The organism is Rathayibacter sp. AY1H2 (assembly GCF_002931985.1).
In the GTDB taxonomy this organism is placed as follows: Bacteria; Actinomycetota; Actinomycetes; order Actinomycetales; family Microbacteriaceae; genus Rathayibacter.
Map to the genome: position 1 here is coordinate 1 of NZ_PSUV01000022.1, position 54,816 is coordinate 54,816.

Below are 54,816 nucleotides of genomic sequence, written 5' to 3' on the forward strand. Positions count from 1 at the left end.
GCCGGAGCCTCGGTGACGGCGGGGGAGGGCGCCGGTGCGGGGCTGCCGGTCACGACCGGGAGCTCCGCGCCGGGCCCGATCGGCAACGGCCCGGGCCTGCCCTCCGTTCCGGTCCCGACCCCCGCACCCAGCACTCCGGTCCCGGTTCCTGTTCCGATCGTGACTCCCCCACCGGACACTCCGGCTCCGGCAGCGACGCACGTACCGAGCACTCCGGCGTCGGTCCCCACAGAGGCGCCGAGCACCTCCGCTCCGGTCTCGACTCCCGCACCGGTCACGACCCCCACTCCGGCCGCACCTCCCGCTCCGGCCGCACCGGCCCTCGCGCTCGACACCGACGGCCGGCTGCTGCCCGATGCCCGGGGCACCGCCGCGCCCGGCGCCGAGGTGCTCCTCGAGGACGCCTCCGACGGACACCGCGTGGGCTCCGCCACCGCCGACGCCGACGGCTCCTGGACCGCGCCGGCGCTCCCCCTCCCCGCGGGCAGGACCACGGTGCTGGCGCGCACCGCCGCAGGAGTCAGCGCCCCCGAGACGGTCGACCTGCGCGCTCCGGTGCTCCTCGCCCGGGCCGCGTCGAGCGGGGGCGCGGTCGGCGTGCTCGTGCTCGCCGACCCCGACGCGGACGGCCTCGACCTCCTGGTCGACGGCGAGCAGGTGCGGTCCCTCGCTCCCGGAGCCCCCGTCCTCGCCGCGACCCTGGAGGTCGGTCCCGGGAGGCACACGATCGGCGTCCGCTACTCCTCCCCGGACGGGCGGACGGGACCCGTCGCCGCCGTGTCCGTCGATGCGGGCTGAGGCGCGCGGACCGCCCCGTGCCCCACCGTTATCCTGGGCGGATGCAGCCCGAACCCGCCGCGTCCGCGACTCCCCGGCCCGCCCCCGCGAGCACCCGTCCGACGGGCAGCGACGCCGCGTGGTCCGGCGCCCGGCCCGCGGGAAACCACTGGACCCTGACCTTCGCCTGCCCCGACCAGCCGGGCATCGTGCACGCCGTGTCCGGTGCCGTCGTCCAGGCCCGCGGCAACATCACCGAGAGCCAGCAGTTCTCGAGCGCCGACACCGGCCGCTTCTTCATGCGCCTGCAGGTGGAGTCGCCCATCAGCCGCGAGGAGTTCGCCGCCGCCCTGCTGCCCATCACGGAGCACTACGGGATGACCTGGCGCCTCGACGTCGTCGGCCGGCCGCTGCGCACCCTCGTCCTCGCCTCCACCGCCGCGCACTGCGTCAACGACCTGCTCTTCCGCCAGCGCGCCGGGCAGCTCGCGGTGGACATCCCGATGATCCTGTCCAACCACGGCAGCCTGCGCGACCTCGCCGAGTTCTACGGCGTGCCCTTCGAGTCTCGCCCCGTGGTCTCGCCGGAGTCGAAGCGCGGGTTCGAGGAGCGCGTGCTGGAGGTCGTCGAGGAGCACGACGTCGAGCTCGTGGTCCTCGCGCGCTACATGCAGATCCTCTCCCCCGAGCTCTGCGCGCGACTGGCCGGCCGCGCTATCAACATCCACCACTCGTTCCTGCCGGGCTTCAAGGGCGCGAACCCCTACAAGCAGGCGCACGCCCGCGGCGTCAAGCTGATCGGGGCGACCGCGCACTTCGTCACCAGCGACCTCGACGAGGGGCCGATCATCGAGCAGAACGTGGTGCGCGTGGACCACTCGCACTCGGTCGCCCAGCTCGTGGCGATCGGGCAGGACGAGGAGAGCCGCACGCTCACGCAGGCGGTCAAGTGGTTCGCGGAGGACCGGGTGCTCCTCGACGGGGCCCGCACCATCATCTTCCGCTGACCTCCGGCGGCTAGCATGGTCGGCGTGAATCGAGCAGGAGCGGACACCGCGGGCACCGACATCAGGATCGGCCCGAACGCGATCCTCCGGTTCCTCCTGGAGCTCGTCGCGCTGGCGACCTTCGCCCTCTGGGGCTTCGCGTCGTGGGACCTCCCGTGGAACATCGTCCTCGGCATCGGCGCTCCGGTGGTCGCCGCGCTGGTCTGGGCGCTCTTCCTCTCGCCGCGTGCGGTCCTCGCGATCGACGTCTACGGCCGCTCGCTGATCGAGCTGCTCGTGATGGGCGCCGCCGCGCTGGCGTGGCTGGACCTCGGCCAGCCGGTCGTCGCGATCGTCTTCGGCGTCCTCGCCGTCGTCTCCGGCGTCATCGCGGGACGCCGCTCCCTCTGATCCTGACGGCGGCCGCTCAGGCCGAGGGGGCGCTCGCTCGGAGCCGTCCACCGCTGTCCCCGAGGGTGTACCGCGGTCCCCGTGCGCTCGCCGCCGCTCGGAGCGGGACCGAACGCGTCGTCCCGGCTCGCAGCGGCAGGTCGCCACCGCGCTCTCCCGTCGATGCACCTCCGGGGATGCGCCACCGCAGCGGGATCCCGGGCCGATCGCACTGCCGGGGCCCCAGTCGGAGATGCTCCGCCCCGCCTGATCGTCGATCTCTCCCCGACCCGCTCCCGCCTCCCCTCTCGAGCCGTTCCCCCACGCAGCCCGGCCGGTCCTGCTCCCGGCACGCACCACGAGCCGCCCCGTCTCCGCCTCCCCGGCCCGGGAACGGCGAACGGCCGCCCCCGCCGCTCCTGGAGGAGCAGGGGGACGGCCGTTCGCGGCGGTCGCGGAGGACTACTCCGCGGCGCCCGCCTCACGCTGCGCCAGGGCGCGGCGTCGGAGGCCGGTGATCACAGCACCTGCACCGAGGAGGGCGAGGGCGGCGGCTCCGAGGAGACCGCCGTCGAAGCCCGTCGACGGGAGGCCGCCGGCGCCGTGGCCGGGCGCGCCCGGTCCGGCGGTCGGCGTGGAGGTGGGCTCCCCCGGTCCGGCGGTGGGACCGGCCGTCGGCGTCGCGGTCGGCTCCGGGGTGCCCGTGGGCTCCGGAGTCGCGGTCGGCGTCGGGGTGGGGGTGACCGCCTCGGTGACGTCGACGCTCACGAGCGTCGCGAGTCCCGAATCGGTGTAGGCGACACGGCCGAGGTAGCGGGCCGGGCCCGCCAGGTTCGACCAGGAGACCGCGTACGCGATCGGCTCGCCCTGCACGGCGTCGACCACGGCGGGGTCGGTGCTCAGCGAGCCGAGACCGTTCTCCGGAGTGATGACGAAGCTGCGGAAGTCGAACGTGACGGTCGAGGATCCCGGAGCGGTCGAGTAGACATCGGCCTGGACCGTGTACTCGCCCGGAGCGGGGTCGGCGATGTCGACGCGCTCGTCGGCCGAGCCGGTCGCCGAGGTGAAGACCTTGTCGGTGCTCTCGCTGGTGACGGTGAGGTCGAGGTCGGCCGCGTCGTCGAGCGAGTCGAGATCGAAGCGGGCGAACTCGGCGCCCTCCGGCACCACGACGGTGGTCGTCAGCGACTTCCCCGTGGGGAGCGTCGCCGAGTGGCCGTCGGCGGCGGTGGCGTCCTCGGCGAGGACACCCTCGGCGAGACCGCTCGCGGTGAGCGGCAGCGCGCCGGTGATGCCGGGCGTGACCGTCACCGTGCCGGTGCCGGTCGAGCCGGTGCCGGAGACCTCGTAGGGCGCGTCCAGCAGGACGGGGCGCACCGCGATCGGGCTGCGGACGTCGTGCTCCGCGCTCGCCCAGGTCAGGTAGCCGGTGGCGAACTGGTTGAGCGCCGCCGAGCCGGTGGTGAAGGAGACCGTGTACTCCGCCGTCTGGCCCGCACCCGTGAAGGAGAGGGTTGAGGGCGAGACGACGGTGTCGATCCCGGCGAGGCCGTCGACCGAGGCGGTGTAGGTGCCCGCGCCGGTCGAGGTGACCGTGCGGGTCACAGTCTGCGTGCCCGCGAGGGCGCCGATCGCGATCGAGGCCTGGTTGAGGTCGGACGGGTCGATCGCGGCGATCGGGTCGATCACCGGGTTCGAGGTGAAGACGTAGCCCGCACCCTTGAGGAACGCGATCCAGTCCTCCGTGCCGCTCTGGTAGAGCAGCCCGGGGTCGAGGAACGCGGCCGGGTCGACGTGTCCGGCGCCCTGGGCGAAGACGTCCTCGGACGCGGCGCCCGACTGGTCGACGCTGTCGTAGGCGGAGGTCATCATGGCCGACTTCACCGCGGACGGCGAGGCCTTCGGGGTCGCGCCGAGGATCAGCGCGCCGAGGCCCGCCACGTGCGGCGACGACATCGAGGTGCCGGACTCGAACGCGAAGGCGGGGTCGTCGCCCTCGGCGTTGAAGCTGTCGGCGAGGATCGCGACGCCGGGCGCCGTGAGGTCGGGCTTCAGCACGTCGGCGCCGTCCGCCTCAGCGGGTCCGCGCGACGAGAAGCCGGCGACCTGCGGGACGGGGATGGAGGCTCCGGACGAGTTGCCCTCGGAGAGGGTCACGGTCGCACCGGCGGTGCCGGCGTAGGTCGTGATCGCCTGGTAGGCCTGCGAGTCGATCTGGATGCTCGGGACCGAGTGGTCGTCGACGTGCAGGGCGTTCGGGGTCGGGTTGAGCAGCAGCATGCCGATGCCGCCGGCCCGCTCGACCTCGGCCGACTTGGAGACGCGCGCGGTGACGCCCGCGGTGCAGGCGACGATCGTGCCCTTCACCTTGTCGGGGTCGAGGGTGCCGGTCTCGCAGATGGCGGGGTTCTCGGCGCCCGAGCGGACGACGTCGGCGCTGTTCACCAGCGGTCCGGTGACGTCCTCGTGGACCGAGATGGATCCTCCGACGAACTTCTGGCCGTCGCCGAGAGCGGCGGTCGCGGTGTAGGTCGGGATGGAGGACGCGGCGACCGTGGTGTACCAGGGCGACGCGTGGTCGAGCGTGGAGGCGCCCGCACCCGAGTTGCCGGCCGAGGCCGCGACGAAGACGCCCGCGGCGGCGGCGTTGAGGAACGCCTCGTCGATCGCGGTCAGGGTCGAGGTGGCCGAGCCGCCGCCGATCGAGAAGTTGATGACGTCGACGCCGTCCTTGGTCGCGGCGTCGATGGCCGCGAGGATGCCCGCTCCGGAGCAGAAGTCGTCGTCGTCGGTGCCCTCGTCGGGTCCGTTCCAGCAGACCTTGTACGCGGCGACCTTGGCGGCCGGGGCGACTCCGGAGATCTTCCCGTAGTCGTAGCCGTCGACGCTCGCCTCGACGCCGTTGTTGCCGGCTGCCGTGCTCGCGGTGTGCGAGCCGTGTCCGTCGGCGTCGCGCGGGGAGCGGTACTCGGGGTTGTCCGTCGAGCCGACCTCCTCGTCCGCGAGGAACCACCGTGCGCCGATGAGCTTCTGGTTGCACTCGTCGCCGTCCCACTGCTCGGAGGCGGGGAGCCCCGGCGAGCAGGAGCCGACGAAGGTGCCGCCGTCCGACTTCACGAAGGAGGTGGTGGTGCCGTCCGTGTAGGGGGCCGCTCCGGGCGAGGTCGCCAGGGGCGCGCCTGCGAAGGAGGGGTTCTCGGGCGCGATGCCGGAGTCGATGACGCCGACGACGACGCCCTCGCCCGCCTTGTCGATGCCGCCCAGCTTCTGCCAGACGCCGTTCTCGCCCTCGAGGCCGAGGAAGTCGGTGGAGCGCTGCTGTCCGGTGTCGGGCACGGGGGTGCCGGCGGCGGCCGCGGCGAGCGGCGAGGCCTGCGCGGCGCGGTCGACCTTCAGGTTCTCGACCTTGCGGACCTGGGCGACGTCGCGGCGGCTCGCGAGCTCGCCCGCCTGCTCGCCCGAGAGGGTCGCGGAGAAGCCGTTGAGGGCGACGGTGTAGTGGTAGCCGATGGCGGCGTCGACCGCGGAGGCGACGTCCTCCTGGCGCTGCTCGAGGTGGGCGGAGTAGTCCTCCACCGGAGCCGAGGCGGCATGCAGCTGCGCACCGTCGACGGGCGCCGTGCGGGCGAAGCGGGCATCGCTGCCCTGGTAGGTGGCCGCGGAGGGCTCGACGAGGGTGACGACGTAGTCGCCGTCGTCGAAGCTCTGGCCGACGGAGAGGCCGCCGACGAGTGAGGCACTGCCGGCGAGAGGGGCGGCACTGGCGCCGGTGGTGGCGAAGGCCGCGGTCGCGGCGACCCCGAGGACGGCGAGGCCCGCGAGGATGCGCCTCTCAGCGCGGCGGACGGGTGGTCGGTGGGACAGGTGGATCGGCAATCGATGTCCTTACTCACATTCGCTGGGAACCGGATCGGTTTCCACACAGAAACGACCCTACGAACTCGATTGCTCAGCTTTGTTACGAACAGGTAACGAAGTTGACACCGAAAGGGGCCGATCCATTGGCACTCCCCCCTCCGCGAGTGCTAATTTATTCGCGTTGAGCCGGGTCGGCTCAACTCTTGGAACTCTTCGTTGCACGACTGAATGGAGTGATCTCATGGCTGTCACCTACGACCCCGTCCGCGAGCTGGACCGCCTCGCCACCGCCCTCCTCGGCTCCGGTCAGGGGCCCCGCCGGATGCCGATCGACCTGTACCGGGACGGCGACCACTACGTCCTCACCGCCGACCTCCCCGGCATCGACCCCGGGTCCGTCGACGTCGACGTGGACGGGCAACTCCTCACCATCCGCGCCCAGCGCACCGTCGCGGGCGGCGACGACGTCACCTGGATCACCCGGGAGAGCCAGTCGGCGACCTTCGTCCGCCAGCTGAGCCTCGGCCAGGGCGTCGACACCGAGCGCATCGCCGCGTCCTACGACAACGGCGTGCTCTCGGTGACCATCCCGGTCAGCGAGAAGGCGCGTCCCCGCCGCATCGAGGTCGTCTCGACCGCCCGCCCCGAGCAGGTGCGGATCGGCGAGGCGGCCGCCGAGTAGGACGACGAGCGAGGGCCCGTCCGCGATCGTGCGGGCGGGCCCTCCGCGTGTCCGCACGCCCTACGCTGGCCGGATGCGCGCCTCCTCCTCCGACACCGCTGTCGGCGTCCTGCTCCCCCGCGATCTCCCCGCCTCCGAGGTGCTCGTCTACGCCCGCCGCGCCGAGGAGCTCGGCTTCGACGAGCTCTGGGTGGTCGAGGACCTCGGCTTCCGCGGCGGCATCGCCCAGGCCGGCGCGGTACTCGCCGCCACCGAGCGGATCGTCGTCGGCATCGGCATCCTGCCCGCCGCCGTCCGCACGGCGGCCTTCACCGCGATGGAGCTCGGCACTCTCGCCGAACTGTTCCCCGGCCGCGTCCACGCCGGCATCGGGCACGGGATGCCGCACTGGATGCGCGGCCTCGGCGTCTGGCCGCGCAGCCCGCTCACCCTGCTCGAGGAGCAGTTCGACGCGATCCGCTCGCTGCTCTCCGGCGAGCGCACCGACCGCTCCGGCCGCTACGTGCACGTGGACGGCCTCGTCCTGGAGTCGCCGCCCGCCGTCGTGCCGCCGCTGCTGGCCGGCGTCCGTGGACCGAAGTCGCTGGCGCTCGCGGGCCGGATCGCCGACGGGGTCGTCCTGGCCGAGCCCGTCACTCCGGAGTACCTCGAGGCGGCCCGCGGCCACCTGGGCGGCACCGGACGGATCGTCGCCTACAACGTGGCCGCCGTGGACGACAACGCGGCCGCCGCGCGCGACGCGGTCCGGCCGGGACTCGAGTGGATCGGCGAGCCGGACTGGGCGCCGCACATCGAGCCGCTCCCCTTCGCCGAGGACTTCGCCCGCCTGCGGGCCGAGAGCGCCGACCGCGCCGCCTTCGTCCGCGACCTGCCCGACGCCTGGGTCGACCAGCTGGCCGTCGTGGGCACTCCCGAGGACGCTCGTCGCCGCATCGGCCTGCTGCACGAGGCCGGTGCGTCGAGCGTCGTGCTGATGCCGTCGGGGCCCGATCCGCTCCACGCGATGGAGGACCTCGCCCGGGCGCTCTGAGGCGCTCGGCCCGGGCGCGTCCCACCGTGCCCGGAGACGCGTCCGGCCCGCAGGATCCGAGGATCGTGCGGGCCGGACGCGTCTGCCGAAGCCGGAGATCAGGCCGACATGCGGGCCTTCAGGTTCTCGTCGAGGGTCGCGAGGAACTCCTCGGTCGTCTGCCAGCCCTGCTCGGGGCCGACGAGCAGGGCGAGGTCCTTCGTCATCTTCCCGGACTCGACCGTCTTGATGACCACGTCCTCCAGGGTGAGCGAGAAGTCGATGAGCTCCTGGTTGCCGTCGAGCTTGCCGCGGTGCGCGAGGCCGCGCGTCCAGGCGTAGATCGAGGCGATCGGGTTCGTCGAGGTGGGCTTGCCGGCCTGGTGCTGGCGGTAGTGGCGCGTGACGGTGCCGTGCGCCGCCTCCGCCTCGACGACGCTGCCGTCGGGCGTGGAGAGCACGGAGGTCATCAGGCCCAGCGAGCCGAAGCCCTGCGCGACGGTGTCGGACTGGACGTCGCCGTCGTAGTTCTTGCAGGCCCAGACGTAGCCGCCCTCCCACTTCATGGCCGAGGCGACCATGTCGTCGATGAGGCGGTGCTCGTAGGTGAGGCCCGCGGCGTCGAAGCGCTCCTTGAACTCGGTCTCGAAGATCTCCTCGAAGATGTCCTTGAAGCGGCCGTCGTAGGCCTTGAGGATCGTGTTCTTGGTGGAGAGGTAGACCGGGTAGTTGCGCGAGAGGCCGTAGTTCAGCGACGAGCGGGCGAAGTCGCGGATCGACGCGTCCTGGTTGTACTGGACCTGCGCGATGCCGTCGTCCGGGGCCTTGTAGACCTCGAACCTCATCGGCTCGGAGCCGTCCTCGGGCGTGAACTCGACGGTCAGCGTGCCCTTGCCCTTGAAGACGAAGTCGGTGGCGCGGTACTGGTCGCCGAACGCGTGGCGGCCGATGATGATCGGCTTGTTCCAGCCGGGGACCAGGCGCGGGATGTTCGAGATGATGATGGGCTCGCGGAAGATCACGCCGCCGAGGATGTTGCGGATCGTGCCGTTGGGCGACTTCCACATCTTCTTGAGGCCGAACTCCTCGACGCGGGCCTCGTCGGGGGTGATGGTCGCGCACTTCACGCCGACGCCGTGCTTCTGGATGGCGTGCGCCGCGTCGATCGTGACCTGGTCGTCCGTCTCGTCGCGGTACTCGATGCCGAGGTCGTAGTACTCGAGGTTCACGTCGAGGTACGGGTGGATGAGGGTGTCCTTGATCTTCTGCCAGATGATGCGCGTCATCTCGTCGCCGTCGAGCTCGACGACCGTTCCCTCAACCTTGATCTTGGACATTGCTCTCCCATGGTGTCGATGACCCCGCACCTGTGCGGGACGGGCGGCTCTGCACCGCTCCGGATGGCCTCCGCCAGCCTACCCGAGGCCCGAACTGTCTCGATGTCGAGACAGTTCTCGATCGTCCGCGCCGGGGCCGGCGCACGTCGCCCGACAGGAGGATGCCCGCCGTCCTGCGCCGCCGGTACAGTGACGGCATGAGTGACCTCCGCCTGGAAGAGCTGTCCGCCTCGAACATCTCCGCTGTGAACGGTCTGAGCCTCAAACCCGGCCAGGAGCAGTTCATCGCGCCGGTCTCCTACTCCGCCGCCGCCGCGGTGATCGACCCGGGCGCCTCCTGGCAGCGGGCCGTGATGGACGGCGACGAGCTGGTCGGCTTCATCCACGCGCACTTCGACCCGGAGGCGGCGGAGGAGTTCCGCAGCTGCATCTGGCGCATCAACATCGACGCGGCGAAGCAGGGCCGCGGCGTGGGCACCTTCGCCGTCCGCGCCACCGCCGACGAGGCCCGCGCCCGCGGCTTCGACACCCTCACGGTGATCTGGGAGTCCGGCGAGGACGGCCCGGAGCAGTTCTTCCGCTGGATCGGCTTCGAGGTCGTCGGCGAGACGCAGTACGGCGAGAACATCGGGGCGCTGACGCTCTGAGCGCGGCGCCGGAGGCAGCGGAGCCGGCCGACTTCGCCTCCGCCGTCCTCGAGGTGGTCGCCTCGATCCCGCCCGGCCGCGTGATGGCCTACGGCGAGATCGCCGCGGTCCTCGGCACTCGTGCGGCACGCGCGGTCGGCACGGTGATGGCCCGCTACGGCTCCGACACCGCCTGGTGGCGCGTCGTCCGCGCGGGAGGAGCGCCCCCGGTCGGCCACGAGGAGCGCGCCCGCCGGGAGTACGAGCGCGAGGGCACGCCCCTCGTCGTCACGCCGGGCGGCTGGCGCGTCGACGTGCGCAGCGCCCGCTGGCGCCCCTGAGCCGGGAGCGGCTCCGGGACGTGAGTCGCGAGCAGCAGCCGATCAGACGAGCGAGTCCCGCCAGGCCGCGTGCAGGGTGGCGAAGCGGCCCTCGCCGGCGATGAGCGCCTCCGGGGTGCCGTCCTCGACGATGCGGCCGTGCTCCATCACCAGCACCCGGTCGGCGATCGCGACCGTCGAGAGGCGGTGCGCGATGATGACCGCCGTGCGGTCCGCCAGGAGCGTCTGCAGGCCCTGCTGCACCAGGCGCTCGCTCGGGATGTCGAGGGAGGAGGTCGCCTCGTCCAGGATCAGCACCGCCGGGTCGGCCAGGAACGCGCGGGCGAACGAGATCAGCTGGCGCTGACCGGCCGAGACGCGGCCGCCGCGCTTGTTCACGTCGGTGTCGTAGCCGTCCGGCAGCACCTGGATGAACTCGTGCGCGCCGACCGCCTGCGCGGCCCGGACGATCTCGTCGTAGGACGCGGTCGGCCGCCCGATCGCGATGTTGTCGGCGACGGATCCGGAGAAGAGGTACGCCTCCTGGGTGACCATCACGATCGCGCGCCGCAGGTCCTTCGGGTGCAGCTGCCGCAGGTCCACGCCGTCGAGGGTCACCACGCCGTCGCTCGGGTCGTAGAAGCGCGAGATCAGCTTGGCGAGCGTCGTCTTGCCGGCGCCCGTGGACCCGACGAGGGCGATGGTCTGCCCTGCGGGGATGTCGAGGTCGAAGCGCGGCAGCACCTCGCGGTCGGCGGTGTAGGCGAAACGGACGCCCTCGAAGCCGAGGCGGCCCCGTGCCTGGCGCAGGTCGACCGGGCGGGCCGGATCCGGGACGCTCGGCTCCTCGGCCAGCACGCCCGAGATCTTCTCGAGCGCGGCGGCCGCCGACTGGTAGGAGTTGTAGAACATCGCCATCTCCTGCACCGGGTCGAAGAAGCGCCGGGTGTAGAGCAGGACCGCCAGCAGCGCGCCGATCTCGAGCCCGCCGTCGAGCACGCGGACGCCGCCGATGAACAGCACCACGGCGACGGTGACGTTGCCGATCAGCACGAGCCCGGGGTCGAAGGTGCCGAACACCCCGAAGACGCGCTTGTAAGCGAGCCGGTACTGCTCGACGACCCCGCCGAACACGGACTCGTTGCGCTTCTGCGTGCGGAAGGTCTGCACGGCGCGGATGCCGGTCATCGACTCCACGAACTGCACGATCAGCCGCGACGAGGCGACGCGGGTGCCGCGGAACAGCGCCTGCGACCGCTTCTGGAACCAGCGGGTGAGCAGCGCGAGCGGCACCAGGGCGCAGGCGAGCACGATGCCGCTCACGCCGTCCAGGGAGACGAGGGCGATCGCGACGAAGCCCATGTAGAGCGCACCCTGCACCAGCTGGTTGATGCCGGAGTCGAGCAGCTCGCGGATGGAGTCGAGGTCGCTGGTCTGGCGCGAGATGATCCGGCCGGAGGTGTAGTTCTCGTGGAACTCCAGGCTCAGCTTCTGGGTGTGCAGGAAGACCCGCTTGCGCAGGTCGATCAGGATCGCCTGGCTCACCCGCGCGGAGAGCACGGTGTACCAGGCGACCAGGAGCGCGCCGACGAGTCCGGTGAGGATGTAGGCGCCGACCGTGACCGCCAGCGGGACCGCGTTCCCCGCGAGGACCGCGGGCAGGCCGTTGTCGATGCCCGCCGCGATCAGCGCCGGTCCCGCGACCTGGGCAGCGGTCGCGACGACGACCACGACCGCGGTGAGCACCAGCCGCAGCCGGAGCGGCCGCAGCAGGGAGCCGAGCAGCCGCAGCGAGCGCCGGCGCAGAGCCGCCGACTCCGCTCTGCTGAGGTCGTCGCGCTCCTCGGAGGAACCGAGCGTGCTCATGATCGCGTCTCCTGGTGGGTCGTCGTGGGGCGGGAGCCGATGCGCTCGGTCCCGGCGGGCCGGGTCAGCTCGTCCTCCTCGAGGCTCGAGATGACGAAGCGGTAGTGCGGGCTGCTCGCGAGCAGCTCGCTGTGGGTGCCGACCGCGGTGATGCGGCCCTCCTCCATCAGTGCCACGCGATCGGCGAGCGCCACCGTCGAGGGGCGGTGGGCGACGATGATCGCCGTGGTGTCGCCGAGCACGCGGCGCAGCCCCGCCTCGACGCGCGCCTCCGTGTCGACGTCGAGCGCCGAGAGCGGGTCGTCGAGGACGAGCACCGCCGGACGCGCGGCCACCGCGCGGGCGAGGGCCAGGCGCTGGCGCTGGCCGCCGGAGAGGCTCATCCCCTCCTCGCCCACCTTCGTGTCCAGGCCCTCGGGGAGGCGGTGGACGAAGTCGGCCTGCGCGATCTCGAGGGCCTCGAGCAGCTCCTCCTCGGTCGCGTCGGGTCGGCCGAGGAGGACGTTCTCGCGCACGCTCGTGGAGAAGAGCGTCGCGTCCTCGAACGCCATGCCGATGTGCGTGCGCAGCTCGTCGCGGCGGAGCCGGCGGATGTCGACGCCGTCGAGCTCGATGGCTCCGCCGGTCACGTCGTAGAGGCGCGGGAGCAGCGCGGTGAGCGTCGTCTTCCCGGACCCGGTGATGCCGACCAGTGCCATCGTCTCGCCCGGCTCGACCTCGAGGTCGACGCCGTCGAGGAGGTCGCGGTAGCGCTCGGGGGCGTCCTGGTAGCGGAAGTGGACGTCGCGGAAGCGGACCCGACCGCGCGGCTCGAGGATCGTCTCGGGGTCCTCCGGGTCGGTGATGGTGTTCCGGCTGTCCATCACCTCGAAGTAGCGGTCGACCGCCGTGCGGGTGTCGAAGGTCATCGAGAGGAGGAAGCCGATCGACTCCACCGGCCAGCGCAGCACGGTCGCGGTGGCGAAGAAGGCGAACAGCTCGCCGACGCTCAGCTGGCCGGCCGCGGCGAGCCAGACCCCGCCGAGCAGGCAGAGCGCGAACGCGATGTCCGGCACCAGCAGCAGGACGAGCCAGATCCCGGCGATGGCGCGGGCCTTGTCGATCTCGGTGCCGCGGAGCTTCTCGGCCTGGCCGGCGAAGTTCTCCAGCGCGTGCTGGTGGCGGCCGAAGGCCTTCAGGACGCGGATGCCGTGCACCGACTGCTCGACGGTCGTGGCGAGGTCGCCCGCCTGGTCCTGGCTGCGGCGCGCGATGCTCGAGTAGCGCTTCTCGAACGCGAACCCGTAGATCCAGACCGGGATCGAGCACACGACGAAGAGCACGCCGAGGATCGGGTTCCAGTAGACGAGGACGCCGAAGCCGACGACGATCGTCAGCGCGTTGACCAAGAGCAGGACGAAGCCGAAGGCGATCCAGCGGCGGATGAGGCTGAGGTCGCTCATCGCCCGCGACAGGAGCTGCCCGCTCTGCCAGCGGTCGTGGAACGAGACGGGGAGGTCCTGCAGGCAGCTGTAGAGCGCCGAGCGCATGCGCGCCTCGATCCGCGTGCTGGGGGTGAGGACCATCCGGCGGCGCAGCGCGATGGCACCGGCCTCGACGACGCCGAGCACGAGGATGACGGCGACCGGGCCGATCAGCGGCCCGAGGTCGCCGGAGCCGGCGGAGGCCGCTCCGTCCCCCAGCGGCCCGTCGACGAGCTGCTGCAGGACGATCGGGATGACCAGCGACACCAGGCTCGCCACGAGTGCGACCGCGATGCCGCCGACCAGCCGGGGCAGGGAGTCGCCGACGAAGGGGACGAGGCGCAGCAGGGTCTGCAGCGTGCTCGGGCGCTTCTGCGCGGGGGCGCCGGGAGACGGGAGGGCGGGAGCGGACACGGCGGAGGGCTTTCGCGACGAGGGCGGGGCCTCCCCTGCCGCGTGGGCGGGGAGGCGGGAGGTGCCACCGGGCCGAAGAGCTCCGGGCAGCCTTGAAGGCTATACCCGGGCTATGTGCTCCGTCCAGCGGCCGCCGCGATCCGGCGGTTCCCCCCGCCTCCGCCGTCAGCGGACGCGGACCGAGAGGCAGGTGACGCAGCCCTCGAGCTTCTCGAACTCCGAGACATCCACGGTGAGGACGCGGTAGCCCAGGCTCCGCAGCAGCTCGGCGCTCCGGGGAGCGGAGGCGGCCATCAGGAGGGTGTCGTCGTCGAGGACGACCACGTGGGCGCCCGCCTCCTCGGGCATCGGCAGGAAGGAGGGGAACAGGCGCGGCTCGTCGACGACCGGCTCCCAGCCGATGACCGTGCCGTCGGGCAGCGCGGTCACGGCGCTCTTGAGGTGCAGCACCTTGGTCAGCGGGACCGCGACGACGTCGTACCCGCGGGGGCGGAGGATCGCGCGCAGCTGGGCTACCCCCGCCGCGTCGGTCCGGCCTCCGCGGCCGACGTAGACCGTCGATCCCACCTTGAGGACGTCGCCGCCGTCGAGCGTGCCCGGCTCCTCGATGCGGTCGACCGTCAGGCCGAGGGCGCGGACGGCCTCCTCGGCGCCCGCCGTCTCTCCGCGGCGGGACTCCGCTCCGGACCGGGCGATCACGGCGTGGTCGCCGAAGACGACGACCGCGTCCTCGAGGAAGACGGAGTCGGCGAGTCCGGGCGCCGGTGCGGCCTCGACCGTCTCCCAGCCGGCCCGCTCGAGCAGGTCGACGTACGCCTCCCACTGCTGCTGGGCGCGCTGCTGGTCGACGGGGACGCGCTCGAGGTGGGTGAGCTCGCCCGCCGAGAGGTCGGCGGCCGGGGCCCGGACGATCGCGATGCGGCGGTCGGTGACGACGGCGGCCGGAGCGCCCGTGGTGCGGAGGCGGTTCCAGAGCGTGTGGCCGACGCTCGCCGCCGAGACGGTGAACGCGAGCAGGAAGACGAGGTTGAGTCCGGCGAAGGTCTGGAAGATGGAGGCCCAGACGGCGCCCGTGACGGCCTCGCCGGTGGCGCTGGCTTGGACGAGCGTGCCGAACACGGCTCCGACCACGCCCGCGACGAGTCCCGCGAGGGCGGCGCTCCAGGTGCGTCCGAGCATCCCCGCGACGGCGAGGACGAGGACGACCACGAAGCCGAGCACGCTCGAGAGCAGGAAGTAGGCGTTGACCTGCGGGATGGAGCCGGGCTGCAGCTGGTTGCCGATGAAGAAGGCCAGCAGGTTGGCGAGGTGCGCCACGAGCGCGGTCGCCGCGGCGGCGAGCAGCGCGACGAGGATCCGGCGGCCCGTCCCGGGCGCGCGGTCCCGGTTCGAGGCGGTGGTGGTCGCTGCGGTCGGGGTGTCGGGAGTGGACGCGGGCGTCGAGTCGGAAGGCACCCGGCGACCCTACGCGCCCCCGCCCGCGCCTCGCCTGTCGATCCCCTAGCAGCCCCCTAAGAGCCGCCCACCGCAAAGCAGAGCACTTTCAGCGGGAATCGCGTGCCCAGCGATTCCCGTGACCGGCGACGCCCCCACTCCATGGAAAGCCTCACGTCGTGACGCCGACCACGCCCCGCCGCGCGAGGAGCGGCCGGGAAACCGCCCACCGCAAGGCAGAGCCGACTCAGCGGGAATCGCGTACCAAGCGATTCACGCGGTCGGCGACGCTACCCGCTCTACGGAACGCACCCCGTCGCCAAGCCGACCGCGCCCCGCCGCGCAGGGAGCGGCGGGGAAGACGAGCACCGCAAGGCAGAGCCGGTTCAGCGGGAATCGCGTGCCAAGCGATTCCCGCGACCGGCGACGCACCCCGCTCCACGGAACGCACACCGTCGCCGAGCCGACCGCGCCCCGCCGCGCAGGGAGCGGTGGGGAAGACGAGCACCGCAAGGCAGAGCCGGTTCAGCGGGAATCGCGTGCCAAGCGATTCCCGCGACCGGCGACGCGACCCGCTCTACGGAACGCACCCCGTCGCCAAGCCGACCGCGCCCCGCCGCGCAGGGAGCGGCGGGGAGATCGAACACCACTTCTTCCACCGAGTGGCGGGCGCTCCGCGCCCGTCACTCAGTGGAAGAAGTGCCGCTCCCCCGTCGTGTACATCGTGACGCCGGCGCGGGCGGCCGCGTCGATGACCTCGGCGTCGCGGACGGACCCGCCGGGCTGGACGACGGCCTTCACGCCGGCGGCGAGGAGCACCTCGAGGCCGTCAGCGAAGGGGAAGAACGCGTCGGAGGCGGCGACGGAGCCGGGGGCGCGGTCGCCGGCGCGGGTGACGGCGAGATGGCAGGAGTCGACGCGGTTGACCTGGCCCATGCCGACCCCGACGGAGGCGCCGCCCTTGGCGAGGAGGATCGCGTTCGACTTGACGGCGCGGCAGGCCTTCCACGCGAACTCGAGGTCGAGCATCGTGTCGGCGTCGGCGGGCTCGCCGGCGACGAGCTGCCAGCCGGAGCTGACCTCGCCGGGGCCGCCGATGAAGCGGTCCGGCTCCTGCAGCAGCAGGCCGCCGGAGATCTGCTTGAACTCGCGCTCGACGGGGGCGTAGAAGTCGGGGAGCTGCAGCAGGCGCAGGTTCTTCTTGGTCTTCAGCACCTCGAGCGCCTCGGGCTCGAAGCCGGGGGCGACGAGCACCTCGGTGAAGATCTCCTTCACCGTCTCGGCCATGGCGAGGGTGACGGGCCGGTTCGCGGCGATGACGCCGCCGAAGGCCGACACCGGGTCGCACTCGTGGGCGCGGCGGTGGGCGGAGGCGATGGGGTCGATCGCCTTCGAGCTCGCGATCGCGATGCCGCACGGGTTCGCGTGCTTGATGATCGCGACGGCGGGCAGTACGAAGTCGTACGCCGCGCGGACGGCCGCGTCGGCGTCGACGTAGTTGTTGTAGGACATCTCCTTGCCGTGCAGCTGTGTCGCCTGCGCGATGCCGGTGCCGTCGGGAGAGACGTAGAGGGCCGCCTTCTGGTGCGAGTTCTCGCCGTAGCGGAGGACCTGCTGCAGGGTCCCGCGGATCTCGACCGAGCCCTCGACGCCCCCGGCCGCCTCCTGCCCGGCGAACCAGGCGGCGACGGCGGAGTCGTAGGAGGCGGTGTGCGCGAAGGCGCGGGCCGCCAGGGTGCGGCGCGCGGCGAGCGTCGTGCCGCCGTCGGCGAGGGCGGTCGCGATCCCGGAGTAGTCGGCCGGGTCGACGACGATCGCGACGTTCGCGTGGTTCTTCGCGGAGGCGCGGACGAGGGCCGGGCCCCCGATGTCGATGTTCTCGACCACGGTCGCCGGGTCGGCGCCGCCGGCGACGGTCTCGCGGAACGGGTACAGGTTCACCACGACCAGCTCGAACGCGGCGATGTCGAGCTGCTCCAGCTGCTCGCGGTGCGAGGCGAGCCTCAGGTCGGCGAGGATGCCCGCGTGCACGGCCGGGTGCAGCGTCTTCACGCGGCCGTCGAGCGACTCCGGGAACCCGGTGACGGCCGAGACGTCGGTGACCTCGTGGCCGGCGCCGCGGAGGGTCGCTGCGGTCGAGCCGGTGGAGACGAGCTCGACGCCGGCCGCGGCGAGCGCCGCTCCGAGCTCGAGCAGGCCGGTCTTGTCGCTGACCGAGATCAGCGCCCGGCGGACGGGGACCCGGTCGCGGTCGTCGTAGCTGCTGGGGTCGTGGGCGGTGATGCTCATGCGCGGGCGAGCTCCTCGAGGTCGACGGTTCCGTGGGCGATGTCGAGCACCGTCTGCACCAGCAGGCGACGCTCGATGGTCTTGATGCGCTCGTGCAGCGCGTCCTCGCTCTCGCCGGGGAGCACGGCGAGGCTCTCCTGGGCGATGACGGGTCCCGTGTCGACGCCGGTGTCGATCACGTGCACGGTGACGCCGGTCTCGGTCGCGCCGGCGGCGAGGGCGTCGCGGACGGCGTGGGCGCCGGGGAAGAGGGGCAGCAGGGCGGGATGCGTGTTGATCATCCGCGGGCTGAGCGCGTCCACCACCACGGGCGGCAGGATGCGCATGAAGCCCGCGCAGACGACGAGGTCGGGCTCCCACTCCCGGATGCGCCCGAGCAGGGCGGCGCCCCACTCGTCGCGGGAGGAGAAGTCGCGCGGCGCGACCGTGAAGGCGGGGACTCCGCGCTCCTCGGCGTGGCGGAAGCCCTCGGCGTCGGTGTCGCTGCCGACCGCGACGATGCGGGCGGGGAAGCCCTCGTCGCCGGTGGCGTCCAGCAGGGCGCGGAGGTTCGATCCGCCGCCGGAGAGGAGCACGACCAACTTCAGCACTGCGCAAGTCTAGGGGGACGCCTCCGCCGGCGTCAGCCGCGTCGGCTGCGGCCCGCGGCGAGGCCCAGGCCCGCGGCCAGCGCGAGCTCCAGGGCGGCGACCGCCCCGACGACGAGCGGGTCCGGGCCCACCTGGGCGAGCCGCCCGGGCCCGGCGGCGCCCGCCGAGAACCAGGCGAGGAGCCCGAGCAGCAGGCCGCCGACCACGCCGATCCCGCCGGCCGCGGCCGCGCCCCAGCGCAGAAGCGAGCGTCCGTCGAGCGCCTCGATCACGCCGCGCCGTAGCCGCCATCCCGCGGCGAACCCGGCGAGCAGCGGCACGAGCAGCCCGAGGAATCCGAAGGCCGAGTCCCCTGCGGGCAGTGCGGCGAGGACCGGGATCGACGGGATCGGTCCGAGCAGCGTCCCGGCCGCGCTCACGGAGGAGCCGGTGCCGAGGGCGAAGCCCGGGCCGATCAGCCAGCTCGCCGCCCAGATCACCAGGTTCGGGAGGAACGCCAGCTGCCCGAGAGTGAGGGCCAGGCCGCCGAGCGCCTCGGCGCCCAGGCTCTCGTAGAGCGCGACGACCGAGGTGTAGTGCACGACCAGCAGCACGGCGACGAGCACCGCCGCGACGCCGACCACGCCCGCCGCGGCGAGCGCTCCCCCGCGCAGCGACGCGAGGACGAGCCCGGGCCCCGGCGCGGGGACGCGGTCGAGCGCGGAGGCGGCCAGCTCGCCGAGGGGGTCGGCCTCGTCGCTGCGGGCGGAGTGGAGCGCTGCTCCGACGAGCACCCCCAGCGCGAAGACGAGCGGCGGCAGCAGCGTCCCCTGCAGAGGATCGACGGTGGCGGCCGGGTCCGCGGATCCGAGCGAGACCAGGAGCGCGATCGCCAGATAGGTCGCGATCGCGACGAGGGCGCCGATGGCCCGGAACGGCGACTCCTGGGCGCGGCGGCCGGTGCGCGCGCCGAGCAGCACGGTGAGGAGTGCGAACGCCAGCGGAGCGATCGTCACCGGGAAGGCGTCCGCGCCTCCGGGCAGCGCCACGGCGAGGGCGGAGTCGGGGGCCAGCGCCGCCTGCAGGTCGGCCCCGTGGCCGAGCAGCCAGGCGTCGGCGGCGACCCGCCAGAACACGCCGAAGTCGACCGTCGTGTCGTACTGCACGGCCCAGAGGACGGTCAGCGGGACGAGCGGGATCGCGATCCCGATCAGCGCCGACAGCGCGGCGTCGAAGGCGGCGAGGAGGGCGACGGTGATCCGGTTCATGGGCCTGACGAGCCTAGCGGCGGCGCGCTCGGAGGCGGGTCAGGGGCGCGCCGCCCGGCCCTCTAGTGTCGGAGCCATGACGGGGACCTCGGACGCACGGACGGAGCGCGGCCTGGACCGCCTCGTGAACTTCTCCGACGCCGTCGTCGCCATCGCCATCACGTTCCTCGTCCTCCCCCTGGTCGACGTGGTCGAGGAGGGCCGCGCGGCCGATCTGGGGTCCCTCCTCACCGGGCACTACGGCACCCTCTCCGCCTTCTTCATCACGTTCGCCGTGATCGGGCGGCTCTGGGCGGTCCACCACTCCGTCTTCGAGGGCGTGGCCCGGTACTCGCCCGCGCTCGTCGTCGCGAACTTCGTCTGGCTGGCCGCGGTCGTCCTGCTCCCCTTCGCGGCGAACCTGATCTCGAACGTGCTCGACACCGACGGCAGCGTCATCGCGCTCTACATCGGCACGATGATCGCGGCGAGCGCGGCGACCCTCGCGATGCAGCTCATCGTGCGCCGCGATCCGGATCTCCTGGCCCCGGGGGCGGAACCGCGGCGCTCCCTCTCGAGGTCGCTGATCGTGATCAGCGTCCTCCTCGCGGCCCTCGTGCTCGCCGTCGCCGTGCCGGCCGTCAACATGTTCGCGCTCCTGCTGCTCCTGCTCTCGGGTCCGATCGAGCGCCTGGTGCACCGCGGTCGCCCCGGAGGACGAGCGGCCCACCGCCGGACGGAGCGCGGGCTCGACCGGCTCGTCAACTTCTCGGACGCGACCGCCGCCATCGCCATCACCGTCCTCGTCCTGCCGCTGGTGCAGCTGGCTCCCGAGGTCGCCCGGGAGGGCGGCGGAGTCCCGGCGCTGCTCGCGGAGCACCTGGACTCGGTCCTCGCCTTCGCGCTCTCCTTCGCGGTCATCGCCGTCTTCTGGATCCCCCACCACCGCGTCTTCGAGATCGCCGGGGACTACGACGGCGCCCTGGTGTGGCTGGACCTGCTCTGGCTGGCCGCGCTGGCGTTCTTCCCGTTCTCGACGAGCGCGCTGGCGCTGTTCCCGGACTCCCGGGCGACGATCGGGCTCTACATCGGCACGATGGCCGCGATGAGCGGGGCGCTGGTCCTGATCGAGCTGCGCCTCTCCCGGCACCCGGAGCTCAGGCGGCCCGGCGCAGGGCCCCTGCCGCTCGCGCCCGCCCTGCTGCCCTTCGCGCTGCTCCTCGTCGCACTGGCGCTGGCGCTGCTGATCCCGTCGGTCGGGCTCTGGTGGCTGCTCCTGCTCCTGCTGCAGCGGCCCGTCCGGGCACTGCTCGCGCGGCGCTGATCCTCAGGCGCCGGGCGTCCAGCCCAGCTGCGGGGCGATGCGCTCAGCGACGGCGCGCAGGATGCGCCGGTGCGACTCCACCCCGCCGACCGCCGGGAGCGTCACCGTGAGCGCGTCCGCCTCCGCGAGCGCCGGATCCGCGGCGAGCGACGCGACGATCCGCTCCGGGCTCCCTACGTGGAGGGGGCTGAAGCGCATCGGGGCGGCGATGATCGACCGGTCGGCCGTGCGGGGGCGGCCCTCGTCGTCCATCCGCGCGAGGTAGCCCTCGATGAAGGGGCGGTGCGCCTCCTCGTCGGCGGCGTCGAGCAGCGGCAGCACGATGCGGCCCGCCGTCACCCTCGACGTGCGCCCCGGGTGCGCGGCGGCGAAGGCCTCGCGGTAGGCGCGGATCTGCACCGCCTGCTGCTCGGCGAACGGCAGGCCCGTCTCCTCCGTGTTGAGCGTGGACACCTGCAGGTGCATGCCCTGCTCGCCCGCTCGGACCGCGGAGGACACCGTTCCCGCCCCGTACCAGAGCCGGTCGGCGAGGCCGGGCGCGTGCGGCTGCTGGACGAGCGGAGCGCCGACCGGGACCGACATCAGGGCCGATTCCGCGACGCCGAGCACGGCGCCCGAGAGCGCCTCGCGGAGTCGCGCGATGCGCTCCTGCGCCTCCTCGCGGAAGTCGCGCTCGGCCTGCCCGAACACCCCGTCGAAGACGGAGGCGAGATGCGCGAAGCCGCTGCTGACGCCGAGGTCGAGGCGTCCGCCCGAGAGCAGGTCCACGGTCGCGGCGTCCTCGGCGAGGCGCACGGGCGACTCGTAGCGGGCGCCGATGACCGCGGTCCCGAGGCGGAGGCGGCGGGTCCGCTGGGAGGCGGCCGCGAAGAAGGTCATCGGAGACGCGAGGTAGCGCTCGAAGTGCCGCACGCGGACCCAGCCGGTGCCGTAGCCGAGATCCTCGGCGAGCTCGAGCAGGGCCAGCCCGTCCTCGAGGCTCCGCGCGGCGTCGCCGGGCTGCTCGGGGCCCTCCGGGTACGGCACGAAGGTCAGCAGGTCGAGTCCGAGGCGGCGGGTCACGCTGCGACGCTACTCCGGCCGGACCCGCCCCGACGACGGAACGGACGGCGCCGCCCGCCGGAGCAGGGGCACCGTCCGTTCCGACGGTGGTGCGGGGAGGACGGGCGCTAGAGCGCCGCGTAGACCTCGCGGAGCAGGGCGGCCGTCTCGGAGGGCGTCTTGCCGACCTTCACGCCCGCAGCCTCGAGGGCCTCCTTCTTGGCCTGCGCGGTGCCGGCCGAGCCGGAGACGATGGCGCCGGCGTGGCCCATCGTCTTGCCCTCGGGGGCGGTGAAGCCCGCGACGTAGCCGACGACGGGCTTCGTGACGTTCGCCTTGATGAAGTCCGCGGCGCGCTCCTCGGCGTCGCCGCCGATCTCGCCGATCATCACGATCGCCTTCGTCTCGGGGTCGGCCTCGAACGCGGCGAGCGCGTCGATGTGCGTCGTGCCGATGATCGGGTCGCCGCCGATGCCGATCGCGGTCGAGAAGCCCAGGTCGCGCAGCTCGTACATCATCTGGTAGGTCAGGGTGCCCGACTTCGAGACGAGGCCGATCGGGCCCTTGCCGGTGATCGTCGCGGGGGTGATGCCCACGAGCGACTCGCCCGGCGTGATGATGCCGGGGCAGTTGGGGCCGATGATCCGCGTCTTGTTCCCCTTCTCCTGCGCGTACGCCCAGAACTCCGCGGAGTCCTGCACCGGGATGCCCTCGGTGATGACGACGAGGAGGCCGATCTCGGCGTCGATCGCCTCGATGACGGCGTCCTTCGAGAAGGCGGGCGGCACGAATGCGATGGAGACGTCGGCGCCGGTGGCCTCCATCGCCTCCTTCACGGTGCCGAAGACGGGGAGCTCGACGTCGCCGTGGGTGACGGTCGTGCCGGCCTTGCGGGCGTTGACGCCGCCGACCACGTTCGTGCCGGCCTTGAGCATCAGCGCGGTGTGCTTGGTGCCCTCGCCGCCGGTGATGCCCTGGACGATGACCTTGGAGTCCTTGGTGAGGAAGATCGACATGCTTGTTCTCTGATTCCTTGAGTCGTCGGGTCCGTTACGCGGCGGCGAGTTCGGCGGCCTTGTCGGCGCCCTCGTCCATGGTCGCGGCGAGCGTGATGAGCGGGTTGGCGGCGGCCTGGAGGATCGCGCGGCCCTCCTCGACCTTGTTGCCGTCGAGGCGGACGACGAGCGGCTTCGTGGCCGAGTCGCCGAGGATCTCGAGCGCCTGGAGGATGCCGTTGGCGACCGCGTCGCACGCGGTGATGCCGCCGAAGACGTTGACGAAGACGCTCTTGACCTGCTCGTCGCCGAGGATCACGTCGAGGCCGTTCGCCATCACCTGGGCGGAGGCTCCGCCGCCGATGTCGAGGAAGTTGGCCGGCTTCACGCCGTTGTGCCTCTCTCCGGCGTAGGCGACGACGTCGAGGGTCGACATGACCAGGCCCGCGCCGTTGCCGATGATGCCGACCTCGCCGTCGAGCTTCACGTAGTTGAGGTCGTTCTCCTTGGCCTTCGCCTCGAGCGGGTCGGCGGCGTCCTTGTCCTCGAGCGCGGCGTGGTCCGCGTGGCGGAAGCCGGCGTTCTCGTCGAGCGAGACCTTGCCGTCGAGCGCGACGATGTCGCCCTCCTCGGTGAGCACGAGCGGGTTCACCTCGACGAGCGTGGCGTCCTCGCCGGTGTAGACGTCGTAGAGCTTCACCAGGACGGGCGCGACCTTGGCGATCAGCTCCTCCGGGAACTTCGCCGCGCGGGCGATCTCCTCGGCCTTGGCCTGGTCGATGCCCTGGCCGGGGACGACCTCGACGCGCGCGAGGGCGTCGGGGCGCTCGACGGCGAGCTGCTCGATCTCCATGCCGCCCTCGTAGGAGGTGAGCGAGAGGTAGGAGCGGTTGGCCCGGTCCAGCAGCACCGAGAAGTAGAACTCGCGGTCGATGCGCGCACCGCCGGCGACCATGACGCGCTTGACGACGTGGCCCTTGATGTCGAGGCCGAGGATCGACTGCGCCGCGGCGAAAGCGTCCTCGGGGGTCTTCGCGACCTTCACGCCGCCCGCCTTGCCGCGGCCGCCGATCTTGACCTGCGCCTTGACGACGGTGACGCCGCCCAGCTTCTCCGCCGCGGCGCGCACCTCCTCCGGCGTGTCGGCGACGATGCCCGGGAGCACGGGGACGCCGTACTTCTCGAACAGATCACGGGCCTGGTATTCGAAGAGATCCACGCTGCATTCCCATTCCGCGCCGAGCGCGCTTGCGTTTCGAGTTCGAGGTGGCCCGGACGACGCCGGAGTCTCGGCACTGTCCCTGGGCCGCGCCGAGTCTACTCCGCACCCGCCGCGGGCTTCCCGTGCGGTCGCTCCGCGCCCGCCGGACGCCCGCCGGGGGTCACCGGCCCCTCCTCCGCCCGCCGCTCCCGCGTAGCGTGGAGCCATGTCGTCGGCCACCCGCACCCCGGACGTCTTCCGCGAGGGCGTGTTCCTGCTGGCGGGGGCGCGCGCGATCCTCCTCCAGATCGCGCACCCGGCGGTCGGGCAGGGCGTCGCCGACCACTCCGACTTCGTGCACCGGGCCGTGAACCGCCTGCACGGGACGCTCTCCTACCTCTATGTCCTGCACTACGGCACTCCCGAGGACGTCCGCGCCGTCCGCCGCCGCGTGAACAGGGCGCACGTGCCCGTGCGCGGCCCCGGCTACACGGCCTTCGACCCGGAGCTGCAGCGCTGGGTCGCGGCGACGCTCACCCAGTCGATGCTGCAGCTCTACGAGGGCGCCTTCGGCGCGCTGAGCGAGGAGGAGGCGGACGACATCGTGCGCCGCTCCGTCGTCGTCGGTGCGGCCCTGCAGATGCCCGCGGACCTCTGGCCCGACTCCCGCACCGCGTTCGACGCCTACTGGGAGCGGGAGCTGGAGCGCCTCGACGTCACGCCCGCGGCCCGCCGCGTCGCCCACGACCTGCTGGGCCCGAGCATCGCCGCCTGGTACCTGCGCCCGCTCGGCCCCTACCTCCGCCTGATCACCGCCGGCCTGCTCCCGGCGGCGCTCCGCGAGCCCTTCGGCTTCCACTGGACCGCACGGCAGGAGGCGCGGTTCGAGCAGGCGCTCTCGCGCACCTTCGCCGTCTACCGCCTGCTGCCCGCGATCGTGAGGACGGCGCCCAGCCGCTACTACCTCGCCCGGGTCCGACGCGACGCTCAGAAGCCGGCCACGACCTCCCAGCCCGCGTAGGCGGCGAGCTCCAGCCCGAGCGCCTGCGCGGCCGCGCGCGCCTCGTCGATCCCGCGCTCGTCGCGCACGTCGACGGTGACCGGCACGCTGTCGCCGAACCCCGCGATCTCGACCCGCGCGCTCGTCGGACCGCTGTAGAGCGGAACGTGCGCGTCCGCGGTCCGCGCGCCGACCACTCGCGAGCCGGTCGCCTCCGCGATCACCGCGAGGGCGAACGGAGCCGTCACCACCGCGTCCGTGTAGAGCGTCGCCTCGCCGCGCATCGCGCCTCCCGTCGTCCGACCCGCGGAACCGGGCCGCAGCAGTCCGACTGTAGGCAGCCGCCCGCGCCTCCCGCACCCCCTTCCGCTCGGCGCCGGGATGCGCACTCCCCGCCCGTCCGTGCTGAACATCCGGTGCGGATCGCTCGACGCGGCCGCCCGGCGGATCTACGGTGAAGCACCCGGCATCCGCCGCGGCGGTCAACGACGACTGGAGCCTTGATGAGCATCACCGAACCCCGCACGGCCGAGGCCCCCGCCGCTCCCCCGCCCGCCGCCGGCTTCGGCACCCTCTCCGTCGCGGCCATCCTGGCGGAGGCGGCGCGGCGCACCCCTGACACGATCGCCATCCGCGTCGGCGAGCAGGCCGTCGACTACGCGACCCTCTGGCGGCAGACCCGTGCCTACGCCGGAGCCCTGCGCGCCCAGGGGATCGGACCGGGCGACCGCGTGGCCCTGCTCGTCCCGAACGTCCCCGACTTCCCCCGCGGATACTTCGCCGTCCTCGCGCTCGGCGCCGTGGTGGTCCCCGTGCACGCCCTGCTCAAGCACGACGAGATCGCCTACGTCCTGCGCGACTCCGGAGCCGTCGCGCTCGTGTGCGCCGCTCCGCTGCTCGCCGAGGGGGCCGCCGGAGCGGACCTCGCCGACGTTCCCGTGCTGAGCGTGATGGTGCCCGACGGCACCGCCTCGCCCCTCCCGCGCCTGGAGGACCTCGCCGCGGAGGCGACCCCGATCGACGGCTACGTGCCCCGCTCCCCCTCCGACACGGCGACGATCCTCTACACCAGCGGCACCACCGGCCGCCCGAAGGGGGCGGAGGGGACGCACTTCGCGATCGTCTCGCAGTCGGACGTGCTGCTGATGAACACGTTCGACCTGCACCGCGGCGACGTGGTGCTCGGGGCGCTGCCGCTCTTCCACACCTTCGGGCAGGTCTGCGCGATGAACACGGCCTTCCGCACCGCCGCGACGGTCGTCCTGGTGCCGAAGTTCGACGGCGACGCCGCGCTCGAGGCGATGATCGCCCACGGCTGCACGGTCTTCGAGGGCGTGCCCACGATGTACGTCGCCCTGCTCGACGCCGCGACCCGGCGCGAGGACCGGCCGCCGCTGCGCTACGCGGTCTCGGGAGGCGCTGCCCTGCCCGTCGCCGTGATCGAGCGCTTCCGCGAGGTGTTCGGCGTCGAGATCTACGAGGGCTACGGGCTCACCGAGACCTCCCCGGTCGCCACCTTCAACCACGTCGGAGTCCCGCCGCGGCCGGGCACGGTCGGCACGCCGATCTGGGGCGTCGAGGTCGAGGTCGCCCGCCCCGACGTGACCGACCGCGTCGAGCTGGTCCCCCGGGGCGAGCTCGGCGAGATCGTGGTGCGCGGGCACAACCTGATGAAGGGGTACCTCGGCAACCCGGCGGCGACCGCGGAGGCGGTGATCGACGGCTGGTTCCGCACCGGCGACCTGGGCACGAAGGACGAGGAGGACTACGTCCGCATCCTCGACCGCACGAAGGACATGATCATCCGCAACGGCTACAACGTGTACCCGCGCGAGGTCGAGGAGGTGCTGATCGGGCACCCGGCCGTGCAGAACGCGGCGGTCTTCGGGATCCCGGACGAGCGCCACGGCCAGGAGGTGATGGCCGCGGTGATCCTCGCCCCGTCGGCGACCGCCACCGCGGAGGAGCTGATCGCCTACGCCAACGAGCACCTCGCCGCCTTCAAGTTCCCCCGCCGCGTCGAGTTCGTCGACGCCCTGCCGCTCGGGCCCAGCGGCAAGATCCTCAAGCGGGAGCTCGTCGCGCGCTACGCAGGCTGACCACTTCCGCGAGATGCCACTCGGGTGAGCCCGCCACGGCGTGCCGCGCACCGGAGCGGCATCTCGCGGACGGCGACCAGAGGGCACACGGGAAGGGACGGACGTCAGCCGAGCAGTGACCAGACGGTCCCGGCGAGGACGGTGCCGACGGCGGCGCCCGCGAGGACCTGGGCGGGGGTGTGCGCACCGAGGCGCACCCTCGACCAGAGCACCCAGAGGACGATGGGCACGCTGATCAGCAGGGAGAGCGGTCCGTAGGCGATCAGCACGACGACGGCGCAGGTGGCGACCACCGCCGCGTGCCCGGACAGCTTCCAGACCAGGTTGACCACGCCGACGGCGAGCACCACGGCCATCGTCACCACGCCGAACGTGGTCACCGCGACAGGAGCGCCGAGCACGGCGAGCAGTACCAGGCCGGCCGCGATCGACACCAGCGCCAGCGCGATCGGCAGCGCCCGCTCGCGCCGGTCGGGCACGTGATGGTCGCCGTGGATCCGGCCGGTGCGCATCAGCAGGCGGATGACGAGGTAGGGCACCACCCCGACGAAGAGAGCTGCGAGCGCTCCCCAGGCGACACCGAGCAGGGGCGGATCCGCGACGCGCGCGCCGACCACGACCGGCACGAGCACCGCGAGGACCGCCGGGGAGAACGCCTCCGTCGCGAGCCGCGCGGCCGCCGATCCGGCCGCCACCGGACTAGATCTTCTCGATCGGCGCGACCTTGATCAGCAGCTTCTTCGCGCCCACCTGGTCGAAGAGCACGTGCGCGACGCGCTTCGAGCCCTCGCCCGTCACCGCGTTCACGCGCCCCTCACCGAAGTCGGTGTGCCGGATGCGGTCGCCTGCGATCAGCTCGAGGTCGCCGTTGTCGCGCACCATGCCGGTGATCCGGTTCGGGAACTCGCCCTTGGCCTTCGGCGCCGCGGCGAGCGCCTCCCGGAACTCGGTGTTCGATCGCGACTTGCCGAAGCCGGGCCGCTGAGCGTTCAGGGCCCGGGGCTGCGTGCCGCCGCGCGAGGTCGCCGCGCCGGGCGACTGGCGCCACTGGATCAGCTCTCCCGGGATCTCCTGCAGGAACCGGCTCGGCATCGCGACCGACGTCTCGCCGTACTGCGCGCGGGTCATCGCGAGCGAGAGGTAGAGGCGCTTGCGGGCCCGGGTGATCCCCACGTAGAACAGCCGCCGCTCCTCGGCCGGGCCGCCGGGCTCGTTCGCCGAGATGCGGTGCGGGAGCAGGTCCTCCTCGATGCCGGTGAGGAACACGGCGTCGTACTCGAGGCCCTTCGCCGTGTGCAGCGTCATCAGCGAGACGGTGCCGGAGTCGTCGTCGAGGTCGTCGGCCGCGGCGACCAGCGAGACCTCGGTGAGGAAGTCCACGAGCCCGCCGTCCGGGTTGTTGCGCGCGAACTCCTTGGTGACGGCGACGAGCTCGTCGACGTTCTCGGCGCGGGCCTCGTCCTGCGGGTCGCGGCTGGCGCGGAGCATGTCGAGATAGCCGCTGCGGGTGAGCAGCGCCGTCAGCACCTCGTGCACCTTCGCCTCGCCGCCCTCCCGCGCGGGGTCGAGCATCAGCGCGCACTCGTCGAGGAGGGTCGCGAGGTCGACGATCGCCTTCGTCACCTTCGGGCCCATCCCGAGCGAGCCGGCGTTGCGCATCGCCTCGCGCAGGGTCACCGCGTTGGTGTCGGCGAACGACTGCAGCTGCGCCTCCGTCGCGGGGCCGATGCCCCGCTTCGGAGTGTTCATGATGCGCCGCAGCGCCAGCACGTCGGCCGGGTTCGCCACCGTGATCAGGTACGCCAGGGCGTCCTTGATCTCGGCGCGCTCGTAGAACTTCGTGCCGCCCAGGATCCGGTAGGGCAGCGCGGAGCGGATGAAGATCTCCTCCAGCGCGCGGGTCTGCGCGTTGGTGCGGTAGAAGACCGCGATCTCGTCGTAGCCGGTGCCCGCCGCGTGCAGGCGCGCGATCTCGTCGACCACGAACTGCGCCTCGTCGTGACCCGAGTACCCGGTGTAGCCGACGATCTTCTCCCCGTCGCCGCTGGAGGACCAGAGGTTCTTCGCGCGACGGTCGAAGTTGTTCGAGATGACGGCGTTGGCCGCCGAGAGGATGTTCTGCGTCGAGCGGTAGTTCTGCTCGAGCAGGATCACGCGGCAGCCCGGGAAGTCGCGCTCGAACTCGACGATGTTGCGGATGTCGGCGCCGCGGAACGCGTATATGGACTGGTCCGAATCGCCGACGACGGTGAGCGAGGCCCCCGGGATGGAGCCGTCGGCCGTGACCGGTCCGCGGTAGGGGCGGTCGAACTGCGCCGCGGCCATCGTCGCCGGCGGCACGGGCCGGGTCAGCTCGTGGATCAGCGAGTACTGGGCGTGGTTCGTGTCCTGGTACTCGTCGACCAGCACGTGGCGGAAGCGCCGCTGGTACTTCGCGGCGACGTGCGGGAAGGCGCGGAAGAGGTAGACGGTCTGCGCGATCAGGTCGTCGAAGTCGAACGCGTTCGCCCCCTCGAGCGCCCGCGAGTAGGCCCGGAAGACCTGGAGGAACATCTCCTCGTTCGGGTCGCTGAGGTTCGCGGTGCGGGCGTAGGAGTCGACGTCGGCGAGCTCGTTCTTGAGCTTGGAGATCTTCGCGGAGGCGCTCGCGACGGTGATCCCGAGCGAGTCGGCCTCGAGGTCCTTCACGATGCGCTTGAGCAGGGCGCGCTGATCGCCCGAGTCGTAGATCGTGAACGACTTGGTCATGCCGAAGTTCTCGGCCTCGCGGCGCAGGATCCGCACGCACGCGGAGTGGAACGTCGAGATCCACATCCCCTCGGCGCTCTGCCCCACCAGCTTCTCGACGCGCTCGCGCATCTCGGCCGCGGCCTTGTTGGTGAACGTGATCGCGAGGATCTGGCTCGGCCAGGCCTCGCCGTTGCCCAGGAGGCTCGCGATGCGCCGGGTGAGGACGCTGGTCTTGCCCGAGCCCGCACCCGCGACGATGAGCAGCGCGTCTCCGCGGTACTCGACCGCCTCGCGCTGCTGGGGGTTCAGCCCCGCGACGAGCTGCTCGTGCGCCGGGTCGGTGCGGGGCGCGTCCCCGGGGCCGCCGGGGGGACCGACGATGACCGGGGTGGCGCGGGAGTCGCTCGGATCGAAGAGGAAGCTCATGTCCCTCCGAGTGTAGATCGCCCCTCCGACACCGGGAGCGGTCAGGCGGTCCGCTGACGCGGCGCGGGCGAGGTGAGCGCCCCACCGACGTCCAGTCCGCGCCACGCGAGGGAGAAGCCGAGCACGGCGAGCGCCGACGTCGACACCGCCAGGAGCTGCAGGAGCGCGAAGGCGGTGAGGTCCTTCGTGTCGTCGGGGTAGTACTGGATGCCCTGGACGGCGAGAGCCGCGAGCAGCACCACCACGATCACCGAGCACACCAGGAGCAGACGGTTCACCCCGCGCCGCGCGGGCCTCTTCGGCGCTCGGCCCACCTGGGCCCTGGTGGTCAGCCACGCGCAGGCGGCGGAGGCGGAGGCGAGCGCGACGAGGTCGGCCCCGAGGACGTCGCTCGCCCGGTGCCAGGACGCGGCCATCGTCAGGTTGCCGACCAGCACCACGACCGCGCCGCCCAGCGCGAGCACGACGGTCCGCGCCCGCCCGGGCACGACCATCGCCAGGGCGAAGACCACCGAGACGGCCGCCGCGGTGTGCCCGCTCGGGAAGCTGCCGCCGGTGTACCAGGAGTCGGTGTCGACCAGCTCGGGCCGCTCGAGGACCACGTTCTTGAGCAGCTGGGTGAGCCCGGCCGTGACGACGATCGAGCCGACGGAGGCGACGGCCAGCGCCGGGCGCCTCCGGATCAGCGCGATCGCCGCGACGAGCAGGGCGCCGACGACCATGGAGAGCGGGGTGACGTCCGCGAGCGCCCCCGCGGCGGCGCCGGTGGCCCGGCCGAAGACGAGGTCGGCGCCCCGGAGCCCCGAGTTCTCGACGCCCTGGCCCTGAGGGGTGAGCACGGCGAGCCAGTAGACGACGGCGACGCCGATCACGGCGAGGACGGCGGTGGTGATCCAGCGGCGGGTGATGCGCTCTCGGGTGGACACGGGGCCTCCTCTCGAGGGTCGGGCGGGCGGTGGTGAGCCGATGATGCCAGCGCAGCCTCCGCGTCCGCTCGGCACGCGCCGGACGAGCACCCGATCGGCGGACCGGTCAGCCGCGAAGCAGGCGCTCCTGCTCGGCCGCCCGCGCCTCGATCGCCAGATCGGGCTGGTCGGCGAAGACGCCGTCCACTCCCGAGCGGAGGATCATCGCGAACTCCTCCTGCCAGCCGCCGTACTCCGCCGGGTCCTTCCCGCGGCGGTGCACCTTCTCGAGGAATCGGTTCTCGGCGCGCAGCGTCCAGCAGTAGACCTCGAGCCCGGCCGCGTGGGCGTCCTCGACGAGCGGACCGGTCCCCGTCGCCCGGCCGGCCGCGTCCCGCGAGAAGAGCATGCTCTTGTCGACGCTGATCCCGTCGACGGCTCCGGCGAGGTTCCGCAGTCCCGCCGGCGTGGTGAAGGCGGAGTAGGGGGCCGCGTCGGCGCCGTGGGCGGCCACGAGGTCGGGCGGGGCGCCGCGCGACTCGAGCAGGTAGATCCGGCGGGTGCCGACTCCGCTCACCGCGAGCCGCTCCAGCACGGTCTTCTCGAAGCTCTCGATCGTGAGCCGCGGGTCGCGCGGACCCCAGCCCGCGGCGGCGAGCTCCTCGCGCAGCAGCACGTCCAGCGGCAGCCCGATCCCGGCGAAGTACGTCGCGTGCTTGATCTCGGCGACGAGCCCCGGCGGAGCGAGCGGATCGTCCTCCGCCGCCCGGTCCAGCAGCGCCAGCAGCTCGCTGAAGCGCAGCAGCGGGAACTGGCCGTCGAACGTGGCGCTGGAGCTGCGCACCGCCGGCAGCCGCTCGCGGGCCCGCAGCTCCGACAGCTCGTCCCAGGTGAAGTCCTCGGTGAACCAGCCGGTGATCTCGCGGCCGTCGATCCGCTTGGTGGTGCGGCGCGCAGCGAACTCCGGGCGCTTCTCGACGTCCGTCGTGCCGGAGATCTCGTTCTCGTGGCGGAGGACGAGCACGCCGTCGCGGGTCGCCACCAGATCGGGCTCGAGCGCATCGGCGCCCAGCGCGATCGCCAGCTCGTAGGCGGAGCGGGTGTGCTCCGGTCGGTAGCCGCTCGCTCCGCGGTGGCCGATGACGAGCGGTGACTGACGCGCGGGCATGCCGCGATCCTACGGGCGGCACTGCGCGGCTCGCAGCGGAGTCGAGGTCCGCTCGAAGAGAACAGCCAGACTCTGAGAGGTGCTCTCAGATAAGGTGGTGTCCATCGTCGCAGTCCTCTCGGATCCGCGGCGCACCCCGCACCCACAGCGACTCAGATCCGCGAGTTCCCTCGGAGACCAGCGCACCTGAGAGAAGAGGAACCATGGCAAGCAACAATCCGGCCTTCGGACGCCCGGAGTTCAGCAACCGCGGCTACGCCGGCCGCGTGCAGGACCTCCCGGACGTCTCCCCCGGCACGCTCGACCAGATGTACTCCCGTCCGGCCGCCGGCTCCGTCGAGACCGACCGGATGACCGTCGAGGACACCCTCGCCAAGACCGCCCTCGCCTTCGTCGTGCTCCTCGCGGGTGCGGCCGTCGGCTGGTTCGTCCCGGGCCTGATGCTCCCCGCCGTGCTCGTCGCGCTGGTGCTGGGCATCGTCAACGCGTTCAAGAAGCAGCCGTCGCCCGCCCTGATCCTCGGCTACGCCGCGACCCAGGGCATCGCGGTCGGCGCGATCTCGAAGTTCTTCGAGAGCGCGTACGCCGGAGCGGTCGTCCAGGCCCTCATGGCGACCGTCATCGTGATCGGCGTCACCCTGGCGCTGTTCATGAACGGCAAGATCCGCACCTCGCCGAAGCTCAACAAGATCTTCTTCATCGGCATGATCAGCTACGCGGTGTTCTCGCTGGTGAACCTGGGCCTCGGCCTCTTCGGCGTCGGCGGCGGCTTCGGTCTCCGCACCGGCTTCATCGGCATCGTGATCGGCCTCATCGCCGTCGCGCTCGCCACGTACTCGCTCGTGATGGACTTCGAGTTCATCCAGCAGGGCGTGCGCAACCGCCTCCCCCGCATCTACGGCTGGACCGGCGCCTACGGCATCCTGGTCACCGTCGTCTGGATGTACCTGGAGATCCTGCGCCTCGTCGCGATCTTCCGCGAGTAGCACGGCGCACCACGTCCGACGGGCGCTCGACCTCCGGGTCGGGCGCCCGTCGTCGTTCCCGGCCCCACCGCCGTTCCCGGCGCACTGCCGGGAGCGCCTGGCACGATGGAGGGATGAGCGCCGCAGACTTCCGGATCGTCGGCCTCGACGTCGCACGCGGCCTGGCCGTCCTCGGCATGTTCGCCGCCCACCTCGCCCCCGTTGAGAGCGAGATGCTCTGGAACGGCCGCAGCTCCGTCCTCTTCGCCGTGCTGGCGGGAGTGTCGATCGGGCTGATGACGGGCGGCGCGCAGCGCTCCTCGCGGCCCTGGCACGACACGGGATCGATCCTGCTCCGCGGGCTGTACCTGCTCGTCATCGGCGTCGCCCTCACCCTGCTCGGGACGCCGATCGCGGTGATCCTGCCGCACTACGGGGTGATGTTCCTCGTCGCGGCGCTGCTGCTCTTCCTGCCGCGGGCGGTCCTCGCCGTGCTGGTCGCGGTCGCGGCGATCGCCGGGCCCCTCGCGGTCGACGCGCTGACGAGCGCCGGCGGCTCCTGGCTCTCGACCCTGTCGCCCGACGAGGCGCTCCTGGCCGCGCAGCCCCTCACCTGGCTCACCCAGTACTACCCGGTGCCGTCGTGGCTGGCTTACGTGGTGCTCGGCCTCCTGATCGCGCGCTGCGACGTCCGGTCCGCGACCACCCAGCGCTGGGTCGTCGTCGGCGGCGCCGTCTCGGCCGTGCTCGGCTACGGCGGCGGGCTGCTGCTCGGGGGTCCGGAGGCGGTGGAGGCGCACGCCAGCACCACCGCCGAGCTCCTCGGGGCGGGCGGGGTCGCCTGCGTGGTCCTCGGCGCGCTGACGGCTCTGCTGCAGCGGCTGCCGCTCCTGGCACGGGCGGCGACTCCGATCGCGGCCGTCGGTGCGATGCCGCTGACGATCTACTCGCTGCAGCTCGTGGCGCTGGCGGTGTACCTGGTCCCGTACGAGCCGTTCGACTTCGAGGCGTGGCGCAGCTGGACGCTGCTCGGCGTCTTCGTGGTCGGCTCGATCGTCGCCGCTCTCCTCTGGAGGCGGCTCGTGGGGCAGGGCCCGCTGGAGTGGCTGCTCGCGCGCGCGTCGCTGCGGCCTCGGGGTCCGCGCGCGGCGCTGGGTTAGGGTGGCCGGATGATCACGCGTCGCGAGGCCGCTCAGCGCCTCGACATCCCCCTCGAGATGGCGACGCGGCACGGCATCCCCACCCGTCTGTCGGAGGAGGAGCTCGCCGCCCTCGAGCAGGATCCGCCCGCCTGGCTCGTCCAGTCGCGCGCGAACCGCACCGGCAGGCGTCCCGTGTGGGTGACCCTCGACTGCGCCGTCTGCGGCCGCTCCGAGGCCGCCCGCCCGAAGAAGTGGTGGCCCGAGTTCACGTTCCTCGTCTGCGAGGACCACTCCCCCGCCTCCTGGCCGCACCACCCCGAGGGCCACCGCCGCGACGAGTACGACGGCATCGGCACCCGCTTCATCGGCGTGCTCGACACCCCCGCCTGACCCGCGCTCGCGCGCCTGCCGCCTCCGCCTGCACCACGGCCCCCGGACCAGCGCAGACCCGCGTTCCCCGACCACCCGGCAGAAGCCCGCCTCTCGATCGGCACCCCCGGAACGTCCCCGCAGGGCCTCGAACCCCTGACCGCCACTCGGTATGCCTCGCCAGGCACCGGTCACCCCTCACCGATCCCCCGGCCGCACCGCGGCCACCCGTTCCCTGAACAGCCACCCGAGCTCGTTCCCCGACCTGCACCCGGGAACGGCCCCGCAGGGGCTCGTTCCCCTCTACCTGCACCCAGGAACGGCCCCGCAGGGGCTCGTTCCGCACCCGCTCCCCTCAACAAGAAACGGCCCCCTTCGAAGGGAGCCGTTCCTGACGTTCCGCGGGTCTCCGCGCGGTCAGCTGCAAGGCGGAGAAGGGCGCGATACCGGAGGTATCGCAACCGCCGACAACGCCGCAGATGACCGTGCGGAGACCCGCGGAATCACTCCCACTCGATGGTGCCGGGGGGCTTGGACGTCACATCCAGCACCACCCGGTTCACGCCGCTCACCTCGTTGGTGATGCGGTTGGAGATTCTGGCGAGGAGGTCGTAGGGCAGGCGGGTCCAGTCGGCGGTCATCGCGTCTTCCGAGGAGACGGGGCGCAGGACGATGGGGTGGCCGTAGGTGCGGCCGTCGCCCTGGACTCCGACGGAGCGGACGTCGGCGAGGAGGACGACGGGGCACTGCCAGATCTCGGTGTCGAGGCCGGCGGCGGTGAGCTCGGCGCGGACGATGGCGTCGGCGTCCTGGAGGAGGTCGAGCCGCTCCTGGGTGACCTCGCCGACGATGCGGATGCCGAGGCCGGGTCCGGGGAAGGGCTGGCGGCCGACGATGACCTCGGGCAGGCCGAGCTCGCGGCCGATCGCGCGGACCTCGTCCTTGAAGAGGGTGCGGAGCGGCTCGACGAGCGCGAACTGCAGGTCCTCGGGGAGTCCGCCGACGTTGTGGTGGGACTTGATGTTGGCGGTGCCGGTGCCGCCGCCGGATTCGACGACATCGGGGTAGAGCGTGCCCTGGACGAGGAAGTCGATCGTCTCGCCCTCGCCCTGCGCTTCGAGCACGAGCGCTTCGGCGGCGGCCTCGAAGGTGCGGATGAACTCGCGGCCGATGATCTTGCGCTTCTGCTCCGGGTCGCTGACGCCGGCGAGCGCGTCGAGGAACTGCTCGCGCGCGTCGACGGTGACCAGGCGGACGCCGGTCGCGGCGACGTAGTCCTCCTCGACCTGGCGGCGCTCGTCCTTGCGGAGGAGTCCGTGGTCGACGAAGACGCAGGTGAGCTGGTCGCCGATGGCACGGTGCACGATCGCAGCGGCGACGGCGGAGTCGACTCCGCCGGACAGGCCGCAGATGACGCGTCCGGTGCCGACCTGCTCGCGGATCACGGCGACCTGGTCGTCGATCACGTTGGAGGAGTTCCAGTCGGCCGGGATGCCCGCGGCGCGGTGGAGGAAGTTCTCGATGACGGCCTGGCCGAAGGCGGAGTGCTTGACCTCCGGGTGCCACTGCACGCCGTAGAGGCGGCGCTCGTCGTTGCCGAAGGCGGCGACCGGTGTGGAGCTCGTGGAGGCGAGGACCTCGAAGCCCTCGGGCGCCTGTGCGACCGAGTCGCCGTGGCTCATCCACACCGTCTGGTCGGCGGGCTGCTCGCCGAGGAGCACGCCACCGTCGGTCGAGAGGGCGGCGTCCGTCGCTCCGTACTCGCGCAGCCCTGTGTTGGCGACCTCGCCGCCGAGCGTCTTCGCCATCACCTGGAAGCCGTAGCAGATGCCCAGGACCGGGATCCCGAGGTCGAAGATCGCGGGGTCGAGCTGCGGGGCGCCCTCCTCGTACACGCTGGAGGGGCCGCCCGAGAGGATGATGCCGACGGGCGACTTCGCGGCGATCTCGGCGGCCGTGGCGTTGGAGGGCACGATCTCGGAGTAGACGTTCGCCTCGCGGACCCGGCGGGCGATCAGCTGCGCGTACTGCGCGCCGAAGTCGACGACGAGGACGGGCTGCGCGGCCAGGTGCGGCTGGGGAGCGGTGGGCTGCTCGCTAATGGGGGGCCTCCACGGAGTCGGTCGGGGTCTTCGGGTCGGTGCCGGCGGTCCGGCGCTCGAGGTACTGCTCGACCTCGCGGGCGATGCGGGACTCGACGAAGAAGGAGAGGGTGGGCACCACGCCGCCGAGCGCGATGAGCACGAAGCGCGTGAACGGCCAGCGCATGAGGCTCCACAGGCGGAAGTCGGCGAAGAGGTAGACGACGTAGAACCAGCCGTGCGCGATCAGGATGCCGGTGGACAGGTTCGCGCCGGTGCCGCTCGACGTGAACTCGCCTCCGGGCACCTCGTACATCGGGGCGAAGTGCAGGACGCCCTGCTGGCCGAAGGCGAACAGCTCGAGGTGGAAGACGTACTTGAGGAGCATCTCCGCGCAGAGCAGGAGCAGCATCACGCCGGTGATGATCGAGGTCACCCGGTAGAAGCGCAGCGCGCTCCGGATCGCAGGGAACTGCGCGGGCTTGGGCTCGAGGGGCATGACGACCAGTTTACGGTGCGGGGGCGGGGGCCTCGGCCCGGTCGCTTAGGTCGGCGCGGGCGCGCTCCTCGGCGTCGAGCGCCTCCTCGGCCTCGCGCTCCCACGCGTCCTTGACGAGGCGGAACCAGAGGTAGAGGGCGAAGCCGGCGAAGACGACCCACTCGATCGCGTAGAAGACGTTGAGCCAGTTCAGCGAGACGTCGCTCACGCGCGCCGGGGAGTCGATGGCCCCGAGTCCGGCGACCGGCTCGTCGACGACGACGTAGCCCTGGTAGACGTCCTGCGGCGGGTCCGGCCAGCGGTTGATCAGCGCGGGGACGGAGAGCGCGGTGAGGGTGGCGGGGTCCAGGCCCTCCGCCGGCGCCTCCGCGGCCTCGTTGGCCACGAGGCGGCCGGTGAAGGAGGAGGGCGCCTGCTCGCTCCCGCTGTTGAGCGCGTCCGCGACGGACTGCGCCTGCGTTTCGTCCTGCGTCCAGCCGTAGGCGAGCACCAGGTCGGCGTCGGCGGTGCGGGTACGGGCGATGACCCACCAGCCCGGCTGCTCGCCGTTCAGGCGGCCGCCGAGGATCTCGGCACCGCCCGGCACGAAGACGGACGAGCCCTCCACGCGCTGTCCGTCGGCGGTCGCCGTGATCGAGCGGGAGGGGGTCGCGACCTCGGCGAGCGGGAGCGTCGTCTCCGACACTCCGGAGTCGGGCGCGGCGGCTTCGACCGCGCGGCCGACCTGCCACTGCCCGAGCGCGGCGAAGAGCCCGGCGATCAGGAGTGCGAGCGCCAGCGCGGCGATCCAGCGCGGGCGCCGGGCCACCTGCCCGACCGTGCTCTGCGTCATTCGTCCCTCGTCCGCCCTCGATCCGTGCGGTGTCCCGCGGGCCGGACTGAGCCTAACCCGTGAGTGTGGGAGCTCCGTGGGATCAGTAGTCGGGCTCCCTCGGGCGGCGGGGCCGGGCGTCGTCGGCGCCGTCGGACTGCTGCATCGCCTGGTCGATGAGCGCCTGGCGCATCGGATCGGGGAACTCGTCGTCGAGCTCGTCCGGCTCCGCGGGGCGCCTCGGAGGAGCGGGAACCTCCTCCGCGGAGACGGCGGGCGCGGCCATCGCCGCCTCCACGAGCGCGAAGTCCTCCTCGTCCATGGCCGTGGCCGCTGCGGGTGCCGGGCGGTGCCGCCGCCGCGAGAGGAACGCGCCGATGCTCTCGGAGCGCGAGGCGAGGATCGGCCCGACGATCGCCATGATCAGCACGTAGAGGCCGGCGAAGGGCTGGATCCGCTCGTCGAGCCCCGCCGAGAGCGAGAGCGTCGCCAGGATGAGCGCGAACTCGCCGCGGTTGTGCAGGATGAACGCCGCGTTCAGGCCCGCGCGCGGTCCGAGCTTGTTGAGCCACGCGACGAACTGCCCCGCGCCGAGGTTCAGGACGATGGTCATCACCGCGGCGATCAGCACCGGGACCACGACGCTCGGGAACGCGCCGGGATCCAGCCCGAGACCGAAGTTGACGAAGAAGAAGGCTCCGAACACGTCGCGCAGCGGGATCGCGATGTGCTCGACCCTCGACCGGAACCGCGTCGCTCCGATGACCAGTCCGATCAGGAACGCGCCGATCGCGTCCGTCACTCCGAGGACCTCGCCGATGCCGCCGAACAGGATGGCGAGACCGAAGAACAGGATCGTGAACAGCTCGTCGTCGCGGGTGCGGAAGAAGCGGGAGACGACCTTCCCGCCCCAGCGGGCGATCGCGAACATCACCACGAGGAACGCGAACGCGATGACGAGCTTGAGCACCACCGGCCACGGCTCCGTCTCGCCCGAGAGCACGACGGACACGATCGCCAGGTAGACCGCGATGAAGATGTCCTCGACGACCGTGACGCCCAGGATCATCGGCGTCTCGGGGTTCGCCAGGCGCTTGAGCTCGATCAGCAGCTTGGTGACGATCGCGCTCGAGCTCGTCGCCGTGATGCCGGCGATGATCAGCGCCTCGCGGCTCCCCCAGCCCAGCGCGAAGCCGAAGCCGAGGCCGACGGCCATGTTGACCGCGATGTAGGAGCCGCCGGAGAGGATCAGGCGGCCGGCGTTCCCGAAGAACTCGTCCTGGTCGAACTCCAGGCCGAGGTTGAACAGCAGGAGTATCAGCCCGAAGACCGCGGTCAGCTCGATGTAGCTCGACTCGAAGTCGAGCGGGAAGAGGTGGAAGTTCGGGCTCGCGAGGAGCCCGACGACCATGTAGATCGGGATGGCCGGGAGCCCGATCGTCCTCCCCAGCCGGCCGAGGACGTAGGCGACGACGAACAGGACGCCGAGGACGATGAGGTCTTCGCCGTGGTGCATCCTCAGGCTCCGGGCGGGGCGTCGACCGTCTTGGCGAAGCTGCCGGTGCGGAAGAACGCGAACGCCTTGGCGACCTTCTCGGGGCTGCCGGCGACCACGAGGGTGTCGCCGGGGAAGACGCGGAAGTCGGGGGCCGGCGCCGGGTTGGCGGCGTCACCCCGGACCACGGCGACGACGGTCAGCCCGACGATCCCTCGGTCGGCGGGCTTGCCGAGCTGCTGTCCGGCGATGTGGTCGTCGTAGTCGACGGTGAACCAGTCGATCGAGAGGCCCGGGATCTGGTCGAGCGCGGTCAGCGACTCCGTGATCTGCGTGCCGCCGAGCAGCTCGGCGAGGGTGTGCGCCTCGTCGTCGCTCAGGCGGAGGGACACCTTGGCGCCGTCCTGGTCGCCCTCGGCGAACGTGATCAGGTCGCTGTGGCCGGAGCGGTGGGCGATGACCCCGACCTTGCCGCCGTCGGCCGTCAGGAACGTGTGCAGAACGCCGACACCGGGCAGTTTGACCCTGCGGACCTCGACCATGCGTGCTCCCTCCGCGCCGTGCGGCGCTCCCACTCGGGACTTCCAGCTTAGGCGCGTGCGGAGCCCTCCTGCCGAGGGAACCCCGACCCGTCGAGGGATCCCGCAGTTCCCGGCGGGCTCGACGGTCCGGGCTCCACCGCTGTCCACAGGGAGTGGAGTGGAGTCTCTACAGAGGGAGCGGGCGGGAGGGAAAGGTGGGCGGAAGCGTGCAGTGGGGATCTATCGAGACGGGGCGTGAGGCCGGTCGGAAGAGCTCGTGCGGCTGCACCGCGGTACGCGCCGACCGGCGAGAGGGCGGGGGCCTCCGCGGACGAGCGGCAGCGGGCGCGGATCGACGCCGTGGCCGCTACCTGGAGCGCGCCCTTCGTCCTCCGCGAGGCGGCGGCGGCGGCGGTCCGGGACGCCCCTTGGTCGAGCCTCTTGCGGAGACCGTGCATGTCGAGGGGCGACGGACCCGGGCAGCCGGACGTGGAACGGCGTCGCGGAGCGCGCGTCCGCCCTCACCCGCACTGATCGACGGACTCGCCGTCTCGGATCTCGCGCAGACCGCCGTCGATCCGAACCGACCCGGCGTTCCTCGGGGGCCGCTCGCCCGAGCACGTGCTTCTCGCCCAGAAGCGCCGGGAGGACCGGATCCGCGCGTGGGTCCGCAGCGTCGTCCGCCGGGCTGGCGCGAGGCCTACGACGCCAGCCCGTCCGGCCGGCCCGCGCCGGCGTCCGCCGCGTCCAGGGACTCCCGGGCCGTCGAGGGAGCCCGCTGTTCGCGGTGGCCTCGACGGTCAGGATCGCCTCGGTCGGTGAGCGTCAGCTGGGCTGGTACGGCGCGACGACGACCTCGACCCGCTGGAACTCCTTGAGGTCGGAGTAGCCGGTCGTCGCCATCGAGCGGCGCAGGGCGCCGATGAGGTTCGCCGTGCCGTCGGCGCCGGTCGCCGGGCCGTAGAGGACCTGCTCGAGGGTGCCGACGGTGCCGACCTCGACGCGGCGGCCGCGCGGCAGCTGCGGGTGGTGCGCCTCCGCGCCCCAGTGCCAGCCGCCGCCCGGAGCGTCGGTCGCGCGCGCCAGCGCCGAGCCGAGCATCACGGCGTCCGCGCCCACCGCGACGGCCTTCACGATGTCGCCGGAGGTGCCGAGGCCGCCGTCCGCGATGACGTGCACGTAGCGTCCGCCCGACTCGTCGAGGTAGTCGCGGCGAGCGCCGGCGACATCGGCGACCGCGGTCGCCATCGGAGCCTGGATGCCGAGCGTCGTGCGGGTGGTGGAGGCGGCACCGCCGCCGAACCCGACGAGGACACCCGCGGCGCCCGTGCGCATGAGGTGCAGGGCCGCGGTGTAGGTGGAGGCGCCGCCGACGATGACGGGCACGTCGAGCTCGTAGATGAACTTCTTGAGGTTCAGCGGCTCGGTGTCGCGCGAGACGTGCTCGGCCGAGACGGTCGTGCCGCGGATGACGAACACGTCGACCCCGGCGTCGACGACGGTCTGGTACAGCTCCGCGGTCCGCTGGGGCGACAGGGCCCCGGCGACGGTCACGCCCGCGGCGCGGATCTCGGCCAGGCGCGCGGTCACCAGCTCGGGGCGGATCGGAGCGGAGTAGATCTCCTGCATCCGCTGCGTCGCGGTCTCGGCCGGAAGCCGGCGGATCTCCTCGAGCAGCGGCTCCGGGTCCTCGTACCGCGTCCACAGACCCTCGAGGTCGAGGACGCCCAGCGCCCCCAGATGCCCGAGCCGGATCGCCGTCGCCGGCGACACCACCGAGTCCATCGGCGCGGCGAGGATCGGCGTCGCGAACTGGTACGCGTCGATCGACCACTTCACCGACACGACCTCGGGGTCGCGCGTCCGGCGGCTCGGGACGACGGCGATGTCGTCGAAGGCGTACGCGCGGCGGGCGCGCTTGGCGCGCCCGATCTCGATCTCCATGACGCTGAGTTTACTGTGGCTCGCTCCTCGCTCCGCTCGTCGCTCGCCCGCCGTCGGCCCGAGCGGGCGGTCGCGTTCCGCAGAGCGTCCTGCGTCCGCGCTACGCCGATCCGCTGGAACGCGGATCGCCGGTTACCGCTGAGCGGTGTCAGCTGTGGCTCGCTCCTCGCTCCGCTTGCCGCTCGCCGCTCGCCCGCGGTCGGCCCGAGCGGATGGTCGCGGTCCGCGGAGCGTCCCGCGTCCGCGCTACGACGATCCGCTCGCACGCGGACCGCCGGCTACCGCTCAGCGGCGTCAGCCGCGGCTCGCTCCTCGCTCCGCTCGCCGCCCGCCCGCGGTCGGCCCGAGCTAACGGTCGCGTTCCACAGAGCGTCCTACGTCCGCGCTACGCCGATCCGCCGGAAAGCGGATAGCCGGTCATCTCTCCCACCTTGCACGGGACGCCCTGATCGCTTGCCCGCGATCGGCCCGGGCGAGTGGCCACTTTCCGCAGAGGCGTACGCCCGCGCGTCGACGATCCGGCGGAACGATCGCCGGTCACCGCTCCTACCGGGCTCCTCACCGGGCCGCGATCGACGCGAGCGGGCGCACTCCACCAACAGGTGAAGCCTGCGCGGCCGCCACCACCATTCGCTGCAAGGCGGGAAGCCCGTCCCCACTCCGTCGCGCTCGCGCGCGGCGCACGACCACTCCCCCGTCGGCACAGGCGGAAGCCTCCCCCCGCAGTCGCGGCGGCGCCTCGCGCCGCTCGCGCTGCGTACCCCGCCCCTCAGCCGAGGACCGGTGCTCGTCTCCCGGAGGGAGGCGGCGGATCGGGATCGCGGCCCCTCCGGCGTGGTGGGCGTATGGGCCGCAGGCCCATCGGGCAGAGGGGCCGCGATCCCGATCCGCCGCCGGCCCCACCAGACCTCTCAGCGCCGGTAGTTCGGCGCCTCCACCACCATCTGCACATCGTGCGGGTGCGACTCCTTCAGCCCGGCCGCCGTGATGCGCACGAACTTCCCGCGCTCCTTCAGCTCGGGGATGGTGCGCGCTCCGACGTAGAACATCGACTGACGGAGCCCGCCGGCGAGCTGGTACGCCACGTTCGCGAGCGGGCCGCGATAGGGCACCTGGCCCTCGATGCCCTCGGCGATCAGCTTGTCGTCGGTGGGCACGTCGGACTGGAAGTAGCGGTCCTTCGAGTAGGAGGTCCGCTCGCCGCGGGTCTGCAGGGCGCCGAGGGAGCCCATCCCGCGGTAGGTCTTGAACTGCTTGCCGTTCTGGAACACGAGGTCGCCGGGGCTCTCCTCGCAGCCCGCGAGGAGCGAGCCGAGCATCACGGTGTCGGCGCCGGCGACGAGCGCCTTGGCGATGTCGCCGGAGTACTGGAGGCCGCCGTCGGCGATCACCGGCACGCCGGACTCGCGCGCGGCGAGGGACGCCTCGTAGACCGCGGTGACCTGCGGGACTCCGACGCCGGCGACGACGCGGGTGGTGCAGATCGAGCCGGGGCCGACGCCGACCTTGATGGCGTCGGCGCCCGCGTCGACGAGGGCCTGCGCCCCGGAGCGGGTCGCGACGTTGCCGCCGATGACGTCGACGCCGGCGAACGCGGAGTCGGACTTCAGGCGGCGGATGATGTCGAGCACGCCGGCGGAGTCGCCGTTGGCGGTGTCGACGACGATCACGTCGACGCCCGCGTCGAGCAGGGCGGTGGCGCGCTGCCAGGCGTCGCCGAAGAAGCCGATCGCGGCGCCGACCCGGAGGCGGCCCTCGTCGTCCTTCGTGGCGTTGGGGTACTGCTCCGACTTGTCGAAGTCCTTGACCGTGATGAGGCCGGCGAGCTTGCCCTGCGCGTCGACGAGCGGCAGCTTCTCGATCTTGTGCTGCGCGAAGAGGGCGATGACCTCGCTGTCGGGGATGCCGACGCGGCCCGTGATCAGGCCGGTGCTGGTCATCACGTCGCGGACGAGCGTGGTCGCCTTCTCGAACGGCGAGACGAAGCGCATGTCGCGGTTGGTGATGATGCCCACGAGCACGCCGGTGGAGTCGACGACGGGGAGGCCGCTGATCCGGTACTGGCCGCAGAGGTCGTCGACCTGGGCGACGGTGGCGTCCGGGGTGGTGGTGACGGGGTTCGAGACCATGCCCGACTCGCTCCGCTTCACCCGGTCGACCTGGTCGGCCTGGTCGGCGATCGAGAGGTTGCGGTGCAGGACGCCGAGGCCGCCCTGGCGGGCCATCGCGATCGCCATGCGCGCCTCGGTGACGGTGTCCATCGCCGCGGAGAGCAACGGGGTCGCCACGCTGATGCGCTTGGTGAGACGGGAGGCCGTGTCGGCCTCGCTCGGGATGACGTCGGTGTGCCCCGGGAGGAGCATGACGTCGTCGTAGGTGAGTCCGAGGAATCCGAAGGGATCCGGCTGGTCCATCAATGCCCCTTAGCAGGTCGAGTGCGGGAGCCCGGAGAGGACGGGAGGAGTCCGCTCACGAGCGCCACGGTTGTTCGATCTTAAGCGCCGTGAGGCCCGCGGTATTCCTCGACGGCGCGGCCGCCGGGCCGCGGATGGGCGCTGGAGCGCTCTCCTCTCCCTCATAATGTCGTCACGCGTAAGTGCGGACGGTGAAACACCGCCGACACATGCGGAACGTATGGTCAACCAACGTTGTTTGACGACGGCGATTCGGGCGTGCCCGGAGACCCCATCCGTCTGTGCACCCTGACGAGAGGTAGACGTCTTGCTCACAGCCAGCCGTTCGATGCGCCGCCAGCGCTCGACGACCCTGCATCCGACGGACCGGGAGGCGCCCCGTGGATAGGAGACGCCCGAGGCTCCGAGACCGGCTCCTGGCCCTGGGTCTGCTCGCCGCGACCCTCACCGGGATCGCCGCGGCGGCCCCCGCCGCACTCGCCGCCACCACCGCCGACCAGTCGATCATCGCCTGGGTCCGCGTGCAGGGGACGAACGAGAACCTGACGGGGGTGACCGTCGAGATCGGCGGCGACGCCTCCGCGACCGTGACCACCGGCGAGGACGGCCGGGCCACGTTCCCCCTCGACGCCGCGGGCACCTACACGGTGACCGTCGACGAGGAGTCCCTGCCCGCCGACAAGGGCTACCCCGCCGCGGGTCAGAACCCGAAGCAGGTGAAGATCGTCGCCTCGCAGAACCAGATCGTCAACTTCATCGTCTCGACGGCCAACCCGAAGGGCTCCGGAGCGACCGTCCCGGTCCCGACGGACTCCGCGGCTCCGACGAGCCCCGCGACCGAGGGCACGACCGGCAACGACGCGACGAACCCCGACGGCACGTCCAATGCGGTGAACCAGCCGGTGTCGGCCGACACGTTCTGGATCATCTTCTGGCCGAAGGTCGTCACCGGCCTGATCTTCGGGCTCCTGATCGCCCTCGCGGCGATCGGCGCCTCGCTGATCTACGGCGTGACCGGCCTGAACAACTTCGCCCACGGCGAGCTGGTCACCTTCGGCGCGCTGATGGCATACCTCTTCTCCGGGGTCTTCGGACTCCCGGCGCTGCTGGCCATCCCGATCGCGGTGATCCTCGGCGGGGCCTTCGGCTTCGTCCAGGACGGACTGCTCTGGAAGCCGCTGCGGAAGAAGGGCATCCAGCTCATCCCGCTGATGATCGTGACGATCGGCCTCTCGCTGGCCCTGCGCTACGTGTTCGTCTTCTTCTTCGGAGCCGACCGCCTCTCGCTCCCCAACAGCACCGCTCCGTTCTTCACGGTGCCGGAGCTCGGGATCAGCCTGAAGTTCACCGACATCGTCGGCGCCGTCGTCGGCGTCGTCTGCATCGTCGCCGTGGCCTACGTCCTCACGAAGACGAAGATCGGCAAGGCGATGCGGGCGGTCTCGGACAACCGGGCCCTCGCCTCCGCCTCGGGCATCAACGTCGAGCGCGTCATCCGCGTCGTCTGGGTGATGTCGGGCGCTCTCGCCGCGCTGGCGGGCGTCTACATCGGCTACTACCAGTCGCTGCGCTGGGACACGGGAGCGTCGATCCTGCTGCTGATCTTCGCGGCGATCACGCTCGGCGGACTCGGCTCCGCCTACGGCGCGCTGGTCGGCTCGCTCATCATCGGACTGATGATGAACATCTCGACGATCTGGATCCCGGAGAACCTCAAGTACGTGGCTCCGCTCGTTCTCATGATCATCATCCTCCTGGTCAGGCCGCAGGGAATCCTGGGCCGCAAGGAACGGATCGGCTAGGACACCATGAACCTCAACTTCATCTGGCTGGCGATCGGGCAGATCGTCGATCCCACTGTCGCCGCGTACGCGCTGGCGACCATCGGCCTGGTCATCCACTTCGGATTCACGGGGCTGCTCAACTTCGGACAGGCCGGCTTCATGGCAGTGGGCGGCTACGCCTTCGCCATCACCTCGGTCAAGTTCGAATGGCCCGTCTGGGGCTCCTTCCTCGCGACGATCGTCGCGGCGACCGTCTTCGCGCTCATCCTGGGCATCCCGACGCTGCGGCTGCGGGCCGACTACCTCTCGATCGTCACGATCGCGGCGGCGGAGATCATCCGGCTCTCGGTCAAGACCCCCGAGTTCTCGGCGATCACCGGCGGCTCGGAGGGCATCAACGGCGCGGCGAAGGCGTTCAACGACCTCAACCCGCTCCCCGAGGGCCGCTGGGGCATCGGCGTCCTCACCTACAGCCAGGACCAGTGGTGGGTGCGGATCGTCGGCTGGGGCCTCGTGCTCCTGGCCTGCCTCCTGGTGTTCCTCCTGATGCGCAGCCCCTGGGGCCGCGTCATCAAGGGCATCCGCGAGGACGAGGACGCCGTGCGCTCGCTCGGCAAGAACGTCTTCTCGTACAAGATCCAGGCGCTCATCCTGGGCGGCGTGCTCGGAGGCCTCGCAGGAGCGCTGTTCATCCTCCCCCGCTCGCTCCAGCCCGACAACTACGGCACCCAGCTCACGTTCTTCCTCTACACGATCATGCTGCTGGGCGGCGCCGCGACGGTCTTCGGACCCGTCGTCGGCTCGATCATCTTCTGGGTCGTCCTCGGTCTGACCGACGGACTGCTCACGCTCGGGATCGACACCGGGGTCCTCAACAACGACCTCATCCGCCTCACCACCGTGCAGACCGGACCCATCCGGTTCATCGTGGTGGGGGTAGCCCTCATGCTCCTGGTGATCTTCAGACCCCAGGGGATCTTCGGCAAGAAGAAGGATCTGCACTTTGCCTAAGACGCCGGTCTCGGACATCACCGAGGAAGCAATCGTCCCCGGGGTCAGGAAGAAGGACCCCATCGTCGTCGCCGACAACGTCAGCCGCCGCTTCGGCGGCCTGACCGCGGTCGACGTCGAGCACCTCGAGATCCCCCGCGGATCCATCACCGCCCTGATCGGCCCGAACGGGGCCGGAAAGACCACGTTCTTCAACCTGCTGACGGGCTTCGACAAGCCCAACACCGGCAAGTGGAACTTCAAGGGCAAGAACCTCGCCAACGTCCCGGCCTACCGGGTGTCGCGGATGGGCATGGTGCGCACGTTCCAGCTCACCAAGGCGCTCGGCGGCATGACGGTGCTCGAGAACATGCTGCTCGGCGCGAAGGGGCAGAAGGGCGAGAACATCTTCACCTCGCTCATCCGCCCGCTGTGGTCGAAGGAGGAGGACTCGATCGAGCAGCGCGCGATCCGCCTGCTCGAGAAGTTCAAGCTGGACACCAAGCGGGACGACTACGCGTCGAGCCTGTCGGGCGGCCAGAAGAAGCTGCTCGAGATGGCGCGGGCGCTGATGTCGGAGCCCGAGCTCGTCATGCTCGACGAGCCGATGGCCGGGGTGAACCCGGCGCTGACGCAGTCGCTCCTGGGTCACATCGTGAACCTGAAGGACGAGGGCATGACCGTGCTCTTCGTCGAGCACGACATGCACATGGTCAACACGATCGCCGACTGGGTGATCGTGATGGCCGAGGGCAAGGTCGTCGCCGAGGGCCCGCCCTCGACCGTGATGAACGACCCGGCCGTCATCGACGCGTACCTGGGCGCGCACCACGACACCGACCTGGGCACGATCGAGGGCCAGCTCGAGATCGCCGAGGAGATGGACTCCGACCTCGTCCGCGAGGACGTGGAGCGGCAGGCGGAGCAGGCCGGCGTCCCGACGCCCGGCCACGACGCTCCGGCCGCCGGAACGGCGTCCCCGTCGGCCTCCGCGCCGACGAGCGTCGCCCCGACGACCGACGCCCCGGCCGTCGAATTCGAGAAGGACGAGAGATGACCGCCGACACGACGACTCCGAACACCCTCGAGACGCACGATCTGCACGCGGGCTACGTGCCGGGGGTCAACATCCTCAACGGCTCGAACGTCTACGTGAAGCGCGGCGAGCTCGTCGGGATCATCGGCCCGAACGGCGCCGGCAAGTCGACGCTGCTGAAGGCGATGTTCGGCCTGGTCAACATCCGCCAGGGCACCGTCCTGCTGAACGGCGAGGACATCACCGGCCTCAAGGCCGACAAGCTGGTGTCCAAGGGCGTGGGCTTCGTGCCGCAGAACAACAACGTCTTCCCGTCGCTCACCATCGAGGAGAACCTCGAGATGGGCATGTACCAGAAGCCGAAGCTGTACAAGGAGCGGCTCGAGTTCGTCACCGAGCTCTTCCCGGAGCTCAGCAAGCGGCTCAAGCAGCGCTCGGGGTCGCTCTCGGGCGGTGAGCGCCAGATGGTGGCGATGTCGCGGGCTCTGATGATGGACCCGTCGATGCTGCTGCTCGACGAGCCCAGCGCCGGCCTGTCCCCGATGCGGCAGGACGAGACCTTCGTCAACGTGCAGCGGATCAACCGCGCGGGCGTCTCGATCATGATCGTCGAGCAGAACGCGCGGCGGGCGCTGCAGATCTGCGACCGCGGCTACGTCCTCGACCAGGGCCGCGACGCCTACGAGGGCGCGGGCCGGGAGCTGATGAACGATCCGAAGGTCATCGAGCTCTACCTGGGCACGCTCGCGACGACCAACGAGGTCACCACGAGCACCCCGACCGTCGGCGGCTGACCCCCGCTGCGAAGGGCCCGTCGTCTCCGGACGGCGGGCCCTTCGTCGTTGCCGGGGCGCGGAGCGGGCGCGAGCGGGGCCGAGGGGCCGGTGCGGCTCCGGGGCGGAGGCGGGGCCGCTCGCCCAGGGCGCCGTGCCGCTCGGAGACCACTCGGAGCAGGGCGGGAAAGCTGTCGCAGTGCCCGTTCACGCGCCGGCAAGGGGTGCCGCAGAAGGGAGGCGGGGGGCCGCTCTCCCGGCGCGGACAGGCCTTCACCGGTCTCTCCGCGATGCCCGCCGAACCCCCGGGAAGTCGGCGGAACGGCGGGCCGGACCCTCGGTCTCCTGTCCGCGGGACGAGGGCAGGACAGCGAGAGTCTCTCCGCACCAGCGACACCCACGAGGGGGACAGGATATCGCCCTGCCTGCCGTAGTTTTGGGTACACGGGACAGCCCTGCAGGGGGACGTCCCGCTCCCCTCTCCCCCGGTAGGGACCGCGATCGGCCGCCGATCTCCTCCCCTCCCCGCAGCGCCTCGAGCGCCGCGTCGTCCGCCTCGAAGGAGCCGACCATGAAGAGATACACCCCCGCCCCTGTGGAACTCGGAGCCGGCTTCGGCACCGGTGCGATCGGCGACTACGAGCGCTGGCGCGTCGTCGGCGTCTACGCCCAGGTCGTCATCGCCGAGACCACCGGCGGCAAGCGCCGCAACTACAGCCGTTCCTTCGTCACGTACCGCCTGGCGCAGGAGGCGGAGCTGCTCCGCGCCTCCTAGGCCCTCCGCACTCCACGAGCGCGCGTCCTCCCACTGGAGGGCGCGCGCTTCTGCGTTCCCGTTCGACGTCGTCGCTCCCGCCCGCGGTTCGGCAGGGCGCCCCCTCGAGGCCGGGAGAGGCGCTCGGAGGCGCGTACAGGCCGTCAGAGCCGCTCCTCCTCCCGGGTGGCTCCTCGACGCCACGCCGGGCCCTGGACGCCGCGGAGCCGTCCGCCCGCACCCGACAGCGGCCACCCTCCCGGACGACCGCCGCGCCTCGCTGCGTCCGCACGACCGGCGCGTCTCCTGCTCTCCGCTCCGGGAACGGCGGAGGGGCCCGGTCCGAAGACCGAGCCCCTCAGGGATGCGGCAGGAGCCGCGTCACCGCGTCGTCAGTTCAGCGAACCCTCGACGGTCTCCTTGAAGGAGGTGGTGTTGCCCGTGCCGTACTTGTAGATCGAGACCGAGGCCTCGCTGGTGTCGCCGTTCTCGTCGAACGAGATCGGGCCGGAGAGGCCGTCGTAGTCGACGTCCTCGCCGTCGGCGATGAGCTTCGCGCAGTCGGCGAAGGTCGTGCACTTGGTGCCGCCCTCCGAGACCGACATGAGGTTGTCGCGGATGGTCGCACCGTCCGTCGCCTTGCCCTGGAGCGCGGCGAGAGCGGTCAGGACCGTGGCGTCGTACGACTCCGGCGCGTAGCTGAACACGGTCAGCGCGTCGTTGCCCTGCGACTCGACGAGCGACTGCAGCTTGCCCTGGAAGTCCTCGGACGCCTGGACGCCCGGGTTGGTGAACTGGGCGCCGGCGATGTCGACGTTGGTGTCGGACTCGCCGATGACGCCGTAGTTGCCGTCCGTGCCGTAGAGCTTCGAGAAGTCGAAGCCCTTGGCCGAGAGCTGCTCCGCGATGGTCTTGATCTCGTCGAACGAGATGACGACCAGCGCGTCGGGGTTCGGGGCGAGGACCGAGGTCAGCGCCGAGTTGAAGTCGGTCGAGGCCGGCTCGAAGATCTCCTCGGCCGCGACGGATGCTCCGCCCGCCTCGAGGGTCTCCTTGATGTTCTTCTCGAGGCCGGTGCCGTACGCGTCGTTCATGTACAGGATCGAGACGTTGGTCTTGCCGTCGCCGAGGATCTTGTTGCCGAGGATTCGGCCCTGGAGCACGTCCGAGGGAGCGGTGCGCCAGTAGTAGCCGTCGTCGTCGTAGGTCGTGAAGTCCGGCGAGGTGTTGGCCGGCGAGATCTGGACGACGCCCGCCTGGGTCACCTGGTCGATGAAGGTCTTCGAGACGCCCGAGGACGCCGCGCCGATGATGGCCGAGACGTTGTCGGCGATGAGGGACGTGGCCGACTGCGTCGCGATGTCGGTCGTGGTGTCGCCCGAGTCCTTCTGCTCCACGTCGATCGTGATGCCGGCCTTGGCGTCGTTGATGTCGACGACCGCCTGGTCGACGCCCGCGATCTCGGGCGGGCCGAGGACGGCGAGGGTGCCGGTCTGCGGGAGGATCGTGCCGATCTTGAGGGACAGGTCGCCCGAGCCGCTGTCGCCGCTCGATCCGCTGTCGCCGCCGCCGGCGCAGCCGGCGAGGACGAGAGCGCTGGCGCCCAGAATGGCGACGCCGCCGAGGGTTGCCCGGAGGGACCGCGCGCGGGCCGAGCCGGCCTTCGCGTAAACGCCCATGTTGCTCCTTGAGAGGTGTGTGTCAGTGGGAGCGGCGCCGGTGGCAACCGCTCGGCCAACCTAACCTTCGAAGCAGCCGTGAACAATACAGGGGTGTTACCAATACGTTTCGCGACCGGATCGTTACCATTCCGCTGTCGCGCCGCGCCAGGACGACGCGTTCCGCAGATCAGACGGAGGATCGGCGCCGTCTGCGCTCCGCGGCGACGAGGTCGCCTGAGAAGATCGCCAGGGCGGCCCACACCAGCGCGAAGCCGATCCAGCGCTCGAGCGGCATCTCCTCGTGCAGGACGAAGGCCCCGACGAGGAACTGCAGGAACGGCGTCAGGTACTGCACGAAGCCGACGATCGACAGCGGGAGGCGCCGGGCGGCGCCCGCGAACAGGAGCAGCGGGACGGCCGTGACGATCCCGGCCGAGGCGAGGATGAGGGCGTGCCCCGTCCCCTCCGTCGTCAGGGTCAGCCCCACCGTGGAGCCGACGACCGCCAGCTGCACCACGGCGAGCGGCGTCAGCCAGAGCGTCTCGAGCGTCAGCCCGCCGACCGCGTCCACCGTGCCGCCGACGCGGCTCTTCACCAGGCCGTAGAGGCCGAACGAGAAGGCGAGGGCGAGCGAGATCCACGGGAAGGATCCGTAGCCCACCGCGATGACCAGCACCGCGACCGCGCTGACGCCCATCGCGGCCCACTGCAGTGGCCGGAGGCGCTCGCGCAGCACCAGGACGCCCAGCAGCACCGTGACCAGCGGGTTCATGAAGTAGCCCAGGGCCGCCTCGATGACATGGCCCGTGGTCGTGGCGATCACGTAGACCTGCCAGTTGACGTAGATGAGCACGCCCGCGATCGCCATCACGCCGAGCAGGCGGGGGCGGCGCAGCAGCGCGCCGAAGGAGCGCCAGCCGCGGAGGACCGTGAGCAGGATCACGCAGAAGACGAGCGAGAAGAGCACCCGGAACGCGACGATCTCGAACGGCGAGGCCGGCGCCATCGCGATGAAGTAGAGGGGCATCGCACCCCAGAGCAGGTAGGCCGAGAACGCGAACAGCAGCCCCGTGCCGGACATCCCGCCCGGGCGTCCCGCCGCTCCGAGCGCCTCCACTCCTTCGCCGACGGGCACGTCCGAAGGGGACGGCGAGACGGCCTCGGCAGGGGTGCGGGAGCTGGTCACTCCCCCGATGCTACGCAGGCGCGGGGTGGGAGGACGGCCCCGCAGCGGGCGGATCAGGCCACTGGTCGCGAGGAGGACCGGGAACGACGGAAGGGCCCGCCGACCGAGGTCGACGGGCCCTTCCGAGGGATGCTGCCTAGCGGACGACGACCGCGAGGACGTCGCGAGCGGAGAGGACCAGCAGGTCCTCGCCACCGAACTTGACCTCGGTTCCGCCGTACTTGGAGTAGATCACCTTGTCGCCGACGGCGACGTCGAGCGGCACGCGGTTGCCGTTGTCGTCGATGCGACCGGGTCCGACGGCGACGACCTCGCCCTCCTGCGGCTTCTCCTTGGCGGTATCGGGGATGACGAGACCGGAAGCGGTCACCTGCTCCGCCTCGACCTGCTTGATGACGATGCGATCTTCGAGCGGCTTGATGGACACCGACACGGTTGACCTCTTTCTTGACGACGATGTGGGCGGAACGCGGTTCTGGCACACACGCTCCGAGAGTGCTAGATCCATCGTAGGGGCTCCGCTGGCACTCGTGCAATCAGAGTGCCAAGCGGAGCGGCGGACCCGCCGGGAGGCCGTGGCCTACCATGGCCGGATGCGACGCGACGAGCTGGTCGAGCTCCTCTCCCCCGAGGGCCTCCGGCTCCTCGACTCCCTCGACGGCTACCGGTCCGACGACCTGGTGCGGGCCGTGGCACGCCTCCGGGCCGCCGGCCACTCCCCCGTCCTCGTCGCCGCGGTGCTCACCCAAGCGAGGCTCCGGCAGAAGGCGGAGGCGAAGTTCGGAGAGTTCGCCCGCTCGATGCTCTTCACGGACGCGGGACTCGAGCAGGCGACGCGGCTGCGCGTCGCCGCCCTGCACGCCGGCCGGTTCGCCGCGGCGGGAGCGGCGCGCGTCGCCGACCTCGGCAGCGGGATCGGCGGCGACGCCCTCGCGATGGCCGCGATCGACCTGGCGGTCACCGCCGTCGAGGCCGACGAGGTCACCGCGACCCTGGCCAGCTTCAACCTCGCCCCGTTCCCCGCGGCGAGCGCCGTGCACTCGACGGCCGAGGCCTTCGACCTCGACGGCTTCGACGCCGTCTACCTGGACCCGGCACGCCGCACGGCCGGCCACCGCGAGACCCGCCGGCTCGACGATCCGGACGACTACTCCCCCTCCCTCGACTTCGCGTTCGGCCTGGCCGAGCACCGTCCCGTGGGCGTGAAGGTGGGTCCCGGCTTCGACCGCGAGCGCCTGCCGCGGGACGCCGAGGCGCAGTGGGTCTCGGTCGACGGGGAGCTGGTCGAGACCGGGATCTGGTTCGGTTCTCTGGCGCGCCCGGGCGTGCGCCGCTCCGCTCTGCTGCTCGGCGCGGCCGGCTCCTCCGAGCTCACCGCGGCGGGCGACAGCGAGGACGAGGAGGTCGGCCCCCTCGGCGCGTTCGTGCACGAGCCGGACGGTTCCGCGATCCGCGCGCGCCTCCTGGGCGAGCTCGCGCGCTCCAGCGGCTCGCGGATGCTCTCGCCCGGCATCGCCTATCTGACGGGCGACGATGCGGCCGCCTCGCCCTTCCTCCGCAGCTTCCGGGTCCTCGCCGAGCTGCCGCTGGACGAGCGCACGCTGGCGAAGGAGCTGCGCACCCGCGGCATCGGCGTGCTCGAGATTAAGAAGCGCGGGGTGGACGTCGACCCCGCCCGCTTCCGCAAGCGGCTGGGCCTCTCCGGCACCGGCAGCGCGGTGCTGATCCTGACGCGGATCGCCGGGCGCCACCGCGCGCTGCTCGCGGAGCGCGTCGAGCGGCCCGCGCCGGCTCAGTAGCCGGAGGTGCCGGCGGCGAGGGCGACCACGACGAAGACGAGGAAGACCGCCAGGTAGATCAGCGAGACGGCGATGCCGGCGAACCCGGTGATGATCGCGGTCAGCGCGAAGCCGCGCGCGGCCGGCTCGCGCCGGCGTCCGAGGAAGCCGAGCACGACGGCCGGAGCCGACAGCAGGAAGCCGAAACCGGCGGCGAAGAGCGTGATGACCAGGCCGACGATGCCGAGGATCATCCCGACGAGGCTCAGCGTGCGGGGGACGACGGGCGCCGGAGCGGCCGCGTAGGCGGCGGGGTGGCCGGGCGCGGAGGAGTAGGCGGGCGCCGAGGGGTACGCGGGCGGCGGCGGCGGCGACCCGTAGGCCGGCGGCGCGGAGTCGGCGAGCGGCACCGACGGCTGCGACGCGGCCGAGGGCGGAGCGGGCGGAGCCGGGGGGA

The 54,816-nt window shown here is 72.0% G+C and carries 45 protein-coding genes and 1 pseudogene; 19 read left to right on the top strand and 27 right to left on the bottom strand.

Translation table 11 applies throughout. From position 1 onward, the window contains the following. The 3 genes and pseudogenes from C5C29_RS14230 to C5C29_RS14240 form a co-directional block, all read left to right on the top strand. Positions 1-798 (top strand): annotated as a pseudogene (locus C5C29_RS14230) (hypothetical protein); the annotation flags it as partial. A gap of 41 nt (positions 799-839) precedes the next feature. Then, positions 840-1,784, top strand: coding sequence for a formyltetrahydrofolate deformylase (purU, locus tag C5C29_RS14235; protein WP_104224944.1), 945 nt, complete (start codon positions 840-842; stop codon positions 1,782-1,784). A gap of 24 nt (positions 1,785-1,808) precedes the next feature. Further along, positions 1,809-2,174 carry a YrdB family protein gene (locus C5C29_RS14240; protein WP_244230596.1) on the top strand — a complete coding sequence of 122 codons (366 nt, stop codon included), beginning with the start codon at positions 1,809-1,811 and terminating at the stop codon, positions 2,172-2,174. 441 nt (positions 2,175-2,615) lie between these two features. Here C5C29_RS14240 and C5C29_RS14245 read toward each other — a convergent pair whose 3' ends face one another. Then, positions 2,616-6,029, bottom strand: coding sequence for a S8 family serine peptidase (locus tag C5C29_RS14245; protein WP_104224942.1), 3,414 nt, complete (start codon positions 6,027-6,029; stop codon positions 2,616-2,618). Positions 6,030-6,252: 223 nt separating this feature from the next. Between C5C29_RS14245 and C5C29_RS14250 the strand changes: the two genes are divergently transcribed. Both C5C29_RS14250 and C5C29_RS14255 read left to right on the top strand, forming a co-directional pair. After that, positions 6,253-6,693, top strand: coding sequence for an Hsp20/alpha crystallin family protein (locus C5C29_RS14250; RefSeq protein ID WP_104224941.1), 441 nt, complete (start codon positions 6,253-6,255; stop codon positions 6,691-6,693). Positions 6,694-6,766: 73 nt separating this feature from the next. Beyond that, positions 6,767-7,723: an LLM class flavin-dependent oxidoreductase gene (locus C5C29_RS14255; RefSeq protein WP_104224940.1), complete on the top strand. Its 957-nt coding sequence runs from the start codon at positions 6,767-6,769 to the stop codon at positions 7,721-7,723. A 98-nt stretch (positions 7,724-7,821) separates the two neighbouring features. On the opposite strand, the gene C5C29_RS14260 is transcribed toward C5C29_RS14255, so the two are convergent. Then, positions 7,822-9,039 (bottom strand): NADP-dependent isocitrate dehydrogenase, encoded by a 1,218-nt coding sequence (locus C5C29_RS14260; RefSeq protein ID WP_104224939.1) that lies wholly within the window; start codon positions 9,037-9,039, stop codon positions 7,822-7,824. A gap of 197 nt (positions 9,040-9,236) precedes the next feature. On the opposite strand from C5C29_RS14260, the gene C5C29_RS14265 reads away from it, so the two are divergent. Beyond that, positions 9,237-9,686 carry a GNAT family N-acetyltransferase gene (locus C5C29_RS14265; RefSeq protein WP_104224946.1) on the top strand — a complete coding sequence of 150 codons (450 nt, stop codon included), beginning with the start codon at positions 9,237-9,239 and terminating at the stop codon, positions 9,684-9,686. Further along, complete coding sequence (locus C5C29_RS14270) at positions 9,683-10,006, top strand: MGMT family protein (protein ID WP_104224938.1); 324 nt, start codon at positions 9,683-9,685, stop codon at positions 10,004-10,006. Before C5C29_RS14265 ends, C5C29_RS14270 begins: the two co-directional genes overlap by 4 nt. 42 nt (positions 10,007-10,048) lie before the next feature. On the opposite strand, the gene C5C29_RS14275 is transcribed toward C5C29_RS14270, so the two are convergent. The 6 genes from C5C29_RS14275 to C5C29_RS14300 form a co-directional block, all read right to left on the bottom strand. After that, entirely contained in the window at positions 10,049-11,851 is a 1,803-nt protein-coding gene (locus tag C5C29_RS14275; protein ID WP_104224937.1) for an ABC transporter ATP-binding protein, read from the bottom strand. Next, a complete protein-coding gene (locus C5C29_RS14280) occupies positions 11,848-13,728 on the bottom strand; it encodes an ABC transporter ATP-binding protein (protein WP_104224936.1) in 1,881 nt (626 codons plus the stop codon). The genes C5C29_RS14275 and C5C29_RS14280 overlap by 4 nt, the downstream gene beginning before the upstream one ends. A 165-nt stretch (positions 13,729-13,893) precedes the next feature. Continuing rightward, complete coding sequence (gene ddaH, locus C5C29_RS17605) at positions 13,894-15,183, bottom strand: dimethylargininase (protein ID WP_104224935.1); 1,290 nt, start codon at positions 15,181-15,183, stop codon at positions 13,894-13,896. 666 nt (positions 15,184-15,849) lie between these two features. Then, on the bottom strand, positions 15,850-17,451 hold the full coding sequence (purH, locus tag C5C29_RS14290) for a bifunctional phosphoribosylaminoimidazolecarboxamide formyltransferase/IMP cyclohydrolase (RefSeq protein WP_104224934.1): 1,602 nt from the start codon (positions 17,449-17,451) through the stop codon (positions 15,850-15,852). Continuing rightward, positions 17,448-18,041, bottom strand: coding sequence for a phosphoribosylglycinamide formyltransferase (purN, locus tag C5C29_RS14295; protein WP_104224933.1), 594 nt, complete (start codon positions 18,039-18,041; stop codon positions 17,448-17,450). Before purN ends, purH begins: the two co-directional genes overlap by 4 nt. Before the next feature lie 32 nt (positions 18,042-18,073). Then, positions 18,074-19,288 carry a DUF6350 family protein gene (locus C5C29_RS14300; RefSeq protein ID WP_104224932.1) on the bottom strand — a complete coding sequence of 405 codons (1,215 nt, stop codon included), beginning with the start codon at positions 19,286-19,288 and terminating at the stop codon, positions 18,074-18,076. 76 nt (positions 19,289-19,364) lie between these two features. Here C5C29_RS14300 and C5C29_RS14305 point away from each other — a divergent pair, with 76 nt between their 5' ends. Next, on the top strand, positions 19,365-20,591 hold the full coding sequence (locus C5C29_RS14305; RefSeq protein ID WP_181074591.1) for a TMEM175 family protein: 1,227 nt from the start codon (positions 19,365-19,367) through the stop codon (positions 20,589-20,591). Between the two features lie 3 nt (positions 20,592-20,594). Here C5C29_RS14305 and C5C29_RS14310 read toward each other — a convergent pair whose 3' ends face one another. From C5C29_RS14310 to sucC, 3 genes are all read right to left on the bottom strand, one after another. Beyond that, positions 20,595-21,653, bottom strand: a complete 1,059-nt coding sequence (locus tag C5C29_RS14310) for an LLM class flavin-dependent oxidoreductase (protein WP_104224930.1) — start codon at positions 21,651-21,653, stop codon at positions 20,595-20,597. Between the two features lie 107 nt (positions 21,654-21,760). Continuing rightward, complete coding sequence (gene sucD, locus C5C29_RS14315) at positions 21,761-22,648, bottom strand: succinate--CoA ligase subunit alpha (protein ID WP_104224929.1); 888 nt, start codon at positions 22,646-22,648, stop codon at positions 21,761-21,763. Between the two features lie 34 nt (positions 22,649-22,682). Beyond that, a complete protein-coding gene (sucC, locus tag C5C29_RS14320) occupies positions 22,683-23,846 on the bottom strand; it encodes an ADP-forming succinate--CoA ligase subunit beta (protein WP_104224928.1) in 1,164 nt (387 codons plus the stop codon). Between the two features lie 208 nt (positions 23,847-24,054). Between sucC and C5C29_RS14325 the strand changes: the two genes are divergently transcribed. After that, a complete protein-coding gene (locus C5C29_RS14325) occupies positions 24,055-24,849 on the top strand; it encodes an oxygenase MpaB family protein (protein ID WP_104224927.1) in 795 nt (264 codons plus the stop codon). Here C5C29_RS14325 and C5C29_RS14330 read toward each other — a convergent pair. Beyond that, positions 24,816-25,112, bottom strand: a complete 297-nt coding sequence (locus tag C5C29_RS14330; protein ID WP_104224926.1) for a hypothetical protein — start codon at positions 25,110-25,112, stop codon at positions 24,816-24,818. The genes C5C29_RS14325 and C5C29_RS14330 overlap by 34 nt on opposite strands. A 219-nt stretch (positions 25,113-25,331) precedes the next feature. On the opposite strand from C5C29_RS14330, the gene C5C29_RS14335 reads away from it, so the two are divergent. Then, positions 25,332-26,927: a long-chain fatty acid--CoA ligase gene (locus C5C29_RS14335; protein WP_104308504.1), complete on the top strand. Its 1,596-nt coding sequence runs from the start codon at positions 25,332-25,334 to the stop codon at positions 26,925-26,927. 104 nt (positions 26,928-27,031) lie between these two features. On the opposite strand, the gene C5C29_RS14340 is transcribed toward C5C29_RS14335, so the two are convergent. The 4 genes from C5C29_RS14340 to C5C29_RS14355 all read right to left on the bottom strand — a co-directional run bounded on the left by C5C29_RS14340 (position 27,032) and on the right by C5C29_RS14355 (position 32,156). Further along, a complete protein-coding gene (locus C5C29_RS14340) occupies positions 27,032-27,622 on the bottom strand; it encodes a phosphatase PAP2 family protein (protein ID WP_104224745.1) in 591 nt (196 codons plus the stop codon). Positions 27,623-27,626: 4 nt separating this feature from the next. Continuing rightward, positions 27,627-30,083: an ATP-dependent helicase gene (locus tag C5C29_RS14345; RefSeq protein WP_104224744.1), complete on the bottom strand. Its 2,457-nt coding sequence runs from the start codon at positions 30,081-30,083 to the stop codon at positions 27,627-27,629. A gap of 41 nt (positions 30,084-30,124) precedes the next feature. Continuing rightward, positions 30,125-31,009: a phosphatase PAP2 family protein gene (locus C5C29_RS14350; protein WP_104224743.1), complete on the bottom strand. Its 885-nt coding sequence runs from the start codon at positions 31,007-31,009 to the stop codon at positions 30,125-30,127. Between the two features lie 106 nt (positions 31,010-31,115). Beyond that, positions 31,116-32,156: a glycerophosphodiester phosphodiesterase family protein gene (locus C5C29_RS14355; RefSeq protein WP_104224742.1), complete on the bottom strand. Its 1,041-nt coding sequence runs from the start codon at positions 32,154-32,156 to the stop codon at positions 31,116-31,118. Positions 32,157-32,359: 203 nt separating this feature from the next. Here C5C29_RS14355 and C5C29_RS14360 point away from each other — a divergent pair, with 203 nt between their 5' ends. The 3 genes from C5C29_RS14360 to C5C29_RS14370 all read left to right on the top strand — a co-directional run bounded on the left by C5C29_RS14360 (position 32,360) and on the right by C5C29_RS14370 (position 34,653). After that, positions 32,360-33,142 (top strand): Bax inhibitor-1/YccA family protein, encoded by a 783-nt coding sequence (locus C5C29_RS14360; RefSeq protein ID WP_104224741.1) that lies wholly within the window; start codon positions 32,360-32,362, stop codon positions 33,140-33,142. 113 nt (positions 33,143-33,255) lie between these two features. Next, the gene (locus tag C5C29_RS14365; RefSeq protein ID WP_104224740.1) at positions 33,256-34,281 is read left to right on the top strand and encodes a DUF418 domain-containing protein; all 1,026 of its coding nucleotides are present in this window, start codon (positions 33,256-33,258) and stop codon (positions 34,279-34,281) included. Between the two features lie 9 nt (positions 34,282-34,290). Continuing rightward, positions 34,291-34,653: a DUF5997 family protein gene (locus C5C29_RS14370; RefSeq protein WP_104224739.1), complete on the top strand. Its 363-nt coding sequence runs from the start codon at positions 34,291-34,293 to the stop codon at positions 34,651-34,653. Positions 34,654-35,135: 482 nt separating this feature from the next. Here the strand turns inward: C5C29_RS14370 and guaA are convergent, their stop codons facing one another. The 7 genes from guaA to guaB form a co-directional block, all read right to left on the bottom strand. Further along, the gene (gene guaA / locus C5C29_RS14375) at positions 35,136-36,701 is read right to left on the bottom strand and encodes a glutamine-hydrolyzing GMP synthase (protein ID WP_104224738.1); all 1,566 of its coding nucleotides are present in this window, start codon (positions 36,699-36,701) and stop codon (positions 35,136-35,138) included. A gap of 28 nt (positions 36,702-36,729) precedes the next feature. Continuing rightward, positions 36,730-37,212, bottom strand: a complete 483-nt coding sequence (locus C5C29_RS14380; RefSeq protein WP_104224737.1) for a DUF3817 domain-containing protein — start codon at positions 37,210-37,212, stop codon at positions 36,730-36,732. Between the two features lie 10 nt (positions 37,213-37,222). Next, complete coding sequence (locus C5C29_RS14385) at positions 37,223-38,044, bottom strand: SURF1 family cytochrome oxidase biogenesis protein (RefSeq protein WP_104224736.1); 822 nt, start codon at positions 38,042-38,044, stop codon at positions 37,223-37,225. Positions 38,045-38,126: 82 nt separating this feature from the next. Beyond that, the gene (locus C5C29_RS14390) at positions 38,127-39,539 is read right to left on the bottom strand and encodes a cation:proton antiporter (RefSeq protein ID WP_104224735.1); all 1,413 of its coding nucleotides are present in this window, start codon (positions 39,537-39,539) and stop codon (positions 38,127-38,129) included. Positions 39,540-39,541: 2 nt separating this feature from the next. After that, on the bottom strand, positions 39,542-40,060 hold the full coding sequence (locus C5C29_RS14395; RefSeq protein WP_068256939.1) for a cation:proton antiporter regulatory subunit: 519 nt from the start codon (positions 40,058-40,060) through the stop codon (positions 39,542-39,544). Positions 40,061-40,864: 804 nt separating this feature from the next. Further along, positions 40,865-41,983 carry a GuaB3 family IMP dehydrogenase-related protein gene (locus C5C29_RS14400; protein WP_104224734.1) on the bottom strand — a complete coding sequence of 373 codons (1,119 nt, stop codon included), beginning with the start codon at positions 41,981-41,983 and terminating at the stop codon, positions 40,865-40,867. 911 nt (positions 41,984-42,894) lie between these two features. After that, positions 42,895-44,397, bottom strand: coding sequence for an IMP dehydrogenase (gene guaB, locus C5C29_RS14405; RefSeq protein WP_104224733.1), 1,503 nt, complete (start codon positions 44,395-44,397; stop codon positions 42,895-42,897). A 380-nt stretch (positions 44,398-44,777) separates the two neighbouring features. Here guaB and C5C29_RS14410 point away from each other — a divergent pair, with 380 nt between their 5' ends. From C5C29_RS14410 to C5C29_RS14430, 5 genes are all read left to right on the top strand, one after another. Further along, positions 44,778-46,199, top strand: a complete 1,422-nt coding sequence (locus C5C29_RS14410) for a branched-chain amino acid ABC transporter permease (RefSeq protein WP_104224732.1) — start codon at positions 44,778-44,780, stop codon at positions 46,197-46,199. A gap of 6 nt (positions 46,200-46,205) precedes the next feature. Continuing rightward, entirely contained in the window at positions 46,206-47,192 is a 987-nt protein-coding gene (locus tag C5C29_RS14415; RefSeq protein ID WP_104224731.1) for a branched-chain amino acid ABC transporter permease, read from the top strand. Continuing rightward, the gene (locus tag C5C29_RS14420; protein WP_104224730.1) at positions 47,185-48,228 is read left to right on the top strand and encodes an ABC transporter ATP-binding protein; all 1,044 of its coding nucleotides are present in this window, start codon (positions 47,185-47,187) and stop codon (positions 48,226-48,228) included. Before C5C29_RS14415 ends, C5C29_RS14420 begins: the two co-directional genes overlap by 8 nt. Further along, entirely contained in the window at positions 48,225-49,001 is a 777-nt protein-coding gene (locus C5C29_RS14425) for an ABC transporter ATP-binding protein (protein WP_104224729.1), read from the top strand. The genes C5C29_RS14420 and C5C29_RS14425 overlap by 4 nt, the downstream gene beginning before the upstream one ends. Before the next feature lie 550 nt (positions 49,002-49,551). Beyond that, positions 49,552-49,755 carry a hypothetical protein gene (locus C5C29_RS14430; protein ID WP_146076626.1) on the top strand — a complete coding sequence of 68 codons (204 nt, stop codon included), beginning with the start codon at positions 49,552-49,554 and terminating at the stop codon, positions 49,753-49,755. 371 nt (positions 49,756-50,126) lie between these two features. Here C5C29_RS14430 and C5C29_RS14435 read toward each other — a convergent pair whose 3' ends face one another. The 3 genes from C5C29_RS14435 to groES form a co-directional block, all read right to left on the bottom strand. Continuing rightward, complete coding sequence (locus C5C29_RS14435; protein WP_104224727.1) at positions 50,127-51,413, bottom strand: ABC transporter substrate-binding protein; 1,287 nt, start codon at positions 51,411-51,413, stop codon at positions 50,127-50,129. A gap of 169 nt (positions 51,414-51,582) precedes the next feature. Beyond that, on the bottom strand, positions 51,583-52,476 hold the full coding sequence (rarD, locus tag C5C29_RS14440; RefSeq protein ID WP_104224726.1) for an EamA family transporter RarD: 894 nt from the start codon (positions 52,474-52,476) through the stop codon (positions 51,583-51,585). A gap of 241 nt (positions 52,477-52,717) precedes the next feature. Continuing rightward, complete coding sequence (gene groES, locus C5C29_RS14445) at positions 52,718-53,014, bottom strand: co-chaperone GroES (protein WP_097167691.1); 297 nt, start codon at positions 53,012-53,014, stop codon at positions 52,718-52,720. A 160-nt stretch (positions 53,015-53,174) separates the two neighbouring features. On the opposite strand from groES, the gene C5C29_RS14450 reads away from it, so the two are divergent. Then, positions 53,175-54,380: an SAM-dependent methyltransferase gene (locus C5C29_RS14450; RefSeq protein ID WP_104224725.1), complete on the top strand. Its 1,206-nt coding sequence runs from the start codon at positions 53,175-53,177 to the stop codon at positions 54,378-54,380. Here the strand turns inward: C5C29_RS14450 and C5C29_RS17235 are convergent. Continuing rightward, positions 54,374-54,816 (bottom strand): hypothetical protein (locus tag C5C29_RS17235; protein WP_104308505.1); only part of this gene is annotated, 443 nt, incomplete at its 5' end. The two genes, C5C29_RS14450 and C5C29_RS17235, sit on opposite strands and share 7 nt — an antisense overlap.

Bases quoted from the DNA above. Each gene is read 5' to 3' on its own strand.
- C5C29_RS14330 (WP_104224926.1), bottom strand. From the start codon at position 25,112: ATGCGCGGCGAGGCGACGCTCTACACGGACGCGGTGGTGACGGCTCCG.
- C5C29_RS14450 (WP_104224725.1), top strand. From the start codon at position 53,175: ATGCGACGCGACGAGCTGGTCGAGCTCCTCTCCCCCGAGGGCCTCCGG.
- C5C29_RS14355 (WP_104224742.1), bottom strand. From the start codon at position 32,156: ATGCCCGCGCGTCAGTCACCGCTCGTCATCGGCCACCGCGGAGCGAGC.
- C5C29_RS14265 (WP_104224946.1), top strand. From the start codon at position 9,237: ATGAGTGACCTCCGCCTGGAAGAGCTGTCCGCCTCGAACATCTCCGCT.
- C5C29_RS14335 (WP_104308504.1), top strand. From the start codon at position 25,332: ATGAGCATCACCGAACCCCGCACGGCCGAGGCCCCCGCCGCTCCCCCG.
- guaB (WP_104224733.1), bottom strand. From the start codon at position 44,397: ATGGACCAGCCGGATCCCTTCGGATTCCTCGGACTCACCTACGACGAC.
- C5C29_RS14275 (WP_104224937.1), bottom strand. From the start codon at position 11,851: ATGAGCACGCTCGGTTCCTCCGAGGAGCGCGACGACCTCAGCAGAGCG.
- C5C29_RS14250 (WP_104224941.1), top strand. From the start codon at position 6,253: ATGGCTGTCACCTACGACCCCGTCCGCGAGCTGGACCGCCTCGCCACC.
- C5C29_RS14425 (WP_104224729.1), top strand. From the start codon at position 48,225: ATGACCGCCGACACGACGACTCCGAACACCCTCGAGACGCACGATCTG.
- C5C29_RS14430 (WP_146076626.1), top strand. From the start codon at position 49,552: ATGAAGAGATACACCCCCGCCCCTGTGGAACTCGGAGCCGGCTTCGGC.
- C5C29_RS14435 (WP_104224727.1), bottom strand. From the start codon at position 51,413: ATGGGCGTTTACGCGAAGGCCGGCTCGGCCCGCGCGCGGTCCCTCCGG.
- C5C29_RS14415 (WP_104224731.1), top strand. From the start codon at position 46,206: ATGAACCTCAACTTCATCTGGCTGGCGATCGGGCAGATCGTCGATCCC.
- C5C29_RS14400 (WP_104224734.1), bottom strand. From the start codon at position 41,983: ATGGAGATCGAGATCGGGCGCGCCAAGCGCGCCCGCCGCGCGTACGCC.
- C5C29_RS14395 (WP_068256939.1), bottom strand. From the start codon at position 40,060: ATGGTCGAGGTCCGCAGGGTCAAACTGCCCGGTGTCGGCGTTCTGCAC.
- C5C29_RS14360 (WP_104224741.1), top strand. From the start codon at position 32,360: ATGGCAAGCAACAATCCGGCCTTCGGACGCCCGGAGTTCAGCAACCGC.
- C5C29_RS14345 (WP_104224744.1), bottom strand. From the start codon at position 30,083: ATGAGCTTCCTCTTCGATCCGAGCGACTCCCGCGCCACCCCGGTCATC.
- C5C29_RS14300 (WP_104224932.1), bottom strand. From the start codon at position 19,288: ATGAACCGGATCACCGTCGCCCTCCTCGCCGCCTTCGACGCCGCGCTG.
- rarD (WP_104224726.1), bottom strand. From the start codon at position 52,476: ATGTCCGGCACGGGGCTGCTGTTCGCGTTCTCGGCCTACCTGCTCTGG.
- C5C29_RS14365 (WP_104224740.1), top strand. From the start codon at position 33,256: ATGAGCGCCGCAGACTTCCGGATCGTCGGCCTCGACGTCGCACGCGGC.
- C5C29_RS14305 (WP_181074591.1), top strand. From the start codon at position 19,365: ATGACGGGGACCTCGGACGCACGGACGGAGCGCGGCCTGGACCGCCTC.
- C5C29_RS14390 (WP_104224735.1), bottom strand. From the start codon at position 39,539: ATGCACCACGGCGAAGACCTCATCGTCCTCGGCGTCCTGTTCGTCGTC.
- C5C29_RS14380 (WP_104224737.1), bottom strand. From the start codon at position 37,212: ATGCCCCTCGAGCCCAAGCCCGCGCAGTTCCCTGCGATCCGGAGCGCG.
- C5C29_RS14385 (WP_104224736.1), bottom strand. From the start codon at position 38,044: ATGACGCAGAGCACGGTCGGGCAGGTGGCCCGGCGCCCGCGCTGGATC.
- C5C29_RS14325 (WP_104224927.1), top strand. From the start codon at position 24,055: ATGTCGTCGGCCACCCGCACCCCGGACGTCTTCCGCGAGGGCGTGTTC.
- purU (WP_104224944.1), top strand. From the start codon at position 840: ATGCAGCCCGAACCCGCCGCGTCCGCGACTCCCCGGCCCGCCCCCGCG.
- purH (WP_104224934.1), bottom strand. From the start codon at position 17,451: ATGAGCATCACCGCCCACGACCCCAGCAGCTACGACGACCGCGACCGG.
- C5C29_RS14255 (WP_104224940.1), top strand. From the start codon at position 6,767: ATGCGCGCCTCCTCCTCCGACACCGCTGTCGGCGTCCTGCTCCCCCGC.
- sucD (WP_104224929.1), bottom strand. From the start codon at position 22,648: ATGTCGATCTTCCTCACCAAGGACTCCAAGGTCATCGTCCAGGGCATC.
- C5C29_RS14260 (WP_104224939.1), bottom strand. From the start codon at position 9,039: ATGTCCAAGATCAAGGTTGAGGGAACGGTCGTCGAGCTCGACGGCGAC.
- C5C29_RS14370 (WP_104224739.1), top strand. From the start codon at position 34,291: ATGATCACGCGTCGCGAGGCCGCTCAGCGCCTCGACATCCCCCTCGAG.